42 protein-coding genes (2 of these 42 cut by a window edge) are annotated in these 57,671 nt (G+C 49.1%); 29 read left to right on the plus strand and 13 right to left on the minus strand.

The features are described 5' to 3' along the window. On the plus strand, positions 1-1,318 hold the 3' portion of the coding sequence (locus BWI97_RS16870; RefSeq protein WP_102201980.1) for a RagB/SusD family nutrient uptake outer membrane protein. The gene continues 137 nt to the left of window position 1, outside the view; the window shows 1,318 of its 1,455 coding nt (coding positions 138-1,455); the start codon falls outside the window, past its left edge; its stop codon occupies positions 1,316-1,318. A 162-nt stretch (positions 1,319-1,480) separates the two neighbouring features. On the opposite strand, the gene gcvP is transcribed toward BWI97_RS16870, so the two are convergent. Beyond that, positions 1,481-4,366 carry an aminomethyl-transferring glycine dehydrogenase gene (gcvP, locus tag BWI97_RS16875; protein ID WP_102201982.1) on the minus strand — a complete coding sequence of 962 codons (2,886 nt, stop codon included), beginning with the start codon at positions 4,364-4,366 and terminating at the stop codon, positions 1,481-1,483. A 272-nt stretch (positions 4,367-4,638) separates the two neighbouring features. On the opposite strand from gcvP, the gene BWI97_RS16880 reads away from it, so the two are divergent. Next, positions 4,639-4,968, plus strand: a complete 330-nt coding sequence (locus BWI97_RS16880; RefSeq protein ID WP_094815193.1) for a DUF3467 domain-containing protein — start codon at positions 4,639-4,641, stop codon at positions 4,966-4,968. Between the two features lie 52 nt (positions 4,969-5,020). Here the strand turns inward: BWI97_RS16880 and BWI97_RS16885 are convergent, their stop codons facing one another. Continuing rightward, positions 5,021-5,365, minus strand: a complete 345-nt coding sequence (locus tag BWI97_RS16885; protein ID WP_369826598.1) for a hypothetical protein — start codon at positions 5,363-5,365, stop codon at positions 5,021-5,023. Between the two features lie 274 nt (positions 5,366-5,639). Between BWI97_RS16885 and BWI97_RS16890 the strand changes: the two genes are divergently transcribed. The 3 genes from BWI97_RS16890 to BWI97_RS16900 all read left to right on the plus strand — a co-directional run bounded on the left by BWI97_RS16890 (position 5,640) and on the right by BWI97_RS16900 (position 8,130). Continuing rightward, complete coding sequence (locus BWI97_RS16890; RefSeq protein WP_102201984.1) at positions 5,640-6,773, plus strand: 5-(carboxyamino)imidazole ribonucleotide synthase; 1,134 nt, start codon at positions 5,640-5,642, stop codon at positions 6,771-6,773. A 118-nt stretch (positions 6,774-6,891) separates the two neighbouring features. Next, complete coding sequence (gene purE, locus BWI97_RS16895; protein WP_094815189.1) at positions 6,892-7,386, plus strand: 5-(carboxyamino)imidazole ribonucleotide mutase; 495 nt, start codon at positions 6,892-6,894, stop codon at positions 7,384-7,386. Positions 7,387-7,458: 72 nt separating this feature from the next. Continuing rightward, the gene (locus BWI97_RS16900; RefSeq protein ID WP_233207885.1) at positions 7,459-8,130 is read left to right on the plus strand and encodes a LysM domain-containing protein; all 672 of its coding nucleotides are present in this window, start codon (positions 7,459-7,461) and stop codon (positions 8,128-8,130) included. A 310-nt stretch (positions 8,131-8,440) separates the two neighbouring features. Here the strand turns inward: BWI97_RS16900 and BWI97_RS16905 are convergent, their stop codons facing one another. The 6 genes from BWI97_RS16905 to BWI97_RS16930 all read right to left on the minus strand — a co-directional run bounded on the left by BWI97_RS16905 (position 8,441) and on the right by BWI97_RS16930 (position 17,835). Next, positions 8,441-8,854, minus strand: a complete 414-nt coding sequence (locus BWI97_RS16905) for a hypothetical protein (RefSeq protein WP_141217559.1) — start codon at positions 8,852-8,854, stop codon at positions 8,441-8,443. Between the two features lie 436 nt (positions 8,855-9,290). Further along, the gene (locus BWI97_RS16910; RefSeq protein WP_102201986.1) at positions 9,291-10,826 is read right to left on the minus strand and encodes a SusD/RagB family nutrient-binding outer membrane lipoprotein; all 1,536 of its coding nucleotides are present in this window, start codon (positions 10,824-10,826) and stop codon (positions 9,291-9,293) included. Positions 10,827-10,831: 5 nt separating this feature from the next. Next, positions 10,832-14,284: a SusC/RagA family TonB-linked outer membrane protein gene (locus BWI97_RS16915; protein ID WP_233207886.1), complete on the minus strand. Its 3,453-nt coding sequence runs from the start codon at positions 14,282-14,284 to the stop codon at positions 10,832-10,834. A 287-nt stretch (positions 14,285-14,571) separates the two neighbouring features. Then, entirely contained in the window at positions 14,572-15,678 is a 1,107-nt protein-coding gene (locus BWI97_RS16920; protein WP_102201990.1) for a FecR family protein, read from the minus strand. Between the two features lie 216 nt (positions 15,679-15,894). Then, positions 15,895-17,094: an L-2-hydroxyglutarate oxidase gene (gene lhgO, locus BWI97_RS16925; protein WP_102201992.1), complete on the minus strand. Its 1,200-nt coding sequence runs from the start codon at positions 17,092-17,094 to the stop codon at positions 15,895-15,897. A gap of 93 nt (positions 17,095-17,187) precedes the next feature. Beyond that, positions 17,188-17,835 (minus strand): histidine phosphatase family protein, encoded by a 648-nt coding sequence (locus BWI97_RS16930; RefSeq protein ID WP_094815179.1) that lies wholly within the window; start codon positions 17,833-17,835, stop codon positions 17,188-17,190. Between the two features lie 247 nt (positions 17,836-18,082). Between BWI97_RS16930 and BWI97_RS16935 the strand changes: the two genes are divergently transcribed. Next, positions 18,083-18,502, plus strand: a complete 420-nt coding sequence (locus tag BWI97_RS16935) for a hotdog fold thioesterase (RefSeq protein WP_102201994.1) — start codon at positions 18,083-18,085, stop codon at positions 18,500-18,502. 249 nt (positions 18,503-18,751) lie between these two features. Here BWI97_RS16935 and BWI97_RS16940 read toward each other — a convergent pair whose 3' ends face one another. Then, on the minus strand, positions 18,752-19,675 hold the full coding sequence (locus BWI97_RS16940; RefSeq protein ID WP_102201996.1) for an RraA family protein: 924 nt from the start codon (positions 19,673-19,675) through the stop codon (positions 18,752-18,754). A gap of 49 nt (positions 19,676-19,724) precedes the next feature. After that, on the minus strand, positions 19,725-21,014 hold the full coding sequence (locus BWI97_RS16945) for a bile acid:sodium symporter family protein (protein ID WP_102201998.1): 1,290 nt from the start codon (positions 21,012-21,014) through the stop codon (positions 19,725-19,727). Between the two features lie 153 nt (positions 21,015-21,167). Between BWI97_RS16945 and BWI97_RS16950 the strand changes: the two genes are divergently transcribed. Together BWI97_RS16950 and BWI97_RS16955 are read left to right on the plus strand one after the other, a co-directional pair. Continuing rightward, positions 21,168-22,625: a mandelate racemase/muconate lactonizing enzyme family protein gene (locus tag BWI97_RS16950; RefSeq protein ID WP_094815171.1), complete on the plus strand. Its 1,458-nt coding sequence runs from the start codon at positions 21,168-21,170 to the stop codon at positions 22,623-22,625. Between the two features lie 72 nt (positions 22,626-22,697). Continuing rightward, positions 22,698-23,276, plus strand: coding sequence for an RNA polymerase sigma factor (locus BWI97_RS16955; protein WP_094815169.1), 579 nt, complete (start codon positions 22,698-22,700; stop codon positions 23,274-23,276). Between the two features lie 52 nt (positions 23,277-23,328). On the opposite strand, the gene BWI97_RS16960 is transcribed toward BWI97_RS16955, so the two are convergent. Then, the gene (locus BWI97_RS16960) at positions 23,329-24,660 is read right to left on the minus strand and encodes an esterase-like activity of phytase family protein (RefSeq protein ID WP_102202000.1); all 1,332 of its coding nucleotides are present in this window, start codon (positions 24,658-24,660) and stop codon (positions 23,329-23,331) included. 499 nt (positions 24,661-25,159) lie between these two features. Between BWI97_RS16960 and ilvD the strand changes: the two genes are divergently transcribed. The 21 genes from ilvD to BWI97_RS17070 all read left to right on the plus strand — a co-directional run bounded on the left by ilvD (position 25,160) and on the right by BWI97_RS17070 (position 56,052). Beyond that, the gene (ilvD, locus tag BWI97_RS16970) at positions 25,160-26,851 is read left to right on the plus strand and encodes a dihydroxy-acid dehydratase (RefSeq protein ID WP_094815163.1); all 1,692 of its coding nucleotides are present in this window, start codon (positions 25,160-25,162) and stop codon (positions 26,849-26,851) included. Positions 26,852-26,927: 76 nt separating this feature from the next. After that, positions 26,928-28,670 carry a biosynthetic-type acetolactate synthase large subunit gene (ilvB, locus tag BWI97_RS16975; RefSeq protein WP_094815161.1) on the plus strand — a complete coding sequence of 581 codons (1,743 nt, stop codon included), beginning with the start codon at positions 26,928-26,930 and terminating at the stop codon, positions 28,668-28,670. Between the two features lie 85 nt (positions 28,671-28,755). Continuing rightward, complete coding sequence (gene ilvN, locus BWI97_RS16980) at positions 28,756-29,289, plus strand: acetolactate synthase small subunit (RefSeq protein WP_094815159.1); 534 nt, start codon at positions 28,756-28,758, stop codon at positions 29,287-29,289. 113 nt (positions 29,290-29,402) lie between these two features. Next, entirely contained in the window at positions 29,403-30,449 is a 1,047-nt protein-coding gene (gene ilvC, locus BWI97_RS16985; RefSeq protein ID WP_094815157.1) for a ketol-acid reductoisomerase, read from the plus strand. Between the two features lie 325 nt (positions 30,450-30,774). Continuing rightward, positions 30,775-32,043, plus strand: a complete 1,269-nt coding sequence (gene ilvA, locus BWI97_RS16990; protein ID WP_102202004.1) for a threonine ammonia-lyase IlvA — start codon at positions 30,775-30,777, stop codon at positions 32,041-32,043. Between the two features lie 72 nt (positions 32,044-32,115). Next, positions 32,116-33,258: a hypothetical protein gene (locus tag BWI97_RS16995; RefSeq protein WP_102202006.1), complete on the plus strand. Its 1,143-nt coding sequence runs from the start codon at positions 32,116-32,118 to the stop codon at positions 33,256-33,258. Positions 33,259-33,313: 55 nt separating this feature from the next. Further along, positions 33,314-33,535 carry a hypothetical protein gene (locus tag BWI97_RS17000; protein ID WP_094815151.1) on the plus strand — a complete coding sequence of 74 codons (222 nt, stop codon included), beginning with the start codon at positions 33,314-33,316 and terminating at the stop codon, positions 33,533-33,535. A 141-nt stretch (positions 33,536-33,676) separates the two neighbouring features. Beyond that, a complete protein-coding gene (locus BWI97_RS17005; RefSeq protein ID WP_369826599.1) occupies positions 33,677-34,525 on the plus strand; it encodes an AraC family transcriptional regulator in 849 nt (282 codons plus the stop codon). 70 nt (positions 34,526-34,595) lie between these two features. Next, positions 34,596-36,002 (plus strand): 3-isopropylmalate dehydratase large subunit, encoded by a 1,407-nt coding sequence (gene leuC / locus BWI97_RS17010; RefSeq protein ID WP_094815146.1) that lies wholly within the window; start codon positions 34,596-34,598, stop codon positions 36,000-36,002. Positions 36,003-36,093: 91 nt separating this feature from the next. After that, positions 36,094-36,495 (plus strand): four helix bundle protein, encoded by a 402-nt coding sequence (locus BWI97_RS17015; RefSeq protein WP_102202010.1) that lies wholly within the window; start codon positions 36,094-36,096, stop codon positions 36,493-36,495. Beyond that, positions 36,492-37,082 carry a 3-isopropylmalate dehydratase small subunit gene (gene leuD, locus BWI97_RS17020; protein ID WP_102202012.1) on the plus strand — a complete coding sequence of 197 codons (591 nt, stop codon included), beginning with the start codon at positions 36,492-36,494 and terminating at the stop codon, positions 37,080-37,082. The genes BWI97_RS17015 and leuD overlap by 4 nt, the downstream gene beginning before the upstream one ends. Positions 37,083-37,101: 19 nt before the next feature. Then, a complete protein-coding gene (locus BWI97_RS17025) occupies positions 37,102-37,488 on the plus strand; it encodes a GxxExxY protein (RefSeq protein WP_102202014.1) in 387 nt (128 codons plus the stop codon). 63 nt (positions 37,489-37,551) lie between these two features. Continuing rightward, entirely contained in the window at positions 37,552-38,625 is a 1,074-nt protein-coding gene (gene leuB, locus BWI97_RS17030) for a 3-isopropylmalate dehydrogenase (RefSeq protein WP_094815143.1), read from the plus strand. Positions 38,626-38,958: 333 nt separating this feature from the next. After that, on the plus strand, positions 38,959-40,098 hold the full coding sequence (locus BWI97_RS17035) for a 2-isopropylmalate synthase (RefSeq protein WP_094815142.1): 1,140 nt from the start codon (positions 38,959-38,961) through the stop codon (positions 40,096-40,098). A 187-nt stretch (positions 40,099-40,285) separates the two neighbouring features. Further along, complete coding sequence (locus tag BWI97_RS17040; RefSeq protein ID WP_102202016.1) at positions 40,286-40,906, plus strand: RNA polymerase sigma factor; 621 nt, start codon at positions 40,286-40,288, stop codon at positions 40,904-40,906. A 164-nt stretch (positions 40,907-41,070) separates the two neighbouring features. Next, positions 41,071-42,135 carry a FecR family protein gene (locus tag BWI97_RS17045; protein ID WP_158242779.1) on the plus strand — a complete coding sequence of 355 codons (1,065 nt, stop codon included), beginning with the start codon at positions 41,071-41,073 and terminating at the stop codon, positions 42,133-42,135. A gap of 225 nt (positions 42,136-42,360) precedes the next feature. After that, positions 42,361-45,858, plus strand: coding sequence for a TonB-dependent receptor (locus BWI97_RS17050; protein WP_369826600.1), 3,498 nt, complete (start codon positions 42,361-42,363; stop codon positions 45,856-45,858). Between the two features lie 65 nt (positions 45,859-45,923). Continuing rightward, a complete protein-coding gene (locus tag BWI97_RS17055) occupies positions 45,924-47,777 on the plus strand; it encodes a RagB/SusD family nutrient uptake outer membrane protein (protein WP_102202019.1) in 1,854 nt (617 codons plus the stop codon). A 146-nt stretch (positions 47,778-47,923) separates the two neighbouring features. Continuing rightward, positions 47,924-51,226 carry a VCBS repeat-containing protein gene (locus BWI97_RS17060; protein ID WP_102202052.1) on the plus strand — a complete coding sequence of 1,101 codons (3,303 nt, stop codon included), beginning with the start codon at positions 47,924-47,926 and terminating at the stop codon, positions 51,224-51,226. Beyond that, a complete protein-coding gene (locus tag BWI97_RS17065; protein WP_102202021.1) occupies positions 51,223-52,539 on the plus strand; it encodes a vanadium-dependent haloperoxidase in 1,317 nt (438 codons plus the stop codon). Before BWI97_RS17060 ends, BWI97_RS17065 begins: the two co-directional genes overlap by 4 nt. Positions 52,540-52,635: 96 nt before the next feature. Beyond that, positions 52,636-56,052, plus strand: coding sequence for a ThuA domain-containing protein (locus tag BWI97_RS17070; protein WP_102202023.1), 3,417 nt, complete (start codon positions 52,636-52,638; stop codon positions 56,050-56,052). Positions 56,053-56,157: 105 nt separating this feature from the next. Here the strand turns inward: BWI97_RS17070 and BWI97_RS17075 are convergent, their stop codons facing one another. Together BWI97_RS17075 and BWI97_RS17080 are read right to left on the minus strand one after the other, a co-directional pair. Then, positions 56,158-56,979: an SDR family oxidoreductase gene (locus BWI97_RS17075; protein ID WP_102202025.1), complete on the minus strand. Its 822-nt coding sequence runs from the start codon at positions 56,977-56,979 to the stop codon at positions 56,158-56,160. Between the two features lie 61 nt (positions 56,980-57,040). Continuing rightward, a protein-coding gene (locus BWI97_RS17080) for a phytanoyl-CoA dioxygenase family protein (RefSeq protein WP_102202026.1) crosses the window boundary here: on the minus strand, positions 57,041-57,671 show its 3' portion. It continues 239 nt past the right edge of the window; only the last 631 of its 870 coding nucleotides appear in the window; its start codon lies beyond the right edge, outside the window — the gene reads right to left on this strand; the stop codon is at positions 57,041-57,043.

Below are 57,671 nucleotides of genomic sequence, written 5' to 3' on the forward strand. Positions count from 1 at the left end.
GACTCCCGACCGCGTATTGGGTTTGGTCAACGGTTCGTACGATGCCCTGAAAAGTTCGGATTTTTACGGCGGACGTTTCCTGATCTATACGGATGTGCGGGGTGAGGATTTCGTCAACGTTACCGGTAATACCTTTACCGCTTACGAAAGCTGGACGAATGCGTATGCGTCGGGTTCCAACGACGTGAATACGCTCTGGGCAGCTGCGTACCGGGTTATCAATCGGTCGAATATCCTGATTGATGGTTTGCAGAAATACCCCGGAAAAATCACGGAAGCACTCTCGAAACAGTATACGGGTGAAGCGAAGCTGTTACGGGCTCTTTCGTATTTTAGTCTGGTAACGCTGTACGCCCGGCCGTATGTAGAAAATCAGGGAGCTACTCCCGGTTTGCCGCTACGACTACAGGGTGAAACAACACCCGCCAACAATGACCTGGCCCGTAGTTCCGTCGCCGAGGTGTACGCTCAGATTCTCAAGGATTTGAACGAAGCCGAAGCCGCCTTACCTGACTCATACACGACGCCTCTGCTCAACACGACCCGTGCTCATAAGAATACGGCCATTGCTCTGAAAACCCGAGTATATCTGAACATGGCTAATTACGCCAAGGTCGTGGAAGAAGCGAAGAAGATCGTACCACAAACCACGGCTCCTTTTACTGCCACGACGGGGGTGAAACATGCCTTACAGAATATCGTAACGATTTTCACGGAAAACTATACGTCCACGGAGTCCATTTTGTCGATGCCGATGACTGAACTGGATACTTACACCGGTCAGTCGTCGATTGGATATATCTACAATACCAACTCGGAGTACTACGTCAATCCAAGAGGTATTCTTGGTGATCCGCAATGGGCTACCAGTGATGCCCGGCGGAGTTTTCTACGGACGGCGTCGAATCAGCAGTATTTCAAGAAGTACGCGAAGCCGTCGCCCTTCCTGGATTACATTCCGGTAATGCGTTACGCCGAAGTATTGCTCAACTACGCCGAAGCCGCGGCTAAAACGGGTAACCTGACGCTGGCTACGAATTTGCTGAAAGCGGTACACGGTCGTTCGGATGCCAGCTACGTTTTTCCGGAGAGTGCAGTAAGTACTGAAGCGGCTCTGGTGAGTACAATCTGGAAAGAACGCCGCATTGAGTTATTGGGCGAAGGTTTCCGCTCGAATGACCTCCTGCGTAACTTACAGACTATTCCCGGTAAATCAGGCGGCTCGCTCATTGCGAACCCGGTCGCTCCTTCGGCGGCAAACTACATTTTCCCCTTACCGAATACGGAGATTTCAACCAATAAGTTGTTGCTGCAGTAACGGTGGATTTGGATACAAAAAGTCCCGGTCACGTGGAGTGGCTGGGATTTTTCGTTTCAATAGAACTCCGTTTGACTATTGACTTCTGTAGGGTCGAGAGATAAAACAAAAAACCTCCGACAGTCGAACTGCCGGAGGTTTGAAAGCTATTCTATTAAACACTTACTCAGCCGTGGCGTACTCTTCCAGCGGTGGGCAGGCACAAATCAGGTTACGATCGCCGTACGCTGAATCGATGCGGCTAACGGTCGGCCAGAATTTGCTGGCTTTCACGTAAGGCAGCGGGAATACGGCTTTCTCCCGCGTGTAGGGACGATTCCAGGAATCCACCAATACAACGGACTGCGTATGCGGAGCCATTTTCAGGACGTTCACGGATTTATCCGCTTCGCCTGCTTCTACTTCAGCAATTTCGTTACGGATGGCAATCATCGCGTCGCAGAAACGATCCAGTTCCGCTTTCGATTCGGATTCCGTCGGTTCCACCATCAGCGTACCCGCTACCGGGAACGAAAGCGTGGGAGCGTGGAAACCGTAATCCATCAAACGTTTGGCAATGTCTTCGGCTTCGATACCCGCTGACTGCTTGAACGGACGGCAGTCCAGAATCATTTCGTGTGCACAACGTCCCTGTGAACCTACGTACAACACGGGGAAGTGCGGCTCCAGACGAGCTTTGATATAGTTGGCATTCAGAATGGCCGTCTGCGTAGCGTGCGTCAGACCGTCACCACCCATCATGGCAATGTATGCGTAGGAGATCGTCAGAATGCTGGCTGAACCATACGGAGCTGCCGATACGGCAGAAATGGCCTGATCGCCACCGACACCCGATACCACCGCGTGACCGGGCAGGAACGGAGCCAGGTGAGCCGCTACGCCGATGGGGCCCATACCAGGACCACCACCACCGTGAGGAATACAGAACGTTTTGTGCAGGTTCAGGTGGCAAACGTCCGCTCCGATCGTACCAGGAGAGGTCAGACCTACCTGAGCATTCATGTTGGCACCGTCCATGTACACCTGTCCACCGTGTTCGTGGATCAGCTGACAGATTTCAATAATCGACTCTTCGAATACGCCGTGCGTGGAAGGATACGTCACCATCAGACAGGACAGGTTTTCGCTGTACTGCTCGGCTTTCGCTTTCAGGTCGGCCAGATCGATGTTTCCGTTTTCGTCGGTTTTCGTCACGACTACCTTCATACCCGCCATTACTGCCGAAGCCGGGTTGGTACCGTGGGCCGAAGCAGGAATCAGGGCAATATTGCGGTGCGTATTACCCCGAGCTTCGTGGTACGCCCGGATCACCATCAGACCGGCGTATTCACCCTGAGCACCGGAGTTGGGTTGTAGCGACATGGCCGCAAAGCCCGTAATCTCGCACAACCAGTCGTTCAGATTCTTGAATAAGGTCTGATAGCCGGCTGCTTGGTCTTTCGGAGCAAAGGGGTGCAATTTGCCAAACTCAGGCCAGGTTACGGGAATCATTTCCGTGGTGGCGTTGAGTTTCATGGTACACGATCCCAGCGAGATCATGGAGTGTACCAGCGATAAATCTTTATTTTCCAGCGATTTCAAATACCGCAGCATTTCGTGCTCCGAATGGTGCGTATTGAAAACGGGATTGGTCAGGAAGGCGGATTGACGCGTCAGTACGTCATTGAATTCCCAGCTAAGAGCCGATTCAACTTCGTCCAGGTTAACCGATTTGCTGACCAGCGTGGAGAAAATGCCAATCAATTGAACGGCATCCTGGTACGTCTTGGTTTCGTCGAAAGAAATGCCAACCGTACTATCACCGAAATAACGCAGGTTGATTTCAGCGGCTTCCGTCGCGGCTTTTACTACGCTTTCGTCGGCTACTTTCACCCGAATGGTATCGAAGAACGCTTCTGTCAGTACTTCGTAGCCCAGTTCTTTCAGAGCCAGAGTCGTGAGTTGCGTCAGAGCGTGCGTACGCTGGGCAATTTTCTTCAGACCTTCGGGACCATGGTACACGGCATACGCCGCGGCCATTACCGAAAGCAATACCTGAGCCGTACAAATATTAGACGTAGCCTTTTCCCGGCGAATGTGCTGCTCGCGGGTTTGCAGGGCCATGCGGAGAGCCCGGTTTCCTTCGGCATCCACCGATACGCCGATCAGACGACCGGGCATCTGGCGTTTGTATTCGTCTTTCGTAGCGAAGTAGCCCGCGTGCGGTCCACCGTAACCCATGGGAACGCCAAACCGCTGAGCTGAACCCACCACGACGTCGGCTCCCATTTCACCGGGAGGCGTCAGCAGCGTCAGAGCCAGCAGGTCGGCGGCTACGACTACTTTAATATCCAGTTCGTGAGCCGAGGCAATCCAGTCGCTGTAATCAAATACCGCTCCGTCCGTAGCCGGGTATTGCAGCAGGGCTCCGAAAATGTTTTCGTTGGTTAAATCAATCGTCCGGTGATCGCCTACCAGAATTTTCACCCCAATCGGCGTCGCCCGCGTGTGCAGCAGGTCGATGGTTTGGGGATGGCAACGATCCGAAACGAAGAAGGTATCGGCCTTTGCCTTGGCCCCTTTTTTCAGGGCGTGCAGCAGGTGCAGGGCTTCGGCTGCTGCCGTTGCTTCGTCAAGTAAGGAAGCATTGGCAATTTCCAGTCCCGTCAACTCAATGATCAGGGTCTGAAAGTTAAGCAGCATTTCCAGGCGGCCCTGTGAAATTTCGGCCTGATACGGGGTATAGGCCGTGTACCAGGCGGGGTTCTCCAGAATGTTGCGAAGAATGACATTCGGCGTGAAGGTATCGTAATAGCCCGTGCCGATGTAGCTCTTGTAAACTTTATTTTGACTCGCTAATTTCTTGAATTCGTCCAAAAACTGAAATTCCGTTTGAGCCAGGGGAAGATTCAGGGATTGGGCCCGACGGATAGCAGAGGGAATCGTTTGGCTGATGAGTTCTTCAACCGATTTTACGCCAATTTCAGACAGCATAGCCTGACGATCGGCCTCATCTGCGTTGTTATGACGATTTTCAAAAAGTTCCTGGTAACGAAGAGCAACCTTCATGGAGCAATATTGTTGATGGAAACAAAGGACAAATATACGGGAAAAGCCGGGCCTATCCTTTAAAAAAGAACTAGGTTTTCTACAAAATCAGGTAAAACGAGGAAGCGGCTTCTGGTATGGACCTTTTTACGCTTTTCGAGTTGACTTTTTGCAAATCCGGCCGTCGATTACCTACTTTAGTTTTCTTCTGGAGAGAATTCGATTTGTGGCTGAGAAGTTCGCCCGGGTCTCATTTAAATTTTACGAAACGCATTTATTTAATGACTACTGATATGTCCAATCAACCAACTGCCGAGCAGAACGACCCAATCGAAATTGAACTGTCCGAAGAGATGGCGGAAGGAACGTATGCTAACCTGGCCATCATTTCGCATTCGCAGAGTGAATTCGTGATTGACTTTGTACGGTTAATGCCTAATGTACCCAAGGCGAAAGTGAAATCCCGCGTGATCATTACCCCCGATCACGCTCTGCGTCTGATGAATGCTCTGCAGGATAATCTGGCGAAATATGAAGAAAACTATGGTCCAATTAACGAAGGCGGTGGCCCGTCGGGCTTTCAGCTACCGGGGCATTACAACGGCCCCGTAGGAGAGGCTTAAGTAAAGATTAACCCCACAGAAACTGTCAGCCCAATCGCTGGCAGTTTCTGTTTTAGAAGCGTAAGAATCCCCAGAAGGGACGTTTGGATAGATAGGTTAAGAGACGCTCGTGTTGATAAGCCTCCCGCTCAAAGCGAATGGCGTGGTAAGCCGCATTTGCGGAATAACCGCTCAGGCGATACCAGTAGTATTCCGTTACGTACCAGAGGTAGAAGGGGAATACCAGTAGCTCCGCCTGTTGCCGAATATGAATACGTTCATGATTCATCAGGGAGGCCGAAGGCTTTGGCATAGTTACAATAATAAAAGGCCAGAGCGTGATGCCGTTGATGGGCAAACCGGGTATGTAAAACGTGAGCGGCCAGCCGGTATGTTTCAGGAATCGATAGGGTTTCATGACTAAGGGATGGATTGGAATGTTTTTTAAAAGGCCGGAGGTATGGACTTACTCAGTTCCTAAAGTCCACGTCTATCTTGCTGAACGTTTGCTTCATTCCTTGCCAATCGGGTATTGCGACATTACCGGGGCTATACATTATTAAATCCCTTTGGGATTTTCCGCTTCCTGGCAAAGTTCGCCAGGCGGCAAGATTAACACTAAACTCCCAACGCTAAACTCAAAACTCCGCCTAAAAATTACGCAACTTCCTTTAGCCCTGTATCTTTGCGGCATGTTTACTCCTCATACTCGGCTCGGCATTTTGGGCGGTGGCCAATTAGGCCGGATGCTACTACAGGTAGCCATCGATTTTGACTTATCCATCAAAGTACTCGATCCGGACCCGGACGCTCCCTGTGCCCGCATCGCACCGGAATTTGTGCTGGGATCGTTTCAGGATTTTGATACCGTATACGCTTTTGGAAAGGACCTGGACGTGCTGACCATTGAAATTGAAGCCGTCAACCTGGAGGCCCTCAAGCAGTTACAAAGCGAAGGGGTACGCGTATTCCCGCAACCGGAAATCGTGGAAATCATTCAGGATAAACGCGTACAAAAGCAATTCTTCAAAGATCATCACTTACCTACGTCCGATTTTATTCTGACTGAAAACCGGGAAGATGCCCGTCAGTACGCCGATTTTCTGCCCGCTTTTAACAAACTGGGTAAAGGAGGTTACGACGGTCGCGGAGTACAACGCATCGCCACACCAGCTGATTTTGACAAAGCCTTCGATGCTCCGGGATTACTGGAAAAAGCCGTTGATTTTGAAAAAGAACTGGCCGTCATTGTTGCTCGTAACGAACGCGGTGACGTAAAAACTTTTCCGACCGTAGAAATGGTTTTTCACCCCGAAGCCAATATGGTGGAGTACCTGTTTGCTCCGGCTTCCGTGAGTGAAGAAGTGAACGCCCGGGCTCAGTTTGTCGCCAGTCGTACGGCGGAAGCATTCGGGATCGTCGGCTTACTGGCCGTAGAAATGTTCCTGACCAAAGACGGTGAAATTCTGATTAACGAAGTAGCCCCTCGTCCGCATAACTCGGGTCACCACACCCTGCGGGCTAACGACGTCAGTCAGTTTGAGCAGCACCTGCGGGCCGTACTCAATTACCCTTTGGGAGACACCCACGCTCATTCTTACGCGGCGATGATCAACCTGCTCGGGGCGGAAGGCTACGAAGGAGAAGCCCGCTACGAAGGCATGGAGACCCTGCTGGAAACCCCCGGTGTACATCCCTTCCTGTACGGCAAGACCATGACCAAGCCTTTCCGGAAAATGGGTCACGTCACCATCGTCGATAAAGAGCTGGAAAGCCTCAAACGAAAAGTAGAAAATCTAAAAAACGCAGTTCGCATTATCGCATAGGGTTTTCAGTTTACCGTCTTCCGTTTTCAATTTGAAAGCAAGGGGGTTTAGCATAATCCCTGTCGAAGACGGTATAAAAACTGAAAATTGTCAACCGTAAACTGAAAACTTTTATCCAATGATTGGAATCATCATGGGCAGCATTTCGGACCTGAAGGTCATGCAGGAAGCTGTCGACGTTTGTAATGAATTTGGCGTACCGTACGAAATTGATATTGTATCCGCCCACCGTACTCCATTAAAAATGATTGAGTACGCTCAATCCGCCCGCGAGCGAGGCATTGACGTCATCATTGCCGGAGCTGGTGGAGCCGCTCACCTGCCGGGTATGGTCGCCAGTGTAACTACTTTGCCCGTGATTGGGGTACCGGTTAAATCGTCGAACTCCATCGATGGCTGGGATTCGGTTCTGTCCATCCTGCAGATGCCGGGGGGCGTACCCGTTGCTACGGTGGCTTTAAATGGAGCAAAAAATGCTGGAATTTTAGCGATCCAGATTTTAGGGGTTGCAAATAAAGAAATCGCCGATAAATTGCAGAGCTATAAAATTTCGTTAGAAACAAAAGTGGCTGAAATGAGCCAGCAGGCTCGTGAAGGTTTGCCTCCAGCTTAAATAATACGTAATTTAATCTCAGCCCACTCAAGGGAAGGCCGTCAGCGGTCCTCACCCACTATCATGAACGCTATGGAAGAACGAAACCCCAAAGAAGGCTCCAGTCTACCCACCATTACGCTTGGCGTGCTCGTCATCGTAGTCGTTGCCCTGCTGTACATTGGCTACGCGTATTTTATGGATGAAGACGCCGTGACGCTGACGCCGCAGAAAGTAGAGACGGCAGCCTTTACGGATGCCAGTTCCGAAAATGTAGCTTCGGACGTGCCCACACCGCCCGCCGTACAACCGGAAGCCATTGATGCAACGCCCACCATGGGCCCTGCAAGTACGACGGATACAGCCACCGAAACGAAGAAGCCCGTAGCAAAAACGGAGAAAAAAGAAGAAAAGAAAGAGGAGAAAAAGGCTGAAAAGAGCACGGAAGCAGTAGTTGCCCGGGGTGGGGCTATTTCCTATAAAGTCAATGGTGGACAGACCTTCTACAGCATCGCTACGAAGTATGGTCTCTCCGAAAGTCGGCTTAAGGCGGCGAATCCCGATGTAGACCCGTCAAAATTACAGGCGGGTAAAAGTCTGAAAATTCCAGTTTACGCGACCCATACCGTAGGGAAGGGTGATATTCTCCGGGTCGTAGCTCAGAAATATGGTGTATCCGTTGACGCCCTGATGAAAGCGAATGGGAAGACGAAGAACTACGTGGAGAAGGGGGAGAAATTAATAATTCCTTATCCTAAAAAATAAAATAAACTACGTTTGATTTCTTATGGAAAATGCGGTTTTGCTCGGGCAAAGCCGCATTTTTTCGTACTAAAAAGAGGGAAGCATTTATAAAAATTTTGAAAATAGGACCTTTGAAGGTTTTGATTTCCCGAATAATTAACTTATGTTTGAACATCATTTATTGTTTTCATGGCTTTTACGGGAAAGACTCGGTGGAATCCGCCGGGTTTTTTTATGCCCTTTACTTTCCATCGCTTAGACCCAGATCTATAAAAAAACGGCGACCTTCTTTCGAAAGTCACCGTTCCTAGGGAAATGGTATTGAATTCGCTTATTCTACCGTAGTGGCATCGTCTTCAGATACATATACGTAACGTACAGCAGCGGCTGTTTTAATACGTACCGGGTGTACAACCATACGGTTCGCATCCGAAATCGTCAGGGTGTAATCACCGTCAGCCAACTGACTCAAATCCATGACCTGAGCTACGTGTGTCGTATTCTTCGGGATGTATTGTTCGTTAAGAACGTTATTCTTCTGGTCACGAATGGTAATCGTCAGACGCTGACCTACCTGCTTATCTACAAAGCAATAGAATTGGGTAGCTTTTTTACCTTTGAAGACATTCGTCTGGAAGGTCTTCGCTTCATTTTCCGTACCGGGATTTTTTTCCAGATCAGTAGCATTCGCAGCGAACGTACTTAGCGTAAGCAGAAGGGCAAGGGATTTAATGATGTTTTTCATGGCTGTGTGCTGAATCAATAGGTCTTTGCTTGAAAGACGTTTCAAAAGTAAAGTTGATAGATGGTTGAGTGAAGAAGAAAGCAGTCAAACGGAATATTATTTGGATAAACGGTTTAAATTATCTGACCAGCGAGCTTCTTCTGAACGGCTACAAAGGTACATTTATGATTTTTGAATGACCAAATTTTAAATCATAAATTTTTGATTATCAAATAGTTAATAAATATAAATTGTACAAAACCTTGAAATTTTCTGGCGTTATTTTTGATGTATGAATAACCTATAATGATTATAGATAATAATTAAATACGGAATAATATTTGGTTTTAGGTGAAGAGAGTAGGTAACTAATCGGCTCCTTTCGCACTTATCCATAGAAACAAAAAGCGTCCGGAAAATGGCTTCCGGACGCTTCAGTGGCAGAAATTTGTACTTTTTAAGGTTTATCCCAGAAAACCCGCGTTTCCAGATTATCCGGACCTTGTCGGCTTACCGCTGCATTGTAATTTTCCGCGTTGACGGATTGCTCCAAAATAGGATAGGTGAGACGACGAATAAAGTCTCCCGTAATCGTTCGGCCGGGATACTTATTGGGGGACAGCACCGGAAAACCGCTACGCCGCCAGTTGGCAAAGGCTTCCGGACCATTCAGAAAGGAAGCCACCCAATACTGGCTATTGATTTGTTCGAGTCCCTGAGCTGCGTTATACGGCTGAGCCGCCAGATACGCATCAATGGCCGTCTGAGCAATGGTAGCCGAAGCATCGTAGTCTTTCATCTGGTTCATGTGAGCCGTTACACCCGCCTTGTACAGGTCCGCTGCCGAGGCCTGAATCCAGCCGCGTTGGGCGGCCTCAGCCAGTAACAACTGTGTTTGAGCGTAAGTCACATAGTACGTAGGGCCATCTACCTTACCGACCGTCCGACGATTGATCTGGGAATAATTCCAGCCGCCCGAGGCTACTTTTCCGGGGAAGTTAGGAGCCGTACCAATGGAGCCATCATCGTAACCGAAGGGCATACCGATCTGATTGGCAAACGTGCGATCTACGGTTGTTTGTTCAGGGTTTTTGGAAGGTTCACCATACCGAACAGCAATGACGGTAAGGCGGGGATCATTTGTCGATTTTAAATACGATACGAATGGAGCACCTACGTACAAATTCGCCTTTTCGGTATTGTTCCAGAGGTTTCCCAGCGGATTCGTGTAAATGCTGGAATACTGAATTCTGACGTTGTCATCATTGGATTGCAGTACGCCCCCCTGATAGGCTTTCTGAGCCAGAGCCTGGGCTTTCGCCGGATCTACTTTCGAATACCGCATGCCGATTCGGAGTAAGAGTGAATAACCCAGCCGTTTCCATTTCGCTACATTTCCCTGATAAAATAAATCACCCGTTTCAATGCGTTTGGCGGCATTAAGTCCGGCAATGGCTCCTTCGAGTTCTTTCGCCAGGTCCGCGTAGATTTCAGCCTGAGGATCGTATTTCGGTAGCTTATTGCCGGAAATGTAAGCTTTGCCCGCATCGAAATAAGGAACATCGCCGTAGGTGTCTACCAAAACCTGAAACACATACGCCCGCCAGATGCGGGACATGTGGTAAAGGTTCGTCCGCGAACTGTCGGCTTTGGTTTGATCCAGTACCGCCGTGAGCAGTTTGATGGGACCATTGTTTCCGTTGTTGGTACCACTGTAGAGGTACAGCCAGTTGACCCGTGAATTGTCGCGGTAATCCTGATTCAGGTTTGCTCCCGTATTGACCCCTCCGAAAGGTGTATTGACCTGTTGGACAATCGCGGCTTCGTAAAACATCGTTTGGGAAGCGAGTGTCGTATTGAGCTGGGCGTTGGAAAACAGATACACCGGATCAATATTCGTGGATTGGGTCGGGTTTGTATTGATGCTTTCGAAATCTTTATCGCAACTGCTCAGGCCCGCAGCCATCGCCAGAAGTATCAGTATCTTTTTCATGTGAATCAAAATTTCAGGTTCAAATTCATACCGTAACTGCGGCTCGTCGGGAGCGTATGCGTTTCAATCCCCTGAATGTTATCAGACGCTCCGTTCACCGCTTCCGGATCTAAATTGGGCAGGTGTTTTTTGATGAGCAGTACGTTGTTACAAAGGGCCGAAACCGTCAGATTCTTTACGAACGATTTACGAACGAAACGCGACAGATCGTAACTCACCGAGAGCGAACGCCAGCGAATGAAACTGGCATTATACACAAAACGCTCGGCGTTGTTCGTACTCCGATAGCTGGAGTAAAAATCTTCGGCTTCCACGCGGGTCGTGTTGGGAGCACCTTCGGCCGTTACGCCTTCGAAGAGTACGCCGCCTTCACGACCGACCAGTGATTCTTTCGCCAGCCCATGCCGCAGGAAGTTCAGGTTAGAATTGGAGATGATTTTATGGCCTCCCTTGAAATCCACCTGCGTAAAAATCCGGAAACCCGCCACGGTAAAGGTATTGATCCAGCCGCCCGTATACTTGGGAATCGCACTGCCGAAGGTTGTGATCGGGCCCGCTACGGGCTTGCCGCCGGCGGTAATGATCCGGCCCTGGTCGTCGCGTTTGTAGGCAATGCCGCGAAGCGAAGCCATGGGCATACCGACCTCGTGCCAGACTTCACCGAAGAAGTCACCCTGACCTACTTTTAAACGGGCCTGTCCGTCGGCCAAGGCGAGTACTTCACTTTCGTTGTAGGTAAAGTTGAAGGCGGTTTCCCAGCTAAACTTTTCTTTCCGAACGGGAACCAGCGTCAGTAAGGCTTCGATACCCTTGTTACGAAGTTGGCCTACGTTTACTTTCGATTTGTTGTAACCCGAAGCCGTCGAAATATCCACGTTCAGAATTTCATCGACCGTTTTTTTATTATAATAAGCCACGTCCAGATTGATACGGCTGTCCAGGGTACGGAACTCCAGCCCTAATTCAGCTTCTTTCACCTTTAATGGTTTCAGGTCTGGATTCGGGCTGACATCGCTGGTGATATAACCCAGGGCTTGGCCCTGTAAGGGGTTCGCATTCAGGTTATAGAACAAGGCATTCTGGTAAGGATCGGTATCGCCGCCGACTTCCGCGTACGCCGCCCGAATTTTCGCAAAATTCATCCAGGTCGGCCGTTCCTTGATCGCATCACTCAGGACAAAACTACCGCTAACGGAAGGATACAGGTAGCTGTTGGATTTCGGATTCAGCGTGGAAAACCAGTCATTCCGGGCCGTTACGTTCAGGAATAAAAAGTTCTTGTAGGAAAGCTCCGCCACGCCATACAGCGAATTCACCCGTTTTTTTGTATAACCGTACTGCGGTTCCTTATTCTGTCCGTTCATGATGGTGTACAGATCCCGGATGTAGAAGTTCGTAGCCGACGCATTGTTACTGGTGAAAACTTGCTGGAGCGAGTTTCCACCTAGGGTTACGTCAAGGCCAAAATTACCCATCTTGTGACTGCCGCCGATCAGGAAATCCAGGTTTCGCTCGCGGAAGGTATTCACTTCCTGGTAGTAATAGCCATTGAATCCTGTCGCCGCTGCAGCTACTGAACGGGTACCTGTAGGACGGTTAAAATCGTACGGACGCGTGAAGTAATCCTGTCCAATTCGACCCTGTACGTAGAGCCAGTCGGTCAATTGGTACCGAACCGAAGCGTTACCGAAAATGCGGTCCCGGCGAACGTGCTCGAAACGGTCATACGCTACCCAGTACGGGTTGTTCCGATTGGTAAAACGTGAGGTAGCCCGTTCGTACCCATTCTCGTCGTAGCGGTTGTCTTCGAGCGTTTTCATTGCTACGGAAGTCGCCGTGGTGTAAACCGTCGTATTGGCATTAAGGTCCTGTAAGCCAATCTGTGGGGGATTGTGGTTATACTCGTTTGAATAGTTAGCGTTTAACTGTACCGACAGCTTCGGTGTGAAGTTGTAATTCAGCCCCAGGTTTAAAATCTGTTTGTGGAAATCCGAATTTGGCATGATCGACGTAGCGTCCATATTGGAGAAGGACAGTCGGAAGCCCCCTTTCTCATTGCCACCCGAAAGAGCTACGGAATTATTCCAGCTCGTACCCGTGCGGTAAAAATCCCGGATGCGGTGGCGTTGAGGCAGGTAGGGCCGCTGTACCCCATCAAACTGATACGTAGGCTTTCCATCAAACCGTTCCCCGAAACTGAATACACCCGAGCTCTGGGCATCGCCTACGCTTTGCGGACGTTTGCCGTATTCACCCTGACCGTAGTCGTACTGGAAATCAGTATAATCCAAAGCCTGGTCGGCGATGAAGTTCGAGTTGACCTCCACGCCAATGCCCTGTCCCACTTGTCCGGTTTTGGTTGTAATGACAATCGCTCCATCCTTCGCCCGAAACCCGTACAAAGCTGCCGCCGTTGAGCCTTTTAGTACCGTAATGCTCTGAATATCGTCCTGATTAATACTCTGTAGACCGTCACCACCGTCGGAAGCCGAGCCGCTTCGGTTGGTCGTACCATCCCCATCGCCCTGACGGCTGGAAAAGTTGGTATTGTTGATGGGTACACCGTTGACGATGATCAGGGGAGAGTTGTCGCCTTTAAATGAAGACTGGCCCCGAATCCGAATTTTTGAAGTACCGCCCGGTCCGCCCGCCGGAGCCGTAACGTTCACACCCGCCACTTTTCCCTGTAAACTATTACCGAGGTTAACCGTACGGTTGGTGGTAATCTGTTCGGTGTTTACCGTTGAGGTGGAATAGCCCAGTTTCTTTGCTTCCCGCTTGATACCGAGGGCCGTTACAACTACTTCCGAAAGGGCGGTTGTACCGGCTTTGAGCGTAATGTTAATGACGCTCTGATTCGCCAGCGGTACCTCGCTGCCCATATAGCCTACGGAGCTAAAGACCAGAACACCCGTCGTATTGTCGGGAATATTGAGTGAATACTGACCTTCCGCATTGGTAGTGGTACCAATGGAAGGATTATCCTTCAGCCGAACGTTAGCCCCCGGAATGGGTTGCCCATTTTCATCACTCACTTTACCCGTAACCGTTACCTGCGGTACGGGTACCAGACTGGCTTCGGGAAGGGAGGTTTCACTGATCGTTCTTCGTTTGAGAATAATCTGATTTCCAACCACCTCGTAGCTCAATCGCAAGGGTTGGAGTAGGCGGTCCAGAACAACGGTAAGCTTTTCATCGACCACGGAAAGGCTGACTTTTCGTTTCGTTCCAACGAGCTGCGGACTATACGAAAACTTGACATCCGCTGTTTTTTCTAATTGGTTCAATACGGTACTGAAATCATCGTGATCGACCCGTAAGGTAACGCGGCGATCGAGTATTTCCTGTCTGGGGTACGCCAAGGCTCGACCCGGTAAAACCCAGCTCAGCAGCAGAGGAATGATAAGCAAGCTCATCAAAGACCAGCCTACGCCGCGAAAAAATAATGGTTTGTTCATAAATGATAGAAGTTAGAAGTAAAAGGAAGGCAATCCTTTCCCGGCATCCGCTTTGCCGGGGATGGGCCATCGAAAAAAGGTACTGACGCGTACTTTAGGTTTTGTTGGTACTATATATTAAAAGGCTGGCTTTCAGGGAAGTAATTCAGAGCTGATGAGGAAGAGTGGCCCAACCCCCTTCCCCGTACAAGGGAAGGGGAGTAGACCGGTACTTGTTCAGGGTGCTTACCTAGCGTAAGCGATTTAGAGGTTAAGCTAATGGACTATAAATCAGAGTAATTTCAGAGCTAAGGGTTGGCTGGACAGCCTTGGCCCGTTATAACAATCTGGGCGTCGAGGACCTGGTACTGAGCCTCGATACTTTTACAGATGATTTCGAGCTTGCGAAACAGGGGTTCATCCGTCAGATCCGCCGTCAGTTGGCAGTTTCGGAGCGTTTCTTCATCAAATACTACCTGTACCCCATAGGCTTTTTCTACGGCTTCGAACACCGTTTTTACGGATGTATTACGAAACGTAAAGGGTGGAATACTGGGCTTGGCGTGGGATAGAACGACCGGTTCGGTCACCAGTGATTTCGTCATGCGTACGTCCTGCCGGGAGTACGTGATTTGCTGGTTGGGACTCAGTACAAGCCCTTCGAGCTCGCGGGAGCTGGCTTTCTCTTTGACATGGGCGTCTGACTGGGCAAATACGGACACTCGTCCCGTGCGTACCGTCACGATCACCTGCTGATCTTTAGGAAAAGCCCGTACTTTAAAACTGGTGCCTAATACTTTCGCAATCAATTCGTTCGCGTATACAAAAAAGGGCTGTTTCGGATTTTTAGCTACCTCAAACAAGGCTTCTCCCGAAAGATAAACCTCTCGCTTATCCGCTGCGAATTGGACTGGGTAACTTAACCGACTGCCCGGGTTGAGAATGATGGAACTGCCATCCTGTAAGGTAAGCGTCTGGGCATGATCGGTCGTATTGACCCATTCCTTGAGGGGAACTTCAGAAGTTGAACGTAAGCTCTGGTAGGGCTGACTGGAGCTGCGGTAACTGTACCAAAAGCCCCAACTCAGCAGAAAAGCGAGGCAGGCCGCCGTGGCCCAGGCCCAGCGTTGTCGGTACAGCGGCAGTTTTCGCACATACGAAGGATGGGTACGTCGGGTAATTTCTAACCAAGCTTGTTCTTGTTCAGCGGTGTTCGGGTCTGGGACTTTTTCCTTGGATAGTTCGGCTAAATCCAATACCAGCTCAGCAGCTTGGCGAATGGTTTCGGTTTGTTCGGGATAATCAGTCAGGAATTCGTACCAGAATTGCCGGGTGGCGGCATCGGGATTTTGCACCCACTTTCGGAAGTAGGAATCCGCTACAAAATCCTCACGTTTGAAATCCTGGTAGTTCATCTTTAATTGATTTAACACCAAGAGGAAGCAAGCGGTGATTTTAACTCACCTCGTATGAAAAAAAGTGTAAAAAATTTAATTTTTAAGGGTTTTGTAATTTTAAATAGCTGATTATTAGATTTTTATATTTTTTATCTTTTGGGTGAAAACGTAATCTTTATAGAAAAAAAGCCGCTCAATGAGGAGCGGCTTTTCAGGCAATAAAAAAACGATCACTTAAAAACGTTTGAGAGCCATTTCCGAAACCGTCAGGCCAATGGAAAGGGAAGAAGTAGCCGCTGGCGAAGGAGCATTAAGTACGTTGATGACTTTTTCATCTTCCAGAATGGCAAAATCATCCAGCAAGCCCCCGGTTCGATCACAGGCTTGGGCCCGTACGCCCGCTCCGCCCGGAATCAGATCATGCTCCTGAATATCGGGAATCAATTCCTGCAGGGCTTTGGTAAAAGCCGCTTTGGAAAAGCTCCGGTACATTTCGCCCAGACCCGTTTGCCAGTATTTAGCGGCTACCTTCTGAAAGCCCGGCCAGGCAAAGGTTTCCCAGAGTTCTTTAAAATTAATGTCGAGTTTCTTGTATCCTTCGCGGCGGAAAGCCAGTACAGCATTCGGCCCTGCTTCCACGCCTCCGCCAATCATGCGGGTAAAGTGTACGCCCAGGAACGGGAAGTTGGGGTCAGGTACAGGATAAATCAGGTTGCGTACCAGGTGCTGCCGTTCGGGCCGGAGTTCGTAGTACTCGCCGCGGAAAGGCGTAATGCGTACGTTGACGGGCTGATCCTGCGAAAGCTGAGCCACTTTGTCCGAATACAAGCCCGCACAATTGATAACCAGCTTGGTTTCGTAGGTCCCCCGCGTCGTTTTGACGATGCTTAGGGACTGCCCCTTAGTAATGCCGATGACCTGTTCGCCCAGGTGGAGCAGACCATCGAGGGCCTGTAACTTTTCGGCGTATTTTTCGGCGACGGCCGTGTAATTGATGATCCCTGTATAGGGTACGAACATCGCGTCGACGCCCGCTACGTACGGCTCAATTTCCCGCATTTCGCCGAGGCTAATCCGACGGATTTGGTTGAGTCCGTTTTGCTGGCCGCGTTGGTACAGGTTTTCAAGCAGGGGAATTTGTTCGTTCTTGGTGGCTACTACAATCTTGCCGCACAAATCGTAAGGAATTCCTTCTTTTCTAGCAAAATCAAGTAACATGTCGTAACCCCGAATGCAATTGATCGCCTTTAAGCTGCCCGGTTTATAGTACAGGCCGGAGTGAATCACGCCGGAATTATGACCCGTCTGGTGCATGGCGACCCGCCGTTCTTTTTCCAGCAGTAACACCTTCAGTTGCGGACGCTGCCGTTTGATTTGCAAAGCCGTAGCCAGCCCTACAATGCCACCGCCAATAAGAGTAATATCGTATACCATGGGAAGAGCATCCGGTGTTTAGGATTTTGAGTTTGGCGTTCGCTAGAAAAACCTGCTCGAACGCTAACCCCAAAACGCTAAACCCCAAACGCATTAAGAATTACTCACTTCAGGTTCTTTCGCCAGACCGGCCAGGTGGCGGGTATCGTTACCGATTTCGAGCGTGAAGTGATTGGTGTCGTAGTCGTAACGGATTTTATAGAGACACAAATTCGAGTGTTCCCAATGATCCATTTCCGAAAGGGGTTCCTTGAACAGATACGTCAACAGAATCCGAATCGCCCGACCATGCATACAAATCAGTACAACTTCTTCCTCGGGTCGACTTAGCACGTGGTCAATGACGGGAACCTGCCGTTGCAGTACGCTCAGCGGGCTATCGCCACCAATGGCCGGAACGTCCACATTACCGATTCGCCAGTTATAAATCATACTGCGATAATACTCATCTTCGGTATAGTGCGGCGTTTTGCCTTCCATGGCACCCCAGCCAAACTCATTCAGGCCCGCATGTTGTTCGTAAGGAATGCCTGCATCAATAAAACCCTGAACCGATTGCACGGTACGTTTCAGAGCTGAGGTATAAATCCGATCGAAGGGGATCTGTTTATACGCTTCATAAAAGGCCTGAGCCTGAGCTTGGCCCATTTCGTTCAGGTCCGAATCAACGCCCGATCCCTGTACGATTCCTAATCGATTGTATTCGGTTTCACCGTGCCGAACCAGATAAATGATTTTCAAAGTGTGTTGGGGGGTGGGCGTTGGCCCACTGGTTTAAATATGTGGAAATCAAACTTTCGCTAATACACTTGAGATCAGAGTCATGGCTCGCGTAAAATTTCCGCAAAAGTACGGATTCCTGAGCGAGTCTGTCACGCTTGTATCAATAAAATGGTAGTTATTTTGCCAAAGACCCCGTATTTTACCGGGTAAGGCTCCGACAAAATCAGTGGGAACCTTCAAACACGCATTTTTAAAATATACGAAAATGATCATGCATACGGATATTACGCCTGAACGTTTAAATGAACTTAACCAGGGTTCGGCGGCTGGTCATCTGGGTATCGAATTCACCCAGATCGGTGAGGATTACCTGGAAGCCCGTATGCCCGTGGATGCTCGCACGCGACAGCCCTTTGGTCTGTTGCACGGCGGAGCGTCCGTACTATTGGCCGAAACGCTGGGGAGCGTAGCGGCTTATGCCTGTATCGGTGAAGGAAAAATAGCCGTCGGACTGGACATCAATGCCAATCACGTCAGAGGGGTGAAGGAAGGGTATGTATACGGACGGGCTACGCCCATCCATCTGGGAAAATCAACCCACGTCTGGGAGATTCGTATTACTAACGAAAATCAACAGTTAGTTTGTATAAGTCGGCTTACCATGGCGATTCTGGATAAGCATTAGCGGTGGGTTAATGGTTTTTCGTGGATAGTTTGGGCATTTGTTTTGGGTTAAACATCCTCCCACTGGTACAGGTTAGAAAATGTGCACCAGTAGCCTTGTTCATTCCTGTTGGGTAACCCCGAAGGGGTTCAACGTAAATAGCCCCGTATGCAATGCGGGGCTATTTACGTTGAACGTCAAAAGGACATAGCCTCCTGCCTGACAAGAGCCTACGTCCTTTCGACGATTAACTACAACCCATCAATCCACCTACAGCTTCTTCATCCGCTCTTCCAGCTGTGCTGCCGACATCTTCACTTTTTCAGGGTGAGCCTTGAGCCAGTCGCGAAACGTTTGTACAATGGCAGGCGACCATTTCATATCGATTTCGCCGGGGGTGTACTTGCCTTCGCGAAGCATCTGGTGGCCAAAGTCATCCGTCAGAGCAATCCATTCGGAAGAGGTAATCACCTTTTCAGCCAGGTGAGCGGGAATGAAAATGACCCCCTCCGTTTTTCCCAGTACTAGGTCGCCCGGTAATACCGTTGCCCGGCCAATACGAATGGGATAGTTAATACCCGTCATCAGCATGTCTTTGATAAACGAAGGATCAAAGCCCCGAACGAAGCCCGTAAAGCCTTCAATTTCTTCGAGGCCTTCCAGATCGCGAACGCTGCCATCAAAGACGACACCGGTTTTGGATTTGGCGTAAATGGAATTACCAAGATTGTCGCCAATCAACGTACCGTCCACGAGTTTGCCGAAGCCGTCGGCTACGTATACGTCATTTTCCGTCAGCTGATCAATGGGCCAGGAGTTAGGGGCTCCTTTGCGGTTTTCGGCTTTGCCTTTTTCCTTGACCGGGTTTTCCATATCGGGCCGTGAGGGCATGTACTGAGCCGTGAGTACCCGACCGGCGAGTACTTTTCCCGGACTAATTCGCATCCATCCCGCCTCAAACTGATTCGTATACCCTTCATTGCGAAGCACACCCCAGGCTTCTTCCAGCGAAATATCCTTGAGTCGCTTGACCAGATCATCCGGCACTTTGGGCCGCCCGTCCGGGAAGCGTTCGCCTTTATACTGCGAAGTGTAGGTTTGAATCAGCTCTTTGGGAGCATTGATGTGCTGGGCTGATGCACGCAACTGGGCCGCCAGCAACAGAGAAGCCGCTACTACGAATGAAAAACGCATACTTGGATAGAGTTTAGAGGTATAAAAGAGAACTAAAAATGCATGGTAACTAAGAAGATACGGGCTCGGCGGGTACTTCTTCGGATTGCGGTGGTTTGCTCCGCCACCAGTTGGCCAGCATGGAACCGGTCGTGTTCATCAGCGGACCGAACACGGCCGGAGCCAGGCCCGTAGTGGCCAACTGCCCCATTTGTAAAGCCAGACCCGAAGCCATCCCCGCATTCTGCATGCCCACTTCAAAGGCTACCGAACGGCTTGACTGTTCACTTAAGCCTACCAGTCGGCAACACCAGTAACCCAGAAAATAACCCAGCGTATTGTGCAGAAAGCAAGCCAGTACCAGTACCAATCCTACCTGCAATAAACTCTGCTGACCCGCCGCCGTAATCACGACGATGATGGTAGTAATCCCCACCATGGAAAGCGTGGATAAAATCGAATCCATAATTTCCCGGCGACCGCCGGCCCAGCGTTGAAAGAGCCAGCCCCCGAGCAGGGGCATGCCAATAAACCAGAACGCATTCCAGCCGACCGTTTCAGCGAAATCCGTCGAGCCTTCGACTAACGCAATGGCATTTTTGAGCAGAATGATGCCGAAATACACCGCAATCTGAATCGCGATGCTCCGGCGGGATTGACCCGGATAAGCCAGGGCGTTAAAGAGCAGACCCGCTACAATGGGTAGAATGGTAATGTTAAAAATCTCCATGACCATTTTCCAGAAATCAACGGGTAAAAAGGCCCCCGCCAAAAGCTGTAGCAACGCCGGTGTCAGTAAGGGCGATAACAGCGTAGAAAAAGCCGTAACGGTTACCGATAAGGGTACGTTAGCCCGGGCAATGTAAGCCATCACATTGGAAGCCAGACCACTCGGCGAGCAACCCACCAGAATAATACCCGTAGCAATTTCCGGCGGAAGGGGAAAGGTGACTGCCAGCAGAAATCCGATACTGGGCATAATCAGGTAATGGCTCGTAATGCCCACGAGTACTCCTTTCGGATTTTTGGCAATGCCGGCAAAGTCCTCCAGACTCGACTGCGAACCCATCCCAAACATGATGATTTGTAGGAGCGGGATGATCAGCCGTTTGAGTTCAAAGTTTCCCCAGCGGATAAACCACTGCGGTTGGTACATCGCCACCGATACGGCCGTCAGAATTAGTACCGTATAGGTCAGACTGGTGGTTGCCGGGGAGCGTCGAACGCCGATGGCTAATAGAAACAGCCCCCCAATCACGGGCAGAGCCGTATGCGAGCCGGACCCCGTTAGAAATAAGCCTAAGGCAAGCAATAGGCTTAGTCCGCTCAGGATCAGAGCGAAGGTGAAAACTTTTTTCATAGATATGTTTAGAGGTAGAAAAGTTACGCCTAATGACGCTTTTGCCAGACATTCATTAAGTCGTAGTGCAAAAAAAAGACAATTTATTCTTGGATACTCCGTATTGTGCGTAACTTTTCGCCGAAAAATTACCTCTAAACTCTATATAATACAATGAAAAAGTTTATCGACCGCTTCAAGCTGCCGACACAGGCGGCTGTACCTCCGCCCGAAAGTCAGCCCGGCTCGGATCGCCGAAATTTTATGCGGAAAGCCGCTTTAGGCGGCCTTGCGTTAGGCATGCGTTTTGATGGAAAGACCGAGCAGGAACTCGAATATGTTACGCAACGGGTAGGCCGGGCTTCCAAACCATCCGAACTGAAAATTACGGATCTCCGCATCGCCCATTTACAGGGTGTCCCCTTTACCAGCCCGGTGATTCGCATTGAAACGAATCAGGGAATTGTGGGCTGGGGTGAAGTACGCGATGGAGCCAGTCCGAAGTACGCGTTAATGCTCAAGAGCCGTCTACTCGGTAAAAATCCCTGTAACGTCGAGCAGCTTTTCAAGATGATTCGGCCCTTTGGCAATCACGGTCGGGCTGCCGGGGGCGTATGCGGCGTAGAGATGGCCTTGTGGGATCTGGCCGGTAAAGCATACAATGTACCCGTCTACCAACTGTTGGGGGGGAAGTACCGCGATGAAATCCGCCTGTACGCCGATACACCCGAAGTCGATGATCCGAAAGCGTTCGGAAAGAAACTCAAGGAAACGCGACTCGATAAAGGATATACCTGGTTAAAGATGGATTTCGGGATTGGTCTGCTGGCCGATAAACCGGACATGCTCATTGGAGCCGGCCTTTGGGATATTCGCAACCAGTACGGCAATAGCAAGATCGGACGCGTAGGTAGTTACGGCCTGACCAAACACCCCTTTACCCGCGTACAGGTGACGGAAAAAGGGATTCAGTATATCGCCGATTACGTAGAAAAAGTACGAAGTGTAGTGGGCTACGACATCCCAATTTCGGCGGATCACTTTGGCCATTTCGACGTCAATACGGCGATCCGGATTGGGAAAGCGGTGGAAAAATATCAGCTGGCCTGGTTGGAAGACCTGGTTCCCTGGTTTTACCACGACCAGTGGCGGCAGATTACCGAGGCCATCGAAACGCCTACGCTGACGGGCGAAGATATTTACGCCAAAGAAGAATTCATCAAGCTCATTAACGCCAAAGCGGTAGACATGATTCACCCGGATCTGGCTTCGTCGGGCGGGATCCTGGAAACGAAAAAAATCGGTGACTACGCCGAGGAACACGGCGTTCCCATGGCCATGCACTTTGCCGGGACCCCCATCTGCATGATGGCTAATGTTCATTGTGCGGCGGCTACGCAGAATTTCATTGCTCTGGAGCACCACGGCGTGGACATTGCCGGTTGGGAAGATCTGGTAACGGGTATTGATAAACCCTTTGCCAATGGCTTCGTGAAAGTACCCGACAAGCCGGGCTTAGGCGTGGAATTCAACGAAGAATTTGCCAAGAAGTTTCTGAAAAAAGGGGAACAGTGGTTTGCTCCGACTACGCAGTGGGATACACCGGATTCCTGGGATCGGGACTGGAGTTAAACGTGGAATTATTCGGTGTTTGGTAGGCAATCACACGCCCTGCCAAACACCACTTTTTAAAAACCTAAGCCTATGCATACCACCTGTACGTCTGATTTTGAACTTTGGAATGCCTTTCGTCGGGGCGATACCCAGGCGTACGAAGCTATCTATCGACGCTACGCTCCAGCCTTGTTTTCGTACGGAAAACGGCTGACTTCGGATTACGACCTGGTACGGGATACCATTCAGGATGTATTCGTTGAAATTTGGCAGCGGCGGGAACACCTAACCGACTTACAGACGATTAAATTCTATCTGTTTCGGGTATTACGTAATGCCTTGTCCAAAACCCGCAAACGCTCCGACGATAGCATCGACTGGCAGGAAATCTGGCCCGCGGAATTATTTATGCCTTCCGTTGAATCGGATATTCTGGAGGAAGAGAGTCGGCAGGATCGCGTACAGCGGTTACGGCAGGGCATTGATCGTTTGCCCGAACGGCAACGGGAAGCCGTGATGCTGGCGTTTTACGATAACTTGTCGAACGAAGAAATTGGCCTGATCATGGGCATTCAGGCTCAATCGGTAACCAATCACCTAAGCCGGGCTCTACATTTTTTACGGGATGTGATCGTAACCTGGGTACTGGTCTTTTCCGCCTGGATATAGAAGAGCCTCCCCACAAGGAGGAGGCCCCGGATTGAAGGTAGAAAGATGATGGCTACTTTAAAGCTTTCGGCAAAGAAATGAAATAGACGGCATTAAAATCAACTTTATTCACAGAAGGGAGAATTTTCTGGATCATCTTCCGATTAGCTGAGGAGCCTTCGGTCGCTAAACCAAAGTCGTCGTCATTGGCAACGGCAATCAGCGTAGGACTTAATACCACCAGACCTTCTACTTTATCGTGGGGATAATTCGGAATGGCCTGTATAACATCTATGACAAATTCCTTCTTCACGGATTTAATGCCGTAGTTCGACCATTCGGCCAGAGTCAATTCTTCCAGCGTTTTGCCCCCAAACAATTTTCCAGATGCCTTATTTTCAGAATCGGATACGTCCGTAGCTCCGGTAATGTCAATTTTGAAAATATTTTTTACAGGTGTATTGCCACCGCCCAGGGCGTCGTCGTTCCGTTCCAGCACCAGAAAAGTGGTGTTGGTAATGGCCGTAATTTCACTAACCCGGAAGGGATTGGGCTTATCCATGAGGTAAATGAACTGCTGCGTCACACCCGTTTCAATCTGATACGTCAGAATCCGTAGTACCGTAGAATTATCAGCCGTGGCCTTGTTGGGGTTACGAAGCGTATTCTGCATGATACCTACCAGCGTTTTACCATCGGGGGTAATTGTCAGCCCTTCCATCCCGCGATTGGGCCAGCGTTTGGCGAGTACCTTAGGCAGAGCGTCCGCCCCGGTATTGAATGGATTCAGGCGACGCAGGGTACGGCCATTACGATCGAAGTGAACGATGTGCGGACCGTATTCATCCGACACCCAGAATGAGCCATCGGCCATAGCGACGAGACCTTCTGAATCAAGTCCGTTGGGATCCATAGCCGGAGATAGGGGTTGAAGGTTAATATCCTGAGCCAGTTCACCCGCGTTGCCCAATCCGGCTGGATTGGGTAAACCCGTCAGTTTTTTGCCCGTAGCATCCTTGAGTTCAATCGTTTCGATGAGTTTCAATTCGCTTCCTTCTAAACGGAATTTTCCAATTTGCGGAGCGAAGGCTGGTACCGGGAAAACCTTGGCATCCGAACCAACCCCATCGGTATTGGGACCACGGTCGGTCAGCAGATAAAAAATCTTTGGATCATTCGGATCAACGGCCATTGCCGAGCCAAAACCACCGTTATAAGCCGTAATCGGTAGATTTTTAGTAAAGTCGTTGGTAAAGGTAGCCAAGACCTTCGGAGTCGAGACGGTTGCTTGGGACGGATACGAAGTGCCACCGGGCAATTCATGATCCGTACAGGAACTGAGCAGAGCCAATGAACCCAGAGCGAGGCCAAATGGTTTTAGCGAAAAAGTAAAGGTACGTGACATCGCAGCAATGGATTAAATGCAAGGAGTATTGGCTGCGAAACTAACGTTTGGTTATTATGGCAATGTGATGCAAATTTTACAAAATCATGAAGTGCTTTTTAATAATATGGCAATAGAATGCGGCAGGTATGAAAAAAGGCAAATTTTTTTTGGAATTCAAAAATGGAAGCCTTTACCTTTGCGATATGCCGACGGTAAAAACGGCAAAATTCAATTCCTGATGGCTCGATTCATTTTAAATATTTCTGTGATTATTCTTCTCGTGCTCATCCGAACATCGGTGTGAGATAGGTTGATATTCACCACGAAAGACCTTTCTCACATCCCGAGAAAGGTCTTTTTGTTATCAAACCATCAGTGTCTTAGAATAAGGCAAGATTTATTCGATTAGTGCAATTTTGTTTATCATTATACTGTAAGAATGCAAACGGAAGAGTCTGGCCCTGATGGACCTTCTTCGCTTCACTTTTCCGAGTCGTTCGCTTAACAACGAGCTCCTATGACCACCGAAAGTACCCCATTGAATAAGTACTCACGTACGCTTACTCAAGAAGTGACCAATCCGGCGGCTCAGGCCATGTTATACGGCGTGGGCCTCACCGAAGAAGATATGTCGAAAGCCCAGATTGGCATTGCCAGCACGGGTTACGAAGGAAATACCTGCAATATGCACCTGAATGGACTCGCCGTTCACGTGAAAAAAGGCGTGCAGGCGAATGGTCTGGTCGGACTTATTTTTAATACGATTGGTGTATCAGACGGGATGACGAACGGCAATGACGGAATGAGTTACTCCCTGCCCAGCCGTGACATTATCGCCGATTCGATTGAGGACGTAGTGGCCGGCCAATGGTACGACGGCGTGATTACGGTCGTCGGATGCGATAAAAACATGCCCGGAGCCATCATGGCTATGGCTCGCCTGAATCGTCCCGGGATCATGGTATACGGTGGTACCATCCGGACGGGCCAGTGGAAAGGACAGAAACTCGACATTATTTCAGCGTTTGAAGCTTTAGGTAAAAAATTCGCGGGTACCATCGCCGACGAAGATTACAAAGGAGTCATCCAGAATGCCATTCCCGGAGCCGGAGCCTGCGGTGGGATGTATACGGCCAACACGATGGCTTCCAGCATTGAAGCCCTGGGCCTGAGCTTACCGAATTCCAGTTCGTACCCCGCTACGCACGAAGGCAAACAGGCGGAATGTCTGGCCGTAGGAGCAGCCATGAAAAAACTGCTCGAACTGGATTTGAAACCCCGCGATATCATCACTCGTAAATCACTTGAAAACGCTTTGACGCTAGTAATGGCCTTGGGGGGATCGACGAATGCGGTCCTGCACTATTTAGCCATTGGCCACGCAGCGGGTGTAGAATTTACGCTGAAAGACATTCAGGAAATCAGTGACCGGACGCCCCTGCTGGCGGATCTGAAGCCTTCCGGAAAGTACTTCATGGAAGATATGTTAGCCATTGGCGGCGTACCGGCCGTGATGAAATACCTGTTAAAAGTTGGATTACTGCACGGCGATTGTATGACCATTACGGGAAAAACCATCGCCGAAAATCTGGAAACAGAACCCGACCTGGAGTTTGAATCGCAGAAAATCATTTTCCCGATTGAAAATCCCATCAAAGCTACGGGTCACTTACAGATTCTGTACGGAAACCTGGCACCCACGGGTGCCGTTGCCAAGATTACGGGTAAAGAAGGCGAACGGTTCGAAGGCGTTGCGAAAGTGTGCGATAAGGAAGAAACGCTCATGGCCGCTTTAGCCAATGGTGAAGTGAAACCCGGAATGGTGGTCGTGATCCGTTACGAAGGTCCTAAAGGTGGACCGGGTATGCCGGAGATGCTGAAGCCTACGTCGGCGGTAATCGGAGCCGGTCTGGGGAACTCAATTGCCATGATTACGGATGGCCGTTTCTCGGGTGGTACGCACGGATTCGTCGTTGGGCACGTAACCCCCGAAGCGTTTGACGGAGGCCCGATTGCTCTGGTACAGGACGGCGATCTAATCACCATCGATGCCGTGAATAACATTTTGCAGGTACACATTTCCGATGAAGAAATGGCCGCTCGTAAAGCCGCCTGGGTTGCTCCGGAAAATCCCTTCAAACAGGGTGTACTGCGGAAGTATATTAAAAACGTTTCGTCGGCTAGCTTGGGCTGCGTAACGGATTTGTAAAATAGATAGTACTGAACTTGGAGTAGTTAACAATCAACTGGTTAACGAGGCATCGTTAACACAAAGGAAGAATCCTATGGCACACCAGAAGCAAACTGTTGCCGAAGTTTTGGAAGAAGCCTCTCAACGTACCGTAACGGGCTCACATGCCCTGATGCTGGCGTTACTGGCCGAAGGAGTGGATACCATTTTCGGGTATCCCGGTGGAGCAATCATGCCTACCTACGACGCCCTATACGATTACCGGGACGTCCTTCATCATATCTTGGTTCGCCACGAACAGGGAGCCGGTCACGCCGCACAGGGCTACGCCCGGATGCAAAATCGGGCGGGTGTTTGTCTGGTAACCTCCGGTCCCGGAGCGACCAACCTGATGACACCCATCTGTGATGCCCTGCTCGATTCAACGCCGATGGTGTGTATCATTGGTCAGGTATACAATAAGCTGCTGGGGACGGATGCTTTCCAGGAAGCGGACGTAATTGGGATGACGATGCCCATTACGAAGTGGAATTATCAGATTACCAGTGCCGATGAAGTGCCGGAAATGATTGCCAAGGCCTTTTATATCGCCCAAACGGGTCGCCCCGGACCCGTTGTGCTGGACTTTACCCGGACGGCCCAAATGGAGTTAATGACCCGACCCTTTTCGTACCACAAGTGCGAAACGATGGTGAGTTATAAACCCCGGATGGTACCCAAGGACGATCAGTTAAAGGCGGCAGCCGAATTGATCAATCGGGCTAAGAAACCGTACATTCTGGCAGGCCACGGGATTACGCTCGCCAAGGCTGAAGCGGAACTAAAAGCCTTTACCGAAAAGACGGGTATTCCGGTAGCCGCGACGTTATTAGGCATGTCGGCCCTTGATGCGGACCATCCCAATTACGTAGGCTGGCTGGGTATGCACGGCAATTACGGGCCGAACGTCCTGACCAATCAATGTGACCTGTTGATCGCCATCGGTATGCGTTTCGACGACCGCGTAACGGGTGATTTGAGTAAGTACGCCACGCAGGCCAAGGTCGTTCACATCGAAATTGATCCGGCTGAAATTGATAAAAATATCAAGGCAACGGCTCCGGTCGTAGGGGATGCCAAAGAGGCTCTCAAAGCCCTGTTACCCCTGGTAGAAGAACGTACCCACCCCGAATGGCGGGATGAATTCCGCAAGTATGATGCCGTTGAAGACGAGAAAATCACGCGGGCTACGCTTTTCCACGAAGGCAACGAAATCAAGATGGGTGAAGTCGTACACCTGATTTCGGAAAAAACCAAAGGTGAAGCCGTTGTCGTGACCGACGTGGGACAACACCAGATGATTGCCAATCGGTATTACCGCTTCAAAAAGCATAATTCGGTGGTAACTTCCGGTGGTGCAGGTACCATGGGCTTTGCCCTGCCGGCGGCCATTGGAGCCAAACGCGGAGCACCCGATCGTGCGGTTGTAGCCTTCATCGGTGACGGTGGTTTTCAGATGACGCTTCAGGAGCTGGCGACGATCTGGCAGGAAAACCTGAACATCAAAATCGTCATTCTCAACAACAACTTCCTGGGCATGGTACGCCAGTGGCAACAGTTGTTCTTTGACAATCGCTACAGCTTCGTAGATATCAAAAACCCGGATTTCGTAACCATCGCCAAAGGTTTCCACATTGAAGGCCATACCTGCCGCGACCGGTCAGCCCTGAGCGAATCGTTGGACACGATGCTGAATCACGATGGCCCTTACTTGCTGGAGGTGATTTGCGAGAAGGAGGAAAACGTATTCCCGATGGTTCCCGCCGGGCAGGCCGTTGATAAAATCCGCTTAGAGTAGGACTTCGTTGTTGTTGGTGATCAGTTATTAGTTGATGGTAAAGAACTGATAACGATTAACCAACAACTATCAACCCAATACTACGATGACTAATTACACCATATCCATATTTACAACCAATACGGTAGGTTTGCTAAACCGTATTACGATTGTCTTCACGCGTCGTCGGTTGAATATCGAATCGCTGACGGTTTGTGAGACCGAGCGGAAAGGCGTATCCCGCTTTACCATTGTACTGAAATCTGAAAGTCGCGAATCCGTTGAAAAACTGGTACGCCAAATTCGGAAATTAGTCGATGTACTGGCGGTGTACGGGTATCTGGACGAAGACATCGTCTTTCAGGAGACAGCCCTGTTCAAAATCTCAACGCCGCTGGGTGGTCCTCAACTCGACATTGAGCGGGTAAATAAGGACTTCAACGCCTGGGTGGTACAATGGGGGACGGATTCGGTCGTCATCGAAAAATCGGGTACGGAAGCCGAAATCATGGAGTTCTACCATTATATCAAACCCCAGGGTATTCTGGAGTTCGTCCGTTCCGGCCGAATCAGCGTATCCAAGGAAGAAAAAGGCCTGGTCGAATACCTGCCTTCGGAAGGAGTCTGGGAAATCGCATAAGCGTTTAGCGTTTTGGGTTTGGCGTTGATGCGTTATTGAACGCTAAACCCCAAACGCTAGACTCTAAACCCAAAGAGTTTTTACAATTTTATTATCCTCAAAATTCAATCAAAATGGCAAAGTTGAACTTCGGCGGACTCGAAGAAGAAGTAGTAACCCGGGAAGAATTCCCCCTCGAAAAAGCCCGTGAAGTACTGAACGAAGAAGTAATTGCAGTCATTGGCTATGGTGTACAAGGACCTGGTCAGGGACTGAATATGAAAGATAACGGCTTTAACGTAATCGTAGGTCAGCGGAAAGATTCCAAGACCTGGGACAAAGCCGTAGCCGATGGATGGGTTCCCGGTGAAACCCTCTTCGAAATTGAAGAAGCTCTCGAGAAAGGTACCATCATTTGCTACCTGCTTTCTGACGCCGCTCAAATCGCCCTGTGGCCTACGGTGAAAGCTGCTCTGAAGCCTGGCAAATCTCTTTATTTCTCACACGGTTTCGGTGTAACGTACAAAGATCAGACGGGTATCGTTCCTCCCGCTGACGTAGACGTATTCCTGGTAGCCCCCAAAGGTTCCGGAACGTCCCTGCGTCGTTTGTTTGTAGAAGGAAAAGGTCTGAACTCCAGCTTCGCCATCTACCAGGATGCTACCGGTAAAGCCCGCGAAAAATGTATCGCTATGGGGATCGGTGTAGGTTCAGGTTACCTGTTCGAGACGGATTTCTACAAAGAAGTAACCTCTGACCTTACGGGTGAGCGTGGTACGCTGATGGGTGCTATTCAGGGGATCTTCGCGGCTCAGTACGAAGTACTCCGCGAAAACGGTCACTCGCCTTCAGAAGCCTTCAACGAAACGGTAGAAGAGCTGACCCAATCGCTGATGCCTTTAGTGGCTGAAAACGGTATGGACTGGATGTACGCCAACTGTTCGACGACGGCTCAACGCGGTGCTCTGGATTGGTGGAAGCCCTTCAAAGAAGCAACCAAGCCCGTATTCGAGAAACTGTATAACTCCGTAAAATCAGGTGAGCAGGCTCAGATTTCGATCACCCGTAACTCACAGGCTGATTACCGCGAAAAACTGGAAGTAGAACTAGCCGAACTCCGCGAATCAGAAATGTGGAAAGCTGGTGCTACCGTACGTAGCCTGCGTCCCGAACGTAGCTAGTTCTTAGTTTACAGTTTTCGATTTTTAGTTTTCAGTTAGGGTATGGGCCGCATTTTCTACAAGTGACGATTCTTTTCAAACTGAAAACAGTAAACCGAAAACTCAAAACTCTTGGGTGAATGAGTGAATGATGCCATTCGTTCATTCACCCTTTTTCGTACCAGTGCCTTTTAAATAATACAAGCCTTACTTCAAAAACAGCCCACAGAAAACCGCTAAGGCGGTTGCTGTATACTTCCCTATCCAACCTCCCCGTTATAAAACGTATTATCATACTATTGTGAATACCCCGGCACAGACGTTAGCACGTCGCATAGAAGAGAAGATGAAAGAAACCGTTGATTCCCCGACGCTATTCCCCCAGCTTGACGACATATTTCTTGCCGCCGAACGACTCCGCAAAGTAGTAACCCATACGCCGCTGACGGTGAATTTGAACCTGTCCGCGAAATTCGGAGCGAATGTATACCTCAAACGGGAAGACCAGCAGATTGTACGTTCCTACAAAATTCGTGGAGCCTATAACTGCATGGCCAAACTCCCTGCCGAAGCACTGGCCAAGGGCGTAGCCTGTGCCAGTGCCGGAAATCACGCTCAGGGCGTGGCGTACGCCTGTCACAAAATGGGCGTGAAGGGGACGATTTTCATGCCCAGCACCACGCCCAACCAGAAAGTAAAACAGGTAAAACTCTTTGGGCGGGACGAAGTAGAAGTAGTACTCACGGGTGATACGTTTGATGATGCCTACGTAGCGGCCCGGGCCTTCGAACAGCAGCAGGGAGCAACGTTCGTGCACCCCTTCGACGACCTGGGGGTTATGGAAGGACAGGGAACGGTAGGACTGGAAATCTTCAAAGATGCCGACTTTAAAATTGATTATGTCCTCTTCGCCATCGGTGGCGGCGGACTGGCTTCGGGCGTGGCTACGGTCTTCAAACACCTTTCTCCGCATACGAAACTGATTGGTATTGAACCGGCTGGTGCGGCGTCCATGCGGGAGGCACTCAACCACGGGAAGATCGTAACGCTGGATGATATTGACAAATTCGTTGATGGAGCCGCCGTCAAACGGGTAGGGGAGATGACCTTCCAGATATGTCAGGAACTACTTGATGATGTGATTACCATTCCGGAAGGCAAAGTGTGTACCACGATCATGCAGTTGTACAACGAAGAAGCCATCGTAGCCGAGCCCGCCGGAGCACTGAGTATCGCTGCTCTGGATTTTCTAAAAGATGAGATCAAGGGTAAGAACGTGGTCTGTCTGGTCAGTGGCGGTAACAACGACATTACCCGGATGGAAGAGATCAAAGAACGCTCGCTCCTGTACGAAGGATTAAAGCATTATTTCATCATCCGGTTTCCGCAACGGGCCGGAGCTTTCCGGGAGTTTTTGAATGTACTCGGTCCCAACGATGACATTACTCGATTTGAATACGTGAAGAAAACCAATCGCGAACAGGGCCCCGCTATTGTCGGTATCGAATTAAAATCAAAAAGTGACTTTTCTTCCCTTATTCACCGCATGAATGAAGCAAAAGTTATTTATGAATACCTGAATGATAAGCCAGATTTGTTTGGGATTTTAGTATAACTTATTTCAAAGGAAGGTATAATAGAATGGGAATTCTATATTTTTGTTTCCATTCTATTAGCCTAACCTTATATGTTTCGTCCATTTCTACTTACTGTAATTTTATTGTTGAATACTGGCTATGTATTCGCTCAAAGTACTTTCCAAAAAGGATATATCGTAAAATCCGCCGGCGACACTTTAGCCTGTTATATCCAGTATCAAGACTGGTCCGATAGCCCCGCCGAAATTCGAATCAAACGGGATTTAACGCAGAAAGAAGAAATCATTAGTGCGGTTTCGTATAAGGCATTTTATATAGCGAAGGAAAATCAGTTGTATAAATCGTATACATTGAATCTTCTGTACGTAAGCGAAGATGTTTACGCGACTAAACCGGATACGTACTTTCAGCAAACGTTATTTCTACAACAGCTCTGGAGTGACCAGAAAATCAGCTTGTACTACGCTAGAAGTGATAAAGACGGAAGAATCCGTTTTTTTATTGAAGAAGGACCTTCTTTCTATGAACTGATCAACTATAGTTTTTACCGGCAAAAGGAAGGACAAAATTATCGCGTAGCGGTACAGGAGTACAAGCAACAGCTAGAACAATTGACGGCTGATGTTGCCAATTTTTCAATGACTTCTCCCATTTATGCGAGCCGTTATCTAATCAACTACTTACAGGCTTATCACGATAGAAAATATACGGCAGAGCCCGTTAAATTTCGGTTGAAAGATGAAAAGTCTACGTTTTATGTGGGCCTCAATGCCGGTCTTGAACGTTTGAATATTAGTGATTTAAGCCAAGGAAAAAATCAGGCTTCTGTCGGTGTATCGGCACGCGTCAATTTCCCCCGAAATCATCAACAGATGTACGCGAAGATAGCTTTTCATAGAGCTTCAAAAATAGTGGTACTGCAAGAAGAAACCCGTAGACCCGTGGATAGTAATTTAAAAACGATCGAAATACTGGCTGGCCAATACTTAGGCGGGGGCAAAATCCAACCTTTTTATAACGTAGGATTAGTAATTTTTTCAAATAAAATTGCTACTACCGGCATTCTTACACCGGGTGTTGGGGTTAGTTTTAAAAAACGGCTCGAATTGGAAGTATCACATTTTAGTCGCTTGTTTTTCAAGATGGGCCAAGAGGAAGCTCCATTTCTTATTCCTCCCCGAATTTCCCTTAACTACTATATTAAACTTAATGGTCCTAATAAACTATTTTAACTGATTTTGAATTGTATACTAGTAGTGAAGAACCCGAAAGGAGGCGATTTTTAATATGAATACTGTATCCGAATTACGGGAACTGGCGGTTCGTCTGACTGCTTTTCCCACCGAAGAAGAAAAATTAGAGTTTTTACATCGGCAGTTAGCTGCGTTTTCGAACCTTTCCCCCGAACAGCAAACCCGCCAGCTTCTGGAATGGGAAGCGTTCCACGAAAAAGAACATCAGGTCGTTGAGAAGCCTCTTCCCAACGCTGAAAATAAAAATGCAGCGTAATTAGTTTGAGGATGTGTAGGGTTTGAAAAGTTGAAAGTAGGCCTGTATCGGCCCATTTAGGCTTTTTTTGAACTTTACACATCCTCAAATCTTTTCAAACCCAATCAAACTTTACGTCCAGTGCTTCGTGTCCCCACTTTCATGCATGTCAATGAATTTGAATCGCTCAAGATTCAGGACATGACTTTTGTGGCCTACCGTAACCAGGATCCGCCGCTCCGTAACGAGGTTTTCTTCGAAGAACATGCGGTGATTTTTGTACTGGAAGGCGAGAAGCGGTTTTTAGCTCCCGAGGGCGAGACGCGGGTACGCAAGGGCGATGTAGTGTTTATTCGTCGTGGCTATTACTTCATGCAGGAAGCACTCGACCGGGCCTATCGCAGCCTGGTCTTTTTCTTTCACGAGAAGCTGTTAAAATCCTTCGTTGAGCAGCATATCGAACTGGTTTCTGGTCCGCTTCAGGAACGGGAAATTGATAACCCTTTACTGGTGTTTGAAGGAAACCCCAGCTTAAGTGCTTTTGCCGATTCCATCTTTCCGTATTTCCAGCGTCCTACGCCCTTTCTGAATCAGTATCTTCGACTCAAATCGCACGAACTCTTACTCTTACTTTTCGAAAACGACGTTACGGGACAGTTAAAAGCCTTTTTGCACAGTTTGTACATTGGCGAGAAGCTGGATCTGGAGTGGTTACTACAAAGCTATTATCTCAAACCGTTGTCGGTGGCTGAACTGGCTCGTTTGTCCGGACGTAGTCTTTCCGTATTTAAACGGGATTTCGAGAAACAGTTTGGTACCAGCCCCGCCGCCTGGATTCGTAAGAAACGACTTGAACACGCCGTATTCTTACTGGAGAATACCAGCAAAAACGTTTCGGAAATCAGTTTTGAGATTGGATACGAGAGCGTATCCCACTTCATTAAGGCTTTCAAAGAGCAATACGGCTCAACGCCCAATTTATACCATCGAACCAAAAACGCTATCGTTTGAACGTTTGCCGATACCCACTTGCTCAATAAATCTCCCAATTTTGTAGCGTATTAGTTAGCCTAATCCAACAATGAGCAATACCCCTCAAACATTATTCGATAAAATCTGGGACAACCACGTCGTGAAACGCCAGGAAGGTTATCCCGACGTCGTGTTTATTGATCGTCACTTCATTCACGAAGTGACAAGTCCTCAGGCCTTCGACGGTCTTCGCAAACGTGGAGCGAAAGTCTTCAATGTGAATCGCACGACGGCAACTGCCGATCACAACGTTCCTACGAAAGATCAGCACCTGCCCATCCGTGAAGCGTTGTCTCGCCATCAGGTAGAGAAACTTCGCGAAAACTGTAAGGAATTCGGTATTGAACTCTACGACTTGTTACACCCATTCCAAGGCATCGTACACGTCATCGGACCCGAACTGGGCATTACGCAACCCGGCATGACGATTGTGTGCGGTGATTCGCATACCTCTACGCACGGAGCGTTTGGAAACGTAGCGTTCGGGATTGGTACTTCGGAAGTAGAGCAAGTACTGACGACGCAATGTATCATTCAGTCGAAGCCTAAAAAGATGCTGATCGAAGTCAACGGTACGCTCGAAAAAGGCGTAACGGCGAAAGACTTGATCTTGTATATCATCGCTAAAATCTCAGCTGCCGGAGCTACGGGCTATTTCGTGGAATACGCTGGAGAAGCTATTCGGAACCTGACGATGGAAGGTCGGATGACGGTCTGTAACATGAGTATCGAGATGGGTGCTCGTGGCGGTATGATTGCCCCCGATGAAGTAACCTTTGCCTATTTGAAAGGCCGTCGCTTTGCTCCGCAGGGCGAAGAATTTGACCGTAAGGTAGAAGCGTGGAAGGAACTGAAAACCGACGAAGGAGCCCAGTTCGATAAAGTACTGACTTTCGACGCGGCGGACATCAAGCCCATGATTACGTACGGAACGAACCCGGGTATGGGGATCGGCGTAACGGATCACGTACCGACGCTGGAGGAAATTCCAACGACGGAACAGCCTTCGTTTGAAAAGTCGCTGAATTACATGGGCTTAAAACCGGGCGAAAGCCTGTTAGGGAAAGCCATTGATTATGTATTCATCGGCTCCTGTACCAATGCCCGTATTGAAGACCTTCGCGAGGTTGCGGAATTTGTCAAAGGAAAGCAAAAAGCCAGTGGTATAGAAGTCTGGATTGTTCCGGGTTCGAATCAGGTGGCGGAGCAGGCTCGGGCCGAAGGTCTCGACAAAGTATTTGAAGGAGCGGGTTTTGAATTACGCGGTCCCGGATGTTCGGCTTGCTTAGGCATGAACGAAGACAAAGTACCCGCCGGTAAATACGCCGTGAGTACCTCCAACCGAAACTTCGAAGGTCGCCAGGGACCGGGAGCCCGCACGTTACTGGTCTCTCCACTGACGGCTGCCGTAGCAGCGGTGACGGGTAAGGTAGGCGACGTTCGGGAACTGGTGTAAAACTAGTTGTTCGTTAATGGTTGTTTGTTATTAGCTGGATTAACGGTACTTCGTTGTTCTGCTACATTCAACCTGCAAGTGTTAACGAACGATGTCTTATACTGCTTACACTGAACTAACTATTTGGAAGGAATGCCGAAAGTTAACGGCCGAAGTATATCGGGTTACCAGGAATTTTCCTAAAGAAGAACTTTTCGGATTGACCAATCAAATTCGTCGCTGTGCGGTGTCTATCCCTTCTAATCTTGCAGAAGGTTGTGGACGAAATCACGCCAAAGATTCAATACAATTTTTCTTCATTTCCAGAGGGTCGTTGTATGAACTGGAAACGCAGATTTATATCGCCAGTGACCAGAATTACATTCCTGAAAGTGAGGTAAATGCGTTGTTGTCTCAATTGTCAATTTGTAAAAAACTTCTCAACGGATTCATTAAATACTTTGAGCAACTAAAAAGACAAACAACAGACAACGAACAACCAACAACAAAATGAAAGAGACAATAACCACATTGACTTCACAGGCGGCTCCGCTGCCGATTGAAAATATTGATACGGACCAGATTATTCCGGCTCGTTTTTTAAAAGCTACCACCCGCGAAGGTTTTGGCGATAATCTTTTCCGGGACTGGCGGTACAACGCAGATGATACGCCGAAAACGGATTTCGTATTAAACGATCCGACTTATAAGGCCGCCCGGATTTTGGTGGCGGGTAAGAATTTCGGCATGGGTTCCAGCCGGGAGCACGCCGCCTGGGCTATTCATGATTACGGCTTCAGCGTGGTCATTTCGAGCTTCTTTGCGGATATTTTTCGGAATAACTCGCTGAATAACTTTGTACTGCCGGTACAGGTTTCGGATGAATTTCTGGCTAAAACCTTTGCTGTGATTGAAGCCGACCCGTACGCTCAGATCACGGTCGATCTGGAAAACCAGCAGGTGACCTTACCTGACGGTACGGCTACTGCATTCGATATCAACCCGTACAAAAAGAACTGCCTGATGAATGGCTACGATGATATCGATTACCTGATCTCGTTGCGGCCGGAGATTGAGGCGTTCCAGGCAAGTCAAGTTTAACCACTGAGTAACACAAAGTATGGCACAGAGTCTCACGGAGTTAAATGTGATTTCACGCCAGATTCTGGCCTGTGCCTACCAAGTTCATACGGCTTTAGGCCCTGGCTTACTCGAGAGTGCCTACAAAGAATGTTTGGCTTACGCTCTTACAAAAAGTGGGCTTTTTGTGGAAAAGGAGAAAGCAATGCCTTTGGTGTACAAAGAGATCAGGCTTGAAGTTGGTTATCGAATTGATCTTTTGGTTAATCAGCAAATTGTTCTGGAATTAAAATCAGTTGAAGCTTTAACGGAAGTGCACCTCGCTCATATTTTAACCTACATGCGACTGGGTAATTACAAACTGGGTCTGTTACTGAATTTTAACGTAGCGAGCCTAAAAAATGGAATCCGGCGAGTTGTACTTTAAGCAATTACTCAGCGTAACTCTGTGTAAAACTCTGAGGTACTCTGTGGTGAATCAAACCTTTACATGGCAAGTAAACATATTCTCGTAATTCCCGGTGATGGGATTGGTCAGGAAGTGACCGAAGTATCGAAACAAGTCGTCGAAGCCATTGGCCAGAAATTTGGTCATGCCTTTACCTTTGATTACGCCCTCATCGGTCACGCCGCTATCGAAGCAACCGGACAGCCGCTGCCCGAGGAAACCATCGAAAAATCCAAAGCTTCCGATGCCATCCTCTTTGGAGCCGTGGGACACCCCAAATACGATAACGATCCTTCCGCCAAGGTACGCCCCGAGCAGGGATTGCTGGGTATTCGTAAAGCCCTGGGCCTGTACGCGAACCTGCGACCCATCAAATTATTCGACGAATTACTGGAAGCGTCCAGTATCAAAGCCGAGATTCTTCGCGGAGCGGACATCCTGTTTTTCCGGGAACTGACGGGGGACATTTACTTCGGTGAAAAAGGTCGTCAGGATGAAGGCGATACGGCGTACGATATTGCCAAATACAGTAAGTACGAAGTCGAACGCATTGCCCGGAAGGCTTTCGAAGCAGCTCGTACCCGCAATAAAAAACTTTGCTCGGTAGATAAAGCCAACGTACTGGAAACCAGCCGCCTCTGGCGGGAAGTGGTTCAGGAAATTGCTAAAGAATATCCCGACGTAACGGTAGAGCATCAATTCGTCGATTCGGCGGCGATGTTGCTCATCAAAGATCCCCGCCGGTTCGACGTGGTACTAACGGCTAATTTGTTCGGCGATATCCTCACGGATGAAGCCAGTCAGATTGCGGGTTCCATGGGTATGCTGGCTTCGGCCTCCATCGGTGATACCGTAGGGTTATACGAGCCCATTCACGGTTCAGCCCACGATATTACGGGTAAAGGCGTGGCCAACCCGCTGGCTTCAGTACTGTCGGCGGCCCTGATGCTGGATATTTCGTTTGGGATGAAGGAAGAAAGCGAAGCCATCATTGCTGCCGTAGACGGTGTACTCAAAGATGGTTTCCGGACGGGCGACATCGCTGATGCTCAGACCGACCGGGCCAAAATCCTGGGTACGGAAGCTATGGGAGCCGAACTGCTCAAGCGAATCTAAACCGGGCAATCACCGATTACGGAAGCGAAAAGGCTTAAAAAGCACGGGTATCAAACACCAAATTATTTGCCTGAATCAAAATTCCGGCTATTTTTGTCCTCACAATGGAAACCGCCTGTGTTATGTTTGCCAAGACACTCAACCTTTCTCTTCTTATTCTCGGCCGTACGCTTTGAGAACGGGAGTTGGTTGTAACCATACTGAACCCTTTCTCAAGTGCTTGAGAAAGGGTTTTTTTGTTTGCGATTTCCAATCAGACTTTGCTAAGGAGTCCCCGCTACTTAGTAGAGAATGCCTAACCAAGGAGTTCATTCACGATCACACTGTTTACTTATGAGCCAAAGAATTCAAATCTTCGACACCACGCTGCGTGACGGCGAGCAAGTGCCCGGATGCCAATTAACTACGGAAGAAAAAGTAGTAATTGCCAAGGAACTTGAGCTGCTCGGAGTGGATGTTATTGAGGCTGGTTTTCCCATTTCCAGCCCTGGGGACTTTCGGTCAGTGGAGGAAATCTGTAAGGCTGTAACCGAGCCTACGGTTTGTGGACTTACCCGGGCTGTAGAGAAAGATATTGAAGTAGCGGCTGAAGCTCTCCGGTACGCCAAACGCCCCCGGATTCACACCGGCATTGGTTCATCGGATGTACACATTCTTCATAAGTTTAACTCTACCCGTGATCAGATTCTCGAACGCGGTGTGCACGCAGTTAAATACGCGAAGAAGTTCGTGGAAGACGTGGAATTTTACGCCGAAGATGCAGGACGGGCCGATCTGGAATTCCTGGCTCGCCTGACCGAAGGCGTGATTGCGGCGGGAGCTACGGTTGTAAACTTGCCTGATACGACCGGTTATCTGTTGCCCGAACAGATGTACAACCGCATTTCCTACCTTTTTGAGAATGTGTCTAACATTCACAAAGCCACGATTTCTATGCACTGCCACAACGATCTGGGACTGGCAACGGCGAACACGCTGGCCGGAATCCGGGCGGGTGCTCGGCAGGTAGAGGTAACCATCAATGGCATTGGCGAACGGGCGGGTAATACGTCGCTCGAAGAAATCGCCATGGCCTTGAAAGTACATAAAGACCTGGGCTTTGAAACGGGAATTGATTCTTCGCATCTGTATCCTTTGTCGAAACTTGTATCTGGAATGATGCGGATGCCCGTTCAGGCAAACAAAGCGATTGTGGGACGCAACGCGTTTGCTCACTCGTCAGGTATTCACCAGGATGGACATTTAAAGAATTCGTCGAATTACGAAATTATCAATCCCGAAGACGTAGGTGTACCTAGCTCGGAAATCATTCTGACGGCTCGTAGCGGCCGGGCTGCCCTGCGTCACCGTCTGCAATTGCTTGGCTTTAAATTTGAAAAACTGGATTTGGATAAACTTTACGAACGCTTTTTGTTAATGGCAGATGAACGTAAAATGATCCACGATCAGGATTTAATGGAACTGGTAGGATAATCTACTGATTAAAGTATCTCTGATAAAAGGCCTATACTCTCCAGTATAGGCCTTTTTTAACTTTTAACGAGCCTAAATTATCCTTGGGTAGAGTTATTAAAAAATTTCAATAAGATTATCTGAATATAAAATTATACTATAGTGGCAAAAGCATATATTTGACTTTAATTACTTCTGAATTCTATGTATGAAACGTATAGCTACAAACTCTCCGGTAGAAGAATTATACTTGTGGAGAAAATTTATTACAGGTGATCCCTTAGCTTTTCAAGAACTTATTGTTTCTAACTATCGCTCGCTTGTTCAGTACGGAACCCGCTTTTGCCGGGACCAGCCTTTCATTGAAGATGTAATTCAGGACCTGTTCATCTACCTCTGGGAGCATAAACAGGACTTAAGCGACACCCCTGCGAACGTTCGTAATTATTTATTTAAAGCATTCCGTAACCGCATACTTTTCGAACTCAAGCAGCAACACCGTTTTACGGAATTGCCCGAAACGGATGACGAAGGAAGCGAGCTCTATGTGCCCTGCGTGCAGGACATGCTTCTGCACTTAGACTCTGATACGGAAGTAAAGCAGCAGATTTCGGGATTGATGGCTCAATTACCCGAACGCCAACGCGAGGCCCTGTTTTTAAAATACTACCAGGATTGTGAGATTCAGGAGATTGCTGACATCATGGGCATCAACCGCCAGTCCGTATCCAACCATTTACAGAAAGCCATGACTTTTTTACGGCATCACTGGAAAAGATCCTTCGTCACTTCCCTCATTACCAGCATTTTCACTGCCTTTTTATTGTAAGTACTCCTATCTACCCGGCCGTACCATCCTTCATAAAAAAAGAAGGAGAGGACTGGACATGCATTCTCCAATAAAAAAAATTAAAAAATTCCTATTCTGAGAGGGTATAACGCTATTCGTTTTTCCTAATCAGGATGGAGGCCTTCTCCTACTTTAATTATTCCATGGATAGCTATAATCATTTCAAGGCGGAAGATTTCTTAGAAAACCCCTCATTTCGAGCGTGGGTGTATGGTAAATCTTCCCCGGCAGAAACCGATTACTGGAACCAATTCTTACGTGAATACCCGCAGGCGGAAGAAGCCATCCTGGAAGCTAAAGAATTGTTATTGACACTGGTTGAGCCAGAAGTGATTTTGTCAGAAGAATATATACGCGAACGCTCGCGGCGTATTCTTGAGCATACGAAACCCTTACCAATAAAGCGTAGCTTTTGGCGGTGGGGTGGGAGCATGGCTGCCGTGCTAGTGTTGGCTGCCGGACTCGGAGGGTGGTTGATCTGGAAAAACCAGGCTACCCTGCATCAGCTTCCGGTGAGCCAGAGTAAATCCTTAATAAAAGATTCCAAACACTGGGATGAGGTTATCAATGAAAGTCAGCAAAGTCGTTTGGTTTTATTGCCCGACGGAAGTTCAGTCGTGTTACAGGCCCAAAGCCAAATTGCTTTTCCCAGAAAGTTCGAGGCTGATAAACGGGAAGTAGTATTAATGGGAGAGGCTTTCTTCGAGATCAGGAAGAATCCCAAACAACCCTTCTTCGTAGAAGCGAATGAAGTAATCACCCGGGTTACCGGAACAAGCTTTACCATACGGGCCTTCGAAGCCGCTGATCAGGTAAAAGTGACCGTAAAAACGGGGACAGTTGCCGTATTCAAGAAAGCTCAGCAGGAAGTAAGTGCTCAACTTGTGCGACCCAATCAGCAAGCCACGTTTGAACGTCAGAACCAAAAGCTGTCGGTTAGTGGAAGTCCATTGCCGGAACTGACCGTACTAGAAAAAGAGCCCTTTACCTTCGTTCGTACGCCTATTAGCAAAGTATTTCAGGTACTGGAAAAAAATTACGGAGTAAAAATCAAGTATGATTCTGAATTGATGAGGCATTGTACCTTATCAGCGGAGCTGGGAGATAAGCCGGTGCTGGAGAAACTAACGCTGATCTGTGCCGGGATAGAATCTACCTACGAGTACCAGAATGGAGAAGTAACAATTCATAGTAAAGGTTGCCATTAATTCTACGTTATCCCTTGATCCGAACAAAGCCTATGTAGCACACTAACTCCTTTATGAAAAAAGCCCCCGATGTTCCCGCATCGGAGGCCCGTACCCTCCCCTTCAGTCTTGCAAAACAGTCATCCTCCCAAAAAGGATGAACAGGGGATTCTTTGTCTAATGGTTATTAAACCTTTCAAATTTATGCAAAAATTTTTCCACTCAAACAAACTGCTGTACGACCTTATGAAAGTCAGTCTTGTACAGTTTTTCATGGCAGTAGTGTTTGTAGGTGCAAGTCATGCTCACGAGAGCTCGGGGCAGGAAATCCTTAACCAACGAGTTACTATTGCTGTTAAAAATCAGGATCTGGAAAGCGTACTTTCCAGACTGGCCAAAATTGCAAAAGTTCACTTTCTGTACAGCCCGGAATTAGTTGAGGCAGACCGTAAAGTAAACCTCACCCTGCATAACCAGACGATTGGCTCAGCCTTGCAGGAGTTACTGAATCCGCTGGCACTGACCTATCAGGTGATGGGTGAACAAATCATCCTGAAACGCAAACCCGCTTTAGGACTCGTAGCCAGTGCATCAACGCCTGCTGAGAACAAAGCGGAAGAAACAGAAATGCCCGTTGCTCCGGTAGATGTTACCGTGAAAGGGGTTATTCTGGGTGACGACGGATTGCCGCTGGTAGGCGTAAGCGTCCAGGTGAAGGGAACCACGATTGGAACGACCAGTAAAGCGGACGGATCGTATCAGCTGACGGTACCAAACTCGGAATCGGTACTGATTTTCAGTTACGTAGGCTTTATCAAGCAGGAAATTCCAGTAGGCGATAAAACGACGATTGACGTACGCTTACAAAGCGATACGCAGGCACTTTCGGAAGTCGTTGTCGTTGGATACGGCGAGCAGAAAAAGGAGACGGTAACGGGTGCAGTAACGACTGTTAAAGGTACGGATCTGGTGAAATCACCTGCGGTCAACCTGACTAACTCGATTGCGGGTCGGATGCCTGGTGTGATTGCTGTACAACGAAGTGGCGAACCAGGTTACGATGGAGCAGGGATCCGGATTCGGGGTACGAACACGCTGGGAAATAGCGACGCTCTGATTGTAGTCGATGGAATTCCGGCACGGGCGGGCGGTTTTGACCGGATCAACCCAGCCGATATCGAAACGATTTCCGTTTTGAAAGATGCTTCGGCTGCGATTTACGGAGCCCGGGCTGCGAACGGGGTTATCCTGATTACGACCAAACGCGGTAAATCAGGTAAGCCTGAGCTATCGTATTCGTTTAACCAGGGTTTCTCTCAGCCAACCGTTATTCCTAAACTGGCGAATGCTTCGCAATTTGCTGAGATGCGGAATGAACTGGAAGTGTTCAACTTGCCCGCCAACGAATGGCGTAACGCTACGGATGCCTTCCGTTCGACGGGAAGTTATACCCGTCCGGATGGATCTGTAAAAGCAGCTCCTTATAAGCCGGAAGATTTCCAGAAATTTGCCGATGGTTCGGATCCCTGGTTTCACCCCAACACGGATTGGTTCGGAGATGCATTGAAGACCTGGTCTCCACAATCTCGCCACAATGTTCAGTTGAGCGGAGGAACCGAAAACGTGAAGTATCTGACTTCGATCGGGTATCAAAACCAGGATGCGTACTACAAAAATTCAGCGACGGGTTACAAGCAGTACGATCTGCGTCTGAATCTGGATGCCAACATTAACAAGTACGTACACGTCAACCTGGGTAGCATTGCTCGTCAGGAAAGCCGTCGTTTCCCAACCAAATCAGCCGGTACCGTTTTCCGGATGCTGATGCGGGGTCTGCCTACGCAACCGGCTTTCTGGCCGAATGGCATGCCTGGTCCAGATATTGAGAATGGTGAAAACCCTGTAGTAATCACTACGAATCAGACGGGTTATGACCGGGATACGCGTTACTACTGGCAAACCAATGGTTCGATCGATATTAAAATCCCTGGTGTAGAAGGCCTGAAATTTACGGGAACGGCTGCCATTGACAAGTATATCCGTCAAACCAAACGCTGGGAAACGCCCTGGTATCTGTACACGCATCAGGGAGCCTTCGAAAGCGATGGAGTAACGCCAGTCTTAGTACGTGGAAAACGCGGTCCTGCCGAACCTCGTCTGTCGCAGGGCAATGAAGATCAGCTGAACATTCTGTTGGGCGGAATCGGAACCTACGAACGCAAATTTGGGGATCATGCCGTGACCGTACTGGCCGGGGTGAACAAGGAAACCATCCGCAACGACAACTTCAGTGCATACCGTCGTTACTTCATCTCTACGGCGATTGATCAGCTTTTTGCTGGCGGTGATCTGGAGCGTACCAACAACGGGGGTGCCTGGGAACGGGCTCGTTTGAACTACTTCGGACGGGTTGCCTACAACTATAAAGAGAAGTATCTGGCCGAATTCCTATGGCGGTATGATGGTTCGTACATGTTCCCCGAACAAACCCGTTACGGATTTTTCCCGGGTATCATGGCGGGCTGGCAGATTTCAGAAGAAAACTTCTTCAAGAACAACGTCAACTTCGTGAATTACCTGAAGCTGCGGGCTTCTTATGGTCAGATGGGTAATGACCAGATTTACTACGATAACACCCTCCAGGAGTATCAGTACTACTCAACGGCCGGTTTTGGTACGTATGTCATCAACAACCAGTTACAGAAGACCCTGTTTGAATCTCGCGTACCTAACCCCAACATTACTTGGGAGGTTGCCAATAACTCAAATATTGGTTTGGAAGGTCAGTTATTCAACGGAAAAATCAACTTCGAGTTTGAGTACTTCTATAACAAACGGACGAGTATCCTCTGGCGTAAAAACGCTTCGATTCCTCAAACGACTGGTATGAAGTTACCCGCTGAAAACATCGGTAAGATGCAAAACACCGGGTTTGAATTCAAGGTAGGTCACTCCGGTCAGAAGGGTGATTTCCGGTATAACGTAAGCTTCAACGGAGGCTATGCGAAGAACAAGGTTCTGTTCTGGGATGAAGCCCCAGGATCTCCCGTATATCAACGTACAACCGGAGCCCCTTTAAATGCCTACTTGTTCTATGAGTACGATGGCGTCTTCAAAGATCAGGCGGATATTGATGCTACGTTGAGTCGTGTAGATTACTCAGCCATTAGCAACACGATACGTCCTGGTGATATGAAGTATAAAGATTTCAACGGAGACGGTAAAATTGATCCGGATGACCGCGTAAGAGGCAAGAGAAACACCATTCCTACCTTGCAGGGTGGTCTCAATGGATCATTCAACTACAAGAATTTCGACTTATCCATTCTCTTCCAATATGCGACTGGAGCCCAATTGTTCGTAAGTACGGGTGAATCGGGTAGTATCGGTAACTACCTGCTGGACGTGTATCAGCACCGTTGGACGGTTGATAATCCAAGTAGCGTATATCCCCGGATCGCAGACCGTAGTGATCAGTACTACACCAAGAGTGATGATAACAAAAACTCCTACTGGCTGCGGAGCTCCGATTACATTCGTCTGAAAAACTTAGAATTAGGCTATACGTTGCCTTCTACGCTCAGCAAACAGATCGGTATGAATGCGGTACGATTCTATGTAAATGGTCTGAACCTCTTTACGGTTGATAAGCTGAAAGTGTACGATCCGGAAGCGGATAACACTACGGGTCAGTATTATCCTCCTGCCCGCATTATCAACACGGGTTTATCCATCACATTCTAAGGTAAGCTAGGGTACGGTTGCTGCTGAACCGGTAACCGTACCCCGCATCGAAACGAAATAAGACTATGAAAAAATCGATTCAAAAACTGGGTTTCGTTGCAGTGGTCGCTCTGATGGCTTCCTGTAACGGGGACTTTGTGAATAAACAGCCGCTGGGAGAGGTCGTATTGTCAACGGTTTGGCAAGATGCTCCCTTGGCTGAAGCATTCGTTACGGATATTTACAATGGGTTTGGTCAGGGCGGCTTCAACGAACAGATGCTGGCCTCCTTAACCGATGAAGCCCTATTTACGCACCCTGGTCGCGGTATTAATACCTTTACCGAGGCCCGTTCTAATCCGGCTGATATTGGTTGGGTGAATAATACCTATGCATGGGGCGACATGTATACTCGCATTCGGGCCTGTAACCTGGCGATTGAAAACTTAACGAACCCTCAGTTTAATGATCCTACTTTGGCGACTCGCTTACTGGGTGAAGCCAAGTTCATGCGGGCGTATTACTACCAGCAATTAACCCGTTACTACGGCGGCGTACCGATTATTGATCGGGCCTATAAATTAGGCGAAGCCGATTATACAGTAACGCGGAACACCTACGAAGAGTGCGTCAACTTCATCACCAAAGATCTGGATGATGCAGCTACGGCACTCAAAGGAAAATCCATGCTTCCCGGTCGTGCCAACGAAGCCGCCGCTCTGGCTCTCAAGTCGCGAGTACTGCTTTACGCCGCCAGTGATTTACACGATATACCTACGGCGAAAGCCAAATCAGCAACGATTGCTGCGTTTGCCAAACCTGAAATCTTAGGGTACATAAGTGGTAGTCGGGCCGATCGCTGGAAGAAAGCAAAAGATGCCGCCAAAGCCGTACTCAATCTGACTTCGTACGGCTACGAGTTGAATTTGTCCGCTCCGGTTTCTAAAGACCAGGGTACCACCAATTACATCAACGTATCTACTGCTAAAAACGGCGGCGAAAAGGATTTGATTCTGGGCCGTTACTTCATTGACTTGAAAGAAGAGGATGGAGCCTGGGTAGGTCGTAACAACGGGCCCAACGGTTACCACAACTGGGCCGGTAACGCTCCGCTTCAGAATTTGGTGGATGATTACGAAATGATGGATGGTAGCAAGTTTGACTGGAGTGATCCTTCGAAAGCGACAACGCCTTACCAAAATCGTGACCCTCGTTTCTACGGCACCATCCTCTACGACGGAGCCCCCTGGAAACCCCGTCCTTCGGATGTAGCGGGTAAAGATCCCAACAACCAGATTCAGACGGGCCAATATCAGGTAACCAACGCTAGCGGAGCTGTCGTTGCGGCAGCGGGTCTGGATACACGTCAAAGCTCCGTAGAAGACTGGAACGGATCGCGTACGGGTTACTATATGCGGAAGTTCATCGATCCGAACCCGGCAATCGTGGATCAGAATACGCGTCAGCAAATTCCTTGGCCCTTGATCCGCTATACGGAATCACTGCTTAACTACGTCGAGGCTTGTATTGAACTGGGCGAAGATGCCGAGGCTAAAACCTACCTCAACAAAGTACGTTTCCGGGCGGGTATGCCTGCCATTACCGAAACAGGTAGTGCCCTGCGGGAGCGTTACCGCAACGAGCGTCGCATAGAAATGGCTTACGAAGAACAACGCTACCACGATGCCCGTCGCTGGATGATTGCTCCGGCAACTTTAGGCGAGCAGGCTCAGATCATTCAGATTACGGGTACGCTCAAGGCTGGTAAAACGGTAAGCATTTATAAGTACGATCCGAACAATTACAATTATAAATACCAAGTAACGAACGTCGATGTTGGTATTGAAAACCGGAAGTGGCTCGACAAGATGTACTTCATCCCCATTAGCCGGGATGAGATTAACCGGAATAGTAAGTTAATTCAAAATCCTGGTTACTAGTAGTTTACCAGGATAAAGGAGTATTTCGAAAATAATCTACGTCTGGACAGGCGTAGATTATTTTCATAAAATAGGCTCTGGATAAACCCTGAAAGTGGTCCATCCCCGGACGTTTTTTGTATGGCCCCCAAACCATCAATCCCCTCATGAATCGAATTATACCGCTTAGCCTTTTGGTGCTTCTGCTGGCTTGTCAGCAGAAAAGCGAGAAGGAAGTAATCCAGACTAATACAGGCTCTACCTTATTTAAAGAATTAACCACCGATCAGACCCACGTTGATTTCAGTAATACCTTAACCGAAGGACTGAATACCAATATTTTAATGTATGAATACTTCTACAACGGTGGGGGGGTAGCCGTTGGCGATTTAAATAACGATGGTCTGGAGGATCTTTACTTCACGGCCAACATGACGCCCAACAAACTGTACCTGAATCAGGGGAAACTACAGTTTAAAGATATTACGGACGCTTCCGGAGCCGCTGGACGTCCAGGCCCCTGGAAAACGGGCGTCACGATGGCCGATGTCAACGGCGATGGCAAACTTGATATTTATGTATGCTATTCGGGCAGCGTCGCTCCCGAGAATCGTACCAATCAGCTGTTCATCAATCAGGGTGTGGACGGCAATGGAATACCGCAGTTCAAGGAATCAGCCCGTGAATATGGACTGGATAGCCCCGCCACGAGTACGCAGGGCGTATTTTTCGATTACGACAAGGACGGCGACCTGGATCTGTTTCTGCTTAATCACAACCCCAAATCCTTACCCGTACTTGACGAAGCAGCTACAACTGATTTACTGAAAAAAGAAGACACGTCGGCGGGTTCACGGCTGTACCGGAACGATACCAATCATTTTATCGATATAACCGCCAAAGCGGGTATCCAGAGTACGGCCCTGTCTTATGGATTAGGAGCGGGCGTTGCTGACATTAACGGCGATGGCTGGCTCGATCTGTACATTGGCAATGACTATACCATTCCCGATTTTCTGTATATCAACAATCACAACGGCACCTTTACCAATCAGATTCAGAAGCAACTGCAACACACGTCCCATTTTTCGATGGGCAACGATATAGCCGACATCAACAATGATGGTTTCCCGGACATTTATACGCTGGATATGCTGCCCGAAGACAACAAACGGCAAAAGCTACTGATGGCTCCGGATAACTACGAGAAATTCGACCTGAATCTGCGTTCCGGTTTTTACTATCAGTACATGCGGAACATGCTTCAGCTTAACAACGGAAACGGGACCTTTAGCGAAATTGGTCAGCTTTCGGGACTGTCGAATACCGACTGGAGCTGGGCTTCCCTCTTTGCCGATTACGATAATGATGGCTGGAAAGATCTGTTCGTGACCAACGGCTTTCCCCGCGACTATACCAACCTGGATTTTTCGAAATACATGGGTGATTTCATGAAGAATCGTCAGGGGAACATTCACCGTCAGGACGTACTGAATCTGGTCCAGCAAATTCCGGCTTCTAACGTAAGCAATTACCTGTTTAAAAATAATGGCAACCTGACGTTCTCAAACGTCAGTGCGACCTGGGGTGTCAATCAGCCACTGAACAGTAACGGAGCCGCTTTTTCGGATCTCGACAATGACGGTGATCTGGACTTAGTCATTAACAACATCAACCATACGGCGAGTCTGTACGAAAACCAGTCGGATCGGAAGCACCATTTTCTGAACGTAAAACTTGAAGGCAAGCCCGGCAATACCCAGGGAATTGGAGCGAAGGTCATGATTACTGCGAAGGGACAACGACAGTACCTCGATCAAATGCCCACGCGGGGGTATCAGTCGAGCGTATCTCCCGTACTGCACTTTGGTCTGCAAACAGCTACTCAGATTGATTCGCTGACGATTACCTGGCCCGATGGTTCGCAGGAAACCAAAACGGCTCTAAAAGCCGACCAGCTACTAACGCTCAAACAGAAGGATGCTGCAGCGGCTAAAATCCGTACTACAGCTCCCGGTTGGTATCAATCCGTACCCGCACCCGTAGCGTTTCAATCGGCATCTACGTCACTAAATGATTTCAAACGACAGCCTTTATTGGTTAATCCCCTGTCTTTTTCCGGGCCTTGTCTGGCAAAAGCTGACGTAAACGGAGACGGTAAGGAAGATCTGTTTGTCGGCGGCGGCAATGGTCAGGCGGGCGTACTATTTCTGCAACAGGCGAACGGGAAACTCAGTAAGAAACAGAGCTTCAATACCGTAGGCGAAGACGCGGATGCCCTGTTTTTCGATGCCAACCGCGACGGCTTTCCCGATTTATACCTCGTTAGCGGCGGATACGGTGACCTGATGCCGGAAGATCCCCGTTTACAGGATCGACTGTATCTGAACGATGGCAAAGGGAATTTCACCAAGGCGACGGGAGCTTTACCCACGCTTCCGGGTAGTAAAAGCTGCGTACGGGCGGCCGATCTCAACGACGATGGGGCTCTGGATTTATTCGTAGGTGGTCGGGTGATTCCGGGCCGATACCCCGAAACACCGCCGAGTTTTCTACTCATCAACGATGGCAAGGGACATTTTAGCGATCAAACCGCAAAGCTGGCCCCGGCACTGGCTCGCATGGGTATGGTGAGCGATGCCGCCTGGCTGGATTTGAATCAGGACCAGAAACCGGATTTGATTTTGGTAGGTGAGTGGATGCCTGTTACGGCTTTTGTGAGCAATGGTAGTACCTGGACGGATCAGACGAGTACCTACTTCCCGAAAGCCTATCGGGGTTGGTGGAATAAATTGCTGCTAGAAGATATCAACGGCGATGGCCGAATGGATCTACTCGTTGGGAATCAGGGACTCAATACGCAATGCAAAGTTTCCGATCGCGAACCCGCTGAACTGGTCTATAAGGATTTTGACGACAACGGATCCATCGATCCGATCCTTAGTTTTTACATCCAGGGCAAAAGCTATCCCTACGTAACCCGCGATGAACTCCTCGACCAAATCAGTATGATGCGGACGCGTTTTCCGGATTATAAAAGCTACGCCGAAACTACACTCACGGATATTTTCACACCGGAAGAATTAGAAGGAAGTACGAAACTATCGGCTAATACGCTGAAAACAACCCTCTTTGTTCGGACCGCTAAAGGCAATTTCCAGGAACAAGCCTTGCCCATTCAGACTCAAATGGCTCCCGTATTCACGATTACTAGTTTGGACTTTGATCAGGATGGTAAAAAGGATTTGCTGCTCTGTGGAAATGTGAACAAAGCCCGGCTGCGTTTTGGCAACTGCGATGCCAATTATGGCGTCTTGCTGAAAGGAAATGGAAAGGGACAATTTCAGTACGTTCCGCAGCAACAATCCGGTTTTGCCTTACGCGGCGACGTACGAAGTGTATTGCCTTGGGGCAATCAACTACTCATTGGAATCAATCAAAAAGGCTTGCAAGCGTACCAACGGCGATGAAATACTGGTTTATACTTTGCTTCCTGGTGGGCTGGTCCTGTACGAAAAAAAAGGAAGCGGAACTAGCCCCGGCCCAGATTACCCACGTCATCGAGGAAATGACGGAGACCATGATTCACGATGTGACGAATCCACCGCTGGCGGCTCGATTTTTCTCGTATGCCTGCCTGTCGGGATACGAGGTACTGGCTCAGCATGATTCGTCGATGCGTAGTATGCACGGCGTTTTGAACGGCTTTCCCGTTATTCAGAAACCCAGCGAGATCCCCGAACATTCCGTATCTCTGACGGCCTTACTAGCCATGATGGAGACGGCTCAGAAAATGCAGCCTTCGGGGAAACGACTGGCCCAGTACGAAACCCATTTTCTGGATTCCTGCCGGACGGCTGGTTATTCGGAAGAAGTACTAAACGGGTCGAAAGCCTACGCTCAGGCCATTAGCAAACAAATCCTGGCCTACGCTAAAGCCGATCGCTACAACCGGATCAGCAATTATCCCCGGTATCAGACTCGCACAGGCGACGGTTTCTGGTATCCCACACCGCCGGGCTATTTCGCTCCGGTCGAGCCGTACTTTGCAACCGTCCGTTCGTTTACCCTGGATACCTGTTCGCAGTTCAAGCCTGCTCCGCCAACACCGTATTCGACCGACCCGAAGTCGGCGTTTTATCGGATGATGCAGATCAATTATGCGGATAAGCTACCCGACGAACACAAGCAAATCGCGGCTTTCTGGGATTGCAACCCCTTTGCACTGGAAGACAACGGCCATTTGATGGTGGGTATGAAGAAAATATCGCCGGGGGCTCATTGGCTGGGTATTACGGGTATCGCCTGTCAGAAGGCCAAGGTGAGTTTTGCTCAGGCGTTGAAGATTCATACCGTCGTGGCGATTACGCTAACGGACGGATTCATCTGTTGCTGGGATGAAAAGTACCGCAGCAACCGGATTCGCCCCGAAACGGCCATTCGCAAGCTTATGGACCCGCACTGGCGACCTTTCCTGCAAACGCCGCCTTTTCCCGAATACCTGAGTGGTCACTCGACGATTTCTTCGGCGGCGGCTGTGGTCCTAACCCATTATTTCGGTGATCACTTTGCGTACACCGATACCGTGGAAGAACCCTTTGGTTTGAAGGCCCGCTCGTTTCAATCCTTCCAGCAGGCCGCTGATGAAGCAGGCATGTCTCGTCTGTACGGAGGCATTCATTTCATGGATGCTATTACGGAAGGCCGGGAGCAGGGATTGAAAGTAGGTACCTGGGTTATTCAAAGAGTCGAAGGAAAACGCGAACTAGTCGCAAGTAATTAGCCATTTAACCCGAATTGCGTAAGTTAGTCCGTTATACGAAACCAATACACCTATAATCCGGCATCGTCCGTTATTACTTTTTTCTCACTCCATCTCATGCGTTATTCATCGCTTCAACCCCTAGCCCTAGGCTTACTGTTGACAGCCGGAGGTTTTTATGGTTGTAAAACCAGTCAGAAACCAGCCCAGACCACCCAGGCTGCGGCTCCCGCTACTACCTCTGCCTCTGCACCGGTCGGTGTCGAAAAGCCTAAACCTCGCATTCTGGTTTTCTCCAAGACGGCGGCTTTTTATCACACCTCCATTCCAAGCGGTATTGCGGCCCTGCAAAAGTTAGGGCAGGAGAATGGCTTCGAAGTCGACACGACGAAAAATGCCACTCTGTTTACGGAAGACAACCTGAAAAAGTATCAGGCTGTCATCTTCCTGAGCACCACGGGCAACGTACTCGATCCTGATCAGCAAGTCGCTTTTGAGCGATACATTCAGGCGGGCGGCGGTTACGTGGGCATCCACGCCGCAACGGACACCGAATACAACTGGCCCTGGTACAACAAGCTGGCCGGAGCGTACTTCGCCAGTCACCCGCGTCAGCAGAATGCAGGTATTGATGTACTCGACAAAAAGCACCCTTCGACGAGCTTCCTGCCCGATCGTTGGGAGCGTTACGACGAGTTATACAACTTCAAGAATATCAATCCAGACGTGAAGGTTCTGATGAATCTGGATGAGGATAGCTACGAAGGCGGCACGAATGGCAGCAATCACCCCTTTGCCTGGTACCACGATTACGACGGTGGACGGGCATTTTATACGGCGGGTGGCCATACCAACGAAAGCTTCAGCGAACCGCTGTTTCTGAAACATTTGCTCGGCGGCATTCAGTACGCCATGGGCGATGGAAAGCTGGACTTCGCGAAAGCGTATTCTGTGAAAACCCCCGAGGAAAATCGCTTCGTCAAGACGGTACTTTCCAACGATTTGAACGAACCCATGGAGCTGGCGGTAGCTCCCGATGGACGCGTATTTTTTGTGGAACGGGCGGGTAAGTTTTACCAATACGATCCAAAAACGCAGCAAACCCGTCTGGTCTACGACTTCCCGGTGAAGGCGGTGGAAAAGTATCTGAATGGTCTGCTGGGGATGACGATTGATCCCAACTTCAAGCAAAACCACTACCTGTACTTCTTTTATACCATTCAGGATGGTGAACAAACCAAGCAACGCATTGCTCGCTTTGTGATGGGCGATGATGGCGTATTGGACGTAGCTTCCGAAAAACCCATTATTGAATTCCCGATTGATCTGGAAGTAAGTGCCCACACGGGTGGTTCGATGGCCTGGGATGCCAAAGGCAATCTGTTCATTTCAACGGGTGACAATACCGTACCGTTTGAGTCCAGCGGTTTTGCTCCGATTGATCAGCGACCGAATCGCCTGACGTTCGACGCCGAACGATCGGCCGGTAACCCGAACGACTTACGTGGTAAAATCCTTCGCATTCACGTAGAGGCCGATGGTTCGTACACGATTCCCGAGGGCAACCTGTTTGCGAAAGGTACGCCCGGTACGCGTCCGGAAATTTACGTGATGGGTTGCCGTAACCCGTACCGGATCTCCGTTGATCCGCTGACGGGTTACGTATACTGGGGTGAAATCGGTCCGGATTCCGGCGTGGATGGTCCCCAAGGCCCTCGCGGCTACGATGAGTTCAATCAGGCCAAGAAACCCGGTAACTTCGGCTGGCCGTATTTCGTAGGTGATAACAAACCTTACAAGGAGTATAACTTCGAAACGAAGGCCGTTGGTAAAGAATTTGATGTCAACGGACCGACCAACAATTCGCCCTACAACACGGGAGCGAAAACCTTACCTCCGGCTCAGAAAGCCATGATCTGGTATCCGTACAACCGTTCGGCAGAGTTTCCTGAACTCGGTGAAAGTGGACGTTGTGCGATGGGTGGACCGGTTTACCATTTCGATCCGAACCTGGCTTCGGACGTAAAATTGCCTGCCTATTACGACAAGGCCGTTTTCTTCTACGATTGGATGCGGAACTGGGTATTTGCGGTTCGTCTGGACGAAAATTATAACTACAAACGACTGGAAGCATTCATGCCAACGCGGGGAGATTTCCGCCGTCCGGTAGACATGGAAATGGGGCCCGAAGGAGCGATTTACATGCTGGAGTACGGATCCGTATACGGAATCGATAACGAAGATGCCCGTCTGGTGAAAATTGAGTACAACGCCGGTAACCGGGCTCCGGTTGCTAAGATTACGGCGAAGGATACAATTGGACTGGCTCCGTTAAAAGTGGCCTTCAGCAGTGCGAAAAGCTACGATTTCGACGAAGAAGACAAGCTTACCTACGAATGGCAGTTTGAGGGCAAATCGGTAGCTTCTCGGGAAGCCAACCCAACGCATATTTTTGAAAAAGACGGGATTTATCAGACCGTCCTGAAAGTAACCGATCCGACGGGTTTGAGCAGTTACGATACGCTGGAAGTAAAGGTTGGAAACACGCTGCCGCAGGTTGCTATTGCGACGCCGGGCGGAAACAGCAGCTTCTTCTTCCCCACGCAAACGCCCCTCAAGTATGAGGTGAATGTGAAGGACAACGAAGACAAAGTTATTGATAAGAAAAAAGTGAAAGTATCGCTCAACTACATCCCGAAAGTAGCGGGCGGTAACGAATCTCAAATGGGTCACCAGCAGATTACGGGTACGTTTAACCTGGGTAAATCACTCATGGAAGGAAGCGACTGCAAAGCTTGTCACCAGATTAACAAGAAGTCAGTAGGTCCAGCCTTTATGGAAGTTTCCAAGCGGTACCGGGGTGATAAAGGTGCCCTGACCCGACTGGCAAACAAAGTCATTACGGGTGGCGGTGGCGTATGGGGCGAGCATGCCATGAACGCCCACCCGCAGCTGGCCCGCGAAGAAGCTACGGAAATTGTGAAGTACGTACTGTCGCTGTCGAATCAGCAACCCGACGTGCGTTTACCGGAAAAGGGTACCGCAACGTTGAAAGAACACGTAGGCAAGCCCCAGGAAGGTCGCTACATTCTAACGGCTTCGTATACCGACAAAGGAGGCTCTATCAAGCCGCTGACGTCGAGTGAAACGCTGGTACTGCGGCCGAACCGGGTAGATGCGACTGGCGTGGATATGGTCAGCAACATCAACCGTCAGGGTAAGCGACTGGGTTCGATTCATAACCGCTCGTATTTCGTACTGAAGAATATCGATCTGACGGGAATCAAGCAACTGACCTACCGCTATGCCTCCAAGGATAAAGATGCCATGATTGAAGTACACGTGGATTCGCCCAAAGGACAGGTGATCAGCACGCTCAATTACAAGGCCACGGGGAACTGGAATACCTTCCAGGAAGTCGTAAGTCCCATTCTGAATCCGGGTGGTAAACACGATCTGTACTTTGTATTTGTGAAGAAAGACAAACCGAACGATAATCTGTTCTCGCTGGACTGGGTGGAGTTTGGAAAATAAGGACATAACCAAAGGTTGAGAAACCTGGTTATAAGATAGATCGAGCCTATAGTTCCGGGTAGGAACTATAGGCTCGATTTGCATACGGGGATGCATGGGTCCGTTTTAGGGCTGGAATGCACGTACTTTTTCCTCCTCCGATACCGTACGCTTCGGCTGATAAATCCCACCAATCACCCGTTCAATCCACCGCATCGGTACCACCTTTGGTAACCAGGCACCCACCCGGTTAATGAAACCCGGAATTACTTCGGCCTTTCCGGCAAACAACGCCCGAACCGCAAGCTCTGCTACTGCCTGAGGGGTCATATGGACCTTTGTTGCCGTTTTTTTAAGCGATTCACCCATTCGGGCCCGATCCACAAAGCCCGTATCCGTGCTGCCTGGACTAAGCATCGTAACCTGTACCGAAGAACCTCGTAGTTCATGACGTAAACCCCGGGTGAACGAAAGAATGAACGCTTTGGATGCGGCGTATACCGTTAAGTACGGAACCGTCTGATAAGCCGTGGTGCTACAGACATTCAGCAGATACGCCTTTGGTTGTTTTTTCAGAAGCGGTAAGAACGCATGGGTAATTTCCATTACTGCCCGAATGTTGACATTCACAACATCCAGTTGCTCCTGAATCGATAACTCTTCAAAACTTCCGTTAAGGCCAAAGCCCGCATTGTTCACCAGGATTTCCAGGTTAGAACCCACCTGTTGCTGCCAGACACGAAGCACCCGCAGAAAACCGGGCAGGGCCAAATCCAGCGTTAATACGTGGATGTTTACTCCATAGGTTTTTCGTAACGCCTCAGCGGTTCGGTACAGTTTTTCTTCCTGCTGATCTACCAGTAGTAAATCGTAGTGCCGCTGAGCCAGCTGCTCGGCGATGGCTCGCCCAATCCCCTGAGCGGCTCCGGTAATCAATGCGTAGGGCATAGTTTCTTTTCCTAAGAATGTCGAACGGAAAGCAGTCCTCCGGTGGGGAGGACGGTTGAAACTAACTCAGAAAACGAGCGAGGCCGGGTTGCCAGTTCTTCCATAAAGATCCACCCGGAAACGTAGGTTTAGGGAATTTCAGACTTCCCAGCGTATGGTAAAAAGGCGTAGGACTTTCGGCGTGTTTGGGGCTGTAGGCTCCGGTAATGATGGGAATGTACATCACACGGCGGCGACTCCGCTCGCCGATGAACGGTGACTGCTGAACACGGTGCCAGAGCCGGCCGTCGTGGATGGTTAAATCACCGGCTTCGATGTCAAAGCCGACTTCTTTGGGGTCGGGTTGGTTGTCGATGAAGTATTTTTTGCGAAACAGGAGCTTCCAGATGCTTTGCTCATGCGTACCAGCCAGTACTCGCAAGCCTCCGTTGGATTGCGGGCAGTCGTCAAGGTGCAGGCCTACATTCAGCATAGGCTGGATGCGGGTTCCGAGAAACAAATCCCGTGGGCTGTCGGTATGCCAGCCTAGTTGTTTGAACTGGCTCGTGGGTGTATTGACGTAGTGGTTGACGACTAAACCGTCTTTCTCATGTTCGCCGATACGGCCCTGGTAGGGGCCCAGTAATTCCAGCAGAAGTTGCAGGCGGGGATCTTTTAGAAAATCACCCAGGGTCTGACTGTAATGGGAAGTA

The sequence above is a fragment of the Siphonobacter sp. BAB-5405 genome, from assembly GCF_002872335.1.
Lineage (GTDB): Bacteria > Bacteroidota > Bacteroidia > Cytophagales > Spirosomataceae > Siphonobacter.

What these genes read in the sequence shown, in the direction of transcription:
- gcvP (WP_102201982.1), bottom strand. Translation starts at nt 4,366, where the DNA reads ATGAAGGTTGCTCTTCGTTACCAGGAACTTTTTGAAAATCGTCATAAC.
- BWI97_RS16880 (WP_094815193.1), top strand. Translation starts at nt 4,639, where the DNA reads ATGTCCAATCAACCAACTGCCGAGCAGAACGACCCAATCGAAATTGAA.
- BWI97_RS16885 (WP_369826598.1), bottom strand. Translation starts at nt 5,365, where the DNA reads ATGAAACCCTATCGATTCCTGAAACATACCGGCTGGCCGCTCACGTTT.
- BWI97_RS16890 (WP_102201984.1), top strand. Translation starts at nt 5,640, where the DNA reads ATGTTTACTCCTCATACTCGGCTCGGCATTTTGGGCGGTGGCCAATTA.
- purE (WP_094815189.1), top strand. Translation starts at nt 6,892, where the DNA reads ATGATTGGAATCATCATGGGCAGCATTTCGGACCTGAAGGTCATGCAG.
- BWI97_RS16900 (WP_233207885.1), top strand. Translation starts at nt 7,459, where the DNA reads ATGGAAGAACGAAACCCCAAAGAAGGCTCCAGTCTACCCACCATTACG.
- BWI97_RS16905 (WP_141217559.1), bottom strand. Translation starts at nt 8,854, where the DNA reads ATGAAAAACATCATTAAATCCCTTGCCCTTCTGCTTACGCTAAGTACG.
- BWI97_RS16910 (WP_102201986.1), bottom strand. Translation starts at nt 10,826, where the DNA reads ATGAAAAAGATACTGATACTTCTGGCGATGGCTGCGGGCCTGAGCAGT.
- BWI97_RS16915 (WP_233207886.1), bottom strand. Translation starts at nt 14,284, where the DNA reads ATGAACAAACCATTATTTTTTCGCGGCGTAGGCTGGTCTTTGATGAGC.
- BWI97_RS16920 (WP_102201990.1), bottom strand. Translation starts at nt 15,678, where the DNA reads ATGAACTACCAGGATTTCAAACGTGAGGATTTTGTAGCGGATTCCTAC.
- lhgO (WP_102201992.1), bottom strand. Translation starts at nt 17,094, where the DNA reads ATGGTATACGATATTACTCTTATTGGCGGTGGCATTGTAGGGCTGGCT.
- BWI97_RS16935 (WP_102201994.1), top strand. Translation starts at nt 18,083, where the DNA reads ATGATCATGCATACGGATATTACGCCTGAACGTTTAAATGAACTTAAC.
- BWI97_RS16940 (WP_102201996.1), bottom strand. Translation starts at nt 19,675, where the DNA reads ATGCGTTTTTCATTCGTAGTAGCGGCTTCTCTGTTGCTGGCGGCCCAG.
- BWI97_RS16945 (WP_102201998.1), bottom strand. Translation starts at nt 21,014, where the DNA reads ATGAAAAAAGTTTTCACCTTCGCTCTGATCCTGAGCGGACTAAGCCTA.
- BWI97_RS16950 (WP_094815171.1), top strand. Translation starts at nt 21,168, where the DNA reads ATGAAAAAGTTTATCGACCGCTTCAAGCTGCCGACACAGGCGGCTGTA.
- BWI97_RS16955 (WP_094815169.1), top strand. Translation starts at nt 22,698, where the DNA reads ATGCATACCACCTGTACGTCTGATTTTGAACTTTGGAATGCCTTTCGT.
- BWI97_RS16960 (WP_102202000.1), bottom strand. Translation starts at nt 24,660, where the DNA reads ATGTCACGTACCTTTACTTTTTCGCTAAAACCATTTGGCCTCGCTCTG.
- ilvD (WP_094815163.1), top strand. Translation starts at nt 25,160, where the DNA reads ATGACCACCGAAAGTACCCCATTGAATAAGTACTCACGTACGCTTACT.
- ilvB (WP_094815161.1), top strand. Translation starts at nt 26,928, where the DNA reads ATGGCACACCAGAAGCAAACTGTTGCCGAAGTTTTGGAAGAAGCCTCT.
- ilvN (WP_094815159.1), top strand. Translation starts at nt 28,756, where the DNA reads ATGACTAATTACACCATATCCATATTTACAACCAATACGGTAGGTTTG.
- ilvC (WP_094815157.1), top strand. Translation starts at nt 29,403, where the DNA reads ATGGCAAAGTTGAACTTCGGCGGACTCGAAGAAGAAGTAGTAACCCGG.
- ilvA (WP_102202004.1), top strand. Translation starts at nt 30,775, where the DNA reads ATGAAAGAAACCGTTGATTCCCCGACGCTATTCCCCCAGCTTGACGAC.
- BWI97_RS16995 (WP_102202006.1), top strand. Translation starts at nt 32,116, where the DNA reads ATGTTTCGTCCATTTCTACTTACTGTAATTTTATTGTTGAATACTGGC.
- BWI97_RS17000 (WP_094815151.1), top strand. Translation starts at nt 33,314, where the DNA reads ATGAATACTGTATCCGAATTACGGGAACTGGCGGTTCGTCTGACTGCT.
- BWI97_RS17005 (WP_369826599.1), top strand. Translation starts at nt 33,677, where the DNA reads ATGCATGTCAATGAATTTGAATCGCTCAAGATTCAGGACATGACTTTT.
- leuC (WP_094815146.1), top strand. Translation starts at nt 34,596, where the DNA reads ATGAGCAATACCCCTCAAACATTATTCGATAAAATCTGGGACAACCAC.
- BWI97_RS17015 (WP_102202010.1), top strand. Translation starts at nt 36,094, where the DNA reads ATGTCTTATACTGCTTACACTGAACTAACTATTTGGAAGGAATGCCGA.
- leuD (WP_102202012.1), top strand. Translation starts at nt 36,492, where the DNA reads ATGAAAGAGACAATAACCACATTGACTTCACAGGCGGCTCCGCTGCCG.
- BWI97_RS17025 (WP_102202014.1), top strand. Translation starts at nt 37,102, where the DNA reads ATGGCACAGAGTCTCACGGAGTTAAATGTGATTTCACGCCAGATTCTG.
- leuB (WP_094815143.1), top strand. Translation starts at nt 37,552, where the DNA reads ATGGCAAGTAAACATATTCTCGTAATTCCCGGTGATGGGATTGGTCAG.
- BWI97_RS17035 (WP_094815142.1), top strand. Translation starts at nt 38,959, where the DNA reads ATGAGCCAAAGAATTCAAATCTTCGACACCACGCTGCGTGACGGCGAG.
- BWI97_RS17040 (WP_102202016.1), top strand. Translation starts at nt 40,286, where the DNA reads ATGAAACGTATAGCTACAAACTCTCCGGTAGAAGAATTATACTTGTGG.
- BWI97_RS17045 (WP_158242779.1), top strand. Translation starts at nt 41,071, where the DNA reads ATGGATAGCTATAATCATTTCAAGGCGGAAGATTTCTTAGAAAACCCC.
- BWI97_RS17050 (WP_369826600.1), top strand. Translation starts at nt 42,361, where the DNA reads ATGAAAGTCAGTCTTGTACAGTTTTTCATGGCAGTAGTGTTTGTAGGT.
- BWI97_RS17055 (WP_102202019.1), top strand. Translation starts at nt 45,924, where the DNA reads ATGAAAAAATCGATTCAAAAACTGGGTTTCGTTGCAGTGGTCGCTCTG.
- BWI97_RS17060 (WP_102202052.1), top strand. Translation starts at nt 47,924, where the DNA reads ATGAATCGAATTATACCGCTTAGCCTTTTGGTGCTTCTGCTGGCTTGT.
- BWI97_RS17065 (WP_102202021.1), top strand. Translation starts at nt 51,223, where the DNA reads ATGAAATACTGGTTTATACTTTGCTTCCTGGTGGGCTGGTCCTGTACG.
- BWI97_RS17070 (WP_102202023.1), top strand. Translation starts at nt 52,636, where the DNA reads ATGCGTTATTCATCGCTTCAACCCCTAGCCCTAGGCTTACTGTTGACA.
- BWI97_RS17075 (WP_102202025.1), bottom strand. Translation starts at nt 56,979, where the DNA reads ATGCCCTACGCATTGATTACCGGAGCCGCTCAGGGGATTGGGCGAGCC.